This is a genomic window from Anaerofustis sp. NSJ-163, from assembly GCF_024135845.1.
GTDB classification, from domain to species: domain Bacteria; phylum Bacillota; class Clostridia; order Eubacteriales; family Anaerofustaceae; genus Anaerofustis; species Anaerofustis butyriciformans.
In genome coordinates this window covers 115,343-173,013 of record NZ_JAMYJV010000004.1, presented here as the reverse complement: position 1 = coordinate 173,013, position 57,671 = coordinate 115,343, and the positions used below count along the sequence as shown (strand labels likewise).

General features: G+C 29.9%; 55 protein-coding genes (2 of these 55 running past the window's edge). 33 read left to right on the top strand and 22 right to left on the bottom strand.

Going from position 1 to position 57,671, the window contains the following annotated elements; translation table 11 throughout:
* Positions 1–256: the end of a hypothetical protein gene (locus tag M6G78_RS07115; protein WP_253230007.1), read on the top strand. The gene continues 860 nt to the left of window position 1, outside the view; only the last 256 of its 1,116 coding nucleotides appear in the window; its start codon lies beyond the left edge, outside the window; its stop codon occupies positions 254–256.
* Positions 257–281: 25 nt separating this feature from the next.
* Here M6G78_RS07115 and dut read toward each other — a convergent pair whose 3' ends face one another.
* Positions 282–722: a dUTP diphosphatase gene (gene dut, locus M6G78_RS07110; protein ID WP_253230006.1), complete on the bottom strand. Its 441-nt coding sequence runs from the start codon at positions 720–722 to the stop codon at positions 282–284.
* A gap of 248 nt (positions 723–970) precedes the next feature.
* Here dut and rpsO point away from each other — a divergent pair, with 248 nt between their 5' ends.
* From rpsO to uppP, 3 genes are all read left to right on the top strand, one after another.
* Positions 971–1,234 carry a 30S ribosomal protein S15 gene (gene rpsO, locus M6G78_RS07105; protein ID WP_253230045.1) on the top strand — a complete coding sequence of 88 codons (264 nt, stop codon included), beginning with the start codon at positions 971–973 and terminating at the stop codon, positions 1,232–1,234.
* A 63-nt stretch (positions 1,235–1,297) separates the two neighbouring features.
* Positions 1,298–3,436: a polyribonucleotide nucleotidyltransferase gene (locus M6G78_RS07100; protein ID WP_253230005.1), complete on the top strand. Its 2,139-nt coding sequence runs from the start codon at positions 1,298–1,300 to the stop codon at positions 3,434–3,436.
* Positions 3,437–3,502: 66 nt separating this feature from the next.
* Positions 3,503–4,339, top strand: a complete 837-nt coding sequence (gene uppP / locus M6G78_RS07095; RefSeq protein ID WP_253230004.1) for an undecaprenyl-diphosphatase UppP — start codon at positions 3,503–3,505, stop codon at positions 4,337–4,339.
* Between the two features lie 24 nt (positions 4,340–4,363).
* On the opposite strand, the gene M6G78_RS07090 is transcribed toward uppP, so the two are convergent.
* From M6G78_RS07090 to rpsB, 10 genes are all read right to left on the bottom strand, one after another.
* A complete protein-coding gene (locus M6G78_RS07090) occupies positions 4,364–4,855 on the bottom strand; it encodes a GNAT family N-acetyltransferase (protein WP_138268696.1) in 492 nt (163 codons plus the stop codon).
* Positions 4,856–4,858: 3 nt separating this feature from the next.
* Positions 4,859–5,596: a PHP domain-containing protein gene (locus M6G78_RS07085; protein ID WP_253230003.1), complete on the bottom strand. Its 738-nt coding sequence runs from the start codon at positions 5,594–5,596 to the stop codon at positions 4,859–4,861.
* Positions 5,596–6,645 (bottom strand): flavodoxin-dependent (E)-4-hydroxy-3-methylbut-2-enyl-diphosphate synthase, encoded by a 1,050-nt coding sequence (gene ispG / locus M6G78_RS07080; RefSeq protein WP_253230002.1) that lies wholly within the window; start codon positions 6,643–6,645, stop codon positions 5,596–5,598. Before ispG ends, M6G78_RS07085 begins: the two co-directional genes overlap by 1 nt.
* A 12-nt stretch (positions 6,646–6,657) precedes the next feature.
* Positions 6,658–7,683 (bottom strand): RIP metalloprotease RseP, encoded by a 1,026-nt coding sequence (gene rseP, locus M6G78_RS07075; protein ID WP_253230001.1) that lies wholly within the window; start codon positions 7,681–7,683, stop codon positions 6,658–6,660.
* A gap of 12 nt (positions 7,684–7,695) precedes the next feature.
* On the bottom strand, positions 7,696–8,517 hold the full coding sequence (locus M6G78_RS07070; RefSeq protein WP_253230000.1) for a phosphatidate cytidylyltransferase: 822 nt from the start codon (positions 8,515–8,517) through the stop codon (positions 7,696–7,698).
* Between the two features lies 1 nt (position 8,518).
* Positions 8,519–9,235, bottom strand: a complete 717-nt coding sequence (locus tag M6G78_RS07065) for an isoprenyl transferase (RefSeq protein ID WP_138268701.1) — start codon at positions 9,233–9,235, stop codon at positions 8,519–8,521.
* 24 nt (positions 9,236–9,259) lie between these two features.
* The gene (gene frr / locus M6G78_RS07060) at positions 9,260–9,817 is read right to left on the bottom strand and encodes a ribosome recycling factor (RefSeq protein WP_138268702.1); all 558 of its coding nucleotides are present in this window, start codon (positions 9,815–9,817) and stop codon (positions 9,260–9,262) included.
* A gap of 12 nt (positions 9,818–9,829) precedes the next feature.
* Complete coding sequence (gene pyrH / locus M6G78_RS07055) at positions 9,830–10,534, bottom strand: UMP kinase (RefSeq protein WP_138268703.1); 705 nt, start codon at positions 10,532–10,534, stop codon at positions 9,830–9,832.
* Between the two features lie 112 nt (positions 10,535–10,646).
* The gene (tsf, locus tag M6G78_RS07050) at positions 10,647–11,558 is read right to left on the bottom strand and encodes a translation elongation factor Ts (RefSeq protein ID WP_371922832.1); all 912 of its coding nucleotides are present in this window, start codon (positions 11,556–11,558) and stop codon (positions 10,647–10,649) included.
* 18 nt (positions 11,559–11,576) lie between these two features.
* Positions 11,577–12,311 carry a 30S ribosomal protein S2 gene (rpsB, locus tag M6G78_RS07045; protein ID WP_138268705.1) on the bottom strand — a complete coding sequence of 245 codons (735 nt, stop codon included), beginning with the start codon at positions 12,309–12,311 and terminating at the stop codon, positions 11,577–11,579.
* 270 nt (positions 12,312–12,581) lie between these two features.
* Here rpsB and M6G78_RS07040 point away from each other — a divergent pair, with 270 nt between their 5' ends.
* On the top strand, positions 12,582–13,118 hold the full coding sequence (locus tag M6G78_RS07040) for a hypothetical protein (protein WP_253229998.1): 537 nt from the start codon (positions 12,582–12,584) through the stop codon (positions 13,116–13,118).
* Between the two features lie 40 nt (positions 13,119–13,158).
* Here the strand turns inward: M6G78_RS07040 and M6G78_RS07035 are convergent, their stop codons facing one another.
* The 4 genes from M6G78_RS07035 to M6G78_RS07020 all read right to left on the bottom strand — a co-directional run bounded on the left by M6G78_RS07035 (position 13,159) and on the right by M6G78_RS07020 (position 16,777).
* Positions 13,159–14,682, bottom strand: coding sequence for a YifB family Mg chelatase-like AAA ATPase (locus M6G78_RS07035; RefSeq protein ID WP_138268707.1), 1,524 nt, complete (start codon positions 14,680–14,682; stop codon positions 13,159–13,161).
* Positions 14,683–14,832: 150 nt separating this feature from the next.
* Complete coding sequence (rpmF, locus tag M6G78_RS07030) at positions 14,833–15,012, bottom strand: 50S ribosomal protein L32 (protein ID WP_138268708.1); 180 nt, start codon at positions 15,010–15,012, stop codon at positions 14,833–14,835.
* 13 nt (positions 15,013–15,025) lie between these two features.
* Positions 15,026–15,502 (bottom strand): DUF177 domain-containing protein, encoded by a 477-nt coding sequence (locus tag M6G78_RS07025; protein ID WP_171020581.1) that lies wholly within the window; start codon positions 15,500–15,502, stop codon positions 15,026–15,028.
* A gap of 81 nt (positions 15,503–15,583) precedes the next feature.
* A complete protein-coding gene (locus M6G78_RS07020) occupies positions 15,584–16,777 on the bottom strand; it encodes an acetate/propionate family kinase (protein ID WP_138268710.1) in 1,194 nt (397 codons plus the stop codon).
* Positions 16,778–16,980: 203 nt separating this feature from the next.
* On the opposite strand from M6G78_RS07020, the gene M6G78_RS07015 reads away from it, so the two are divergent.
* From M6G78_RS07015 to M6G78_RS07005, 3 genes are read left to right on the top strand one after another with little or no spacing between them, the layout of a single operon-like run.
* A complete protein-coding gene (locus tag M6G78_RS07015; RefSeq protein WP_138268711.1) occupies positions 16,981–17,535 on the top strand; it encodes a LemA family protein in 555 nt (184 codons plus the stop codon).
* A gap of 15 nt (positions 17,536–17,550) precedes the next feature.
* Positions 17,551–19,446, top strand: a complete 1,896-nt coding sequence (locus M6G78_RS07010) for a DUF2207 domain-containing protein (RefSeq protein WP_171020582.1) — start codon at positions 17,551–17,553, stop codon at positions 19,444–19,446.
* Positions 19,447–19,452: 6 nt separating this feature from the next.
* Complete coding sequence (locus tag M6G78_RS07005; RefSeq protein WP_138268712.1) at positions 19,453–20,658, top strand: DUF2207 domain-containing protein; 1,206 nt, start codon at positions 19,453–19,455, stop codon at positions 20,656–20,658.
* A gap of 33 nt (positions 20,659–20,691) precedes the next feature.
* Here M6G78_RS07005 and hprK read toward each other — a convergent pair whose 3' ends face one another.
* Complete coding sequence (gene hprK / locus M6G78_RS07000) at positions 20,692–21,630, bottom strand: HPr(Ser) kinase/phosphatase (RefSeq protein WP_138268713.1); 939 nt, start codon at positions 21,628–21,630, stop codon at positions 20,692–20,694.
* A complete protein-coding gene (locus M6G78_RS06995) occupies positions 21,630–22,451 on the bottom strand; it encodes a Cof-type HAD-IIB family hydrolase (protein WP_138268714.1) in 822 nt (273 codons plus the stop codon). Before M6G78_RS06995 ends, hprK begins: the two co-directional genes overlap by 1 nt.
* A gap of 159 nt (positions 22,452–22,610) precedes the next feature.
* On the opposite strand from M6G78_RS06995, the gene M6G78_RS06990 reads away from it, so the two are divergent.
* The 3 genes from M6G78_RS06990 (at position 22,611) to M6G78_RS06980 (ending at position 25,483) form a co-directional block, all read left to right on the top strand.
* Positions 22,611–23,255 carry a cyclase family protein gene (locus tag M6G78_RS06990; protein WP_253229997.1) on the top strand — a complete coding sequence of 215 codons (645 nt, stop codon included), beginning with the start codon at positions 22,611–22,613 and terminating at the stop codon, positions 23,253–23,255.
* A 29-nt stretch (positions 23,256–23,284) separates the two neighbouring features.
* Positions 23,285–25,003, top strand: a complete 1,719-nt coding sequence (locus tag M6G78_RS06985) for a phospho-sugar mutase (RefSeq protein WP_253229996.1) — start codon at positions 23,285–23,287, stop codon at positions 25,001–25,003.
* Positions 25,004–25,096: 93 nt separating this feature from the next.
* Positions 25,097–25,483, top strand: a complete 387-nt coding sequence (locus M6G78_RS06980) for a helix-turn-helix domain-containing protein (protein WP_207669789.1) — start codon at positions 25,097–25,099, stop codon at positions 25,481–25,483.
* Between the two features lie 20 nt (positions 25,484–25,503).
* Here M6G78_RS06980 and M6G78_RS06975 read toward each other — a convergent pair whose 3' ends face one another.
* The gene (locus M6G78_RS06975) at positions 25,504–26,124 is read right to left on the bottom strand and encodes a Crp/Fnr family transcriptional regulator (protein ID WP_138268717.1); all 621 of its coding nucleotides are present in this window, start codon (positions 26,122–26,124) and stop codon (positions 25,504–25,506) included.
* Positions 26,125–26,228: 104 nt separating this feature from the next.
* Between M6G78_RS06975 and M6G78_RS06970 the strand changes: the two genes are divergently transcribed.
* Both M6G78_RS06970 and M6G78_RS06965 read left to right on the top strand, forming a co-directional pair.
* On the top strand, positions 26,229–27,557 hold the full coding sequence (locus M6G78_RS06970; RefSeq protein ID WP_138268718.1) for an MATE family efflux transporter: 1,329 nt from the start codon (positions 26,229–26,231) through the stop codon (positions 27,555–27,557).
* Positions 27,558–27,785: 228 nt separating this feature from the next.
* Positions 27,786–30,449 (top strand): calcium-translocating P-type ATPase, PMCA-type, encoded by a 2,664-nt coding sequence (locus M6G78_RS06965; RefSeq protein ID WP_138268719.1) that lies wholly within the window; start codon positions 27,786–27,788, stop codon positions 30,447–30,449.
* 10 nt (positions 30,450–30,459) lie between these two features.
* Here M6G78_RS06965 and M6G78_RS06960 read toward each other — a convergent pair whose 3' ends face one another.
* The gene (locus tag M6G78_RS06960) at positions 30,460–31,413 is read right to left on the bottom strand and encodes a Gfo/Idh/MocA family protein (protein ID WP_138268720.1); all 954 of its coding nucleotides are present in this window, start codon (positions 31,411–31,413) and stop codon (positions 30,460–30,462) included.
* Between the two features lie 133 nt (positions 31,414–31,546).
* Between M6G78_RS06960 and M6G78_RS06955 the strand changes: the two genes are divergently transcribed.
* The 5 genes from M6G78_RS06955 (at position 31,547) to M6G78_RS06935 (ending at position 35,566) form a co-directional block, all read left to right on the top strand.
* Entirely contained in the window at positions 31,547–32,095 is a 549-nt protein-coding gene (locus M6G78_RS06955; RefSeq protein ID WP_207669790.1) for a Sir2 family NAD-dependent protein deacetylase, read from the top strand.
* A 55-nt stretch (positions 32,096–32,150) separates the two neighbouring features.
* Complete coding sequence (locus tag M6G78_RS06950) at positions 32,151–32,429, top strand: hypothetical protein (protein WP_138268722.1); 279 nt, start codon at positions 32,151–32,153, stop codon at positions 32,427–32,429.
* Positions 32,430–32,432: 3 nt separating this feature from the next.
* Positions 32,433–33,434, top strand: coding sequence for a lipoate--protein ligase (locus M6G78_RS06945; RefSeq protein ID WP_253229995.1), 1,002 nt, complete (start codon positions 32,433–32,435; stop codon positions 33,432–33,434).
* Between the two features lie 170 nt (positions 33,435–33,604).
* Positions 33,605–34,129 (top strand): hypothetical protein, encoded by a 525-nt coding sequence (locus M6G78_RS06940; RefSeq protein WP_253229994.1) that lies wholly within the window; start codon positions 33,605–33,607, stop codon positions 34,127–34,129.
* Positions 34,130–34,195: 66 nt separating this feature from the next.
* The gene (locus M6G78_RS06935) at positions 34,196–35,566 is read left to right on the top strand and encodes an aldehyde dehydrogenase (protein WP_253229993.1); all 1,371 of its coding nucleotides are present in this window, start codon (positions 34,196–34,198) and stop codon (positions 35,564–35,566) included.
* 31 nt (positions 35,567–35,597) lie between these two features.
* Here M6G78_RS06935 and M6G78_RS06930 read toward each other — a convergent pair whose 3' ends face one another.
* Positions 35,598–36,299 carry a DUF554 domain-containing protein gene (locus tag M6G78_RS06930; protein WP_138269145.1) on the bottom strand — a complete coding sequence of 234 codons (702 nt, stop codon included), beginning with the start codon at positions 36,297–36,299 and terminating at the stop codon, positions 35,598–35,600.
* 174 nt (positions 36,300–36,473) lie between these two features.
* On the opposite strand from M6G78_RS06930, the gene M6G78_RS06925 reads away from it, so the two are divergent.
* From M6G78_RS06925 to M6G78_RS06905, 5 genes are all read left to right on the top strand, one after another.
* Positions 36,474–37,469, top strand: a complete 996-nt coding sequence (locus M6G78_RS06925; RefSeq protein WP_371922830.1) for an ABC transporter substrate-binding protein — start codon at positions 36,474–36,476, stop codon at positions 37,467–37,469.
* Positions 37,470–37,486: 17 nt separating this feature from the next.
* Positions 37,487–38,248, top strand: coding sequence for an ABC transporter ATP-binding protein (locus M6G78_RS06920; protein WP_253229991.1), 762 nt, complete (start codon positions 37,487–37,489; stop codon positions 38,246–38,248).
* Positions 38,235–39,044 (top strand): ABC transporter permease, encoded by an 810-nt coding sequence (locus M6G78_RS06915; protein ID WP_253229990.1) that lies wholly within the window; start codon positions 38,235–38,237, stop codon positions 39,042–39,044. The genes M6G78_RS06920 and M6G78_RS06915 overlap by 14 nt, the downstream gene beginning before the upstream one ends.
* A gap of 168 nt (positions 39,045–39,212) precedes the next feature.
* Positions 39,213–40,283: a 2-dehydropantoate 2-reductase N-terminal domain-containing protein gene (locus M6G78_RS06910; RefSeq protein WP_138269141.1), complete on the top strand. Its 1,071-nt coding sequence runs from the start codon at positions 39,213–39,215 to the stop codon at positions 40,281–40,283.
* A gap of 10 nt (positions 40,284–40,293) precedes the next feature.
* Positions 40,294–40,752, top strand: coding sequence for an RpiB/LacA/LacB family sugar-phosphate isomerase (locus M6G78_RS06905; RefSeq protein ID WP_253229989.1), 459 nt, complete (start codon positions 40,294–40,296; stop codon positions 40,750–40,752).
* Positions 40,753–40,854: 102 nt separating this feature from the next.
* Here the strand turns inward: M6G78_RS06905 and M6G78_RS06900 are convergent, their stop codons facing one another.
* Together M6G78_RS06900 and M6G78_RS06895 are read right to left on the bottom strand one after the other, a co-directional pair.
* Positions 40,855–41,607, bottom strand: coding sequence for a hypothetical protein (locus M6G78_RS06900; protein WP_253229988.1), 753 nt, complete (start codon positions 41,605–41,607; stop codon positions 40,855–40,857).
* A 9-nt stretch (positions 41,608–41,616) separates the two neighbouring features.
* Positions 41,617–42,966, bottom strand: a complete 1,350-nt coding sequence (locus M6G78_RS06895; RefSeq protein ID WP_253229987.1) for a Mur ligase family protein — start codon at positions 42,964–42,966, stop codon at positions 41,617–41,619.
* Positions 42,967–43,207: 241 nt separating this feature from the next.
* On the opposite strand from M6G78_RS06895, the gene M6G78_RS06890 reads away from it, so the two are divergent.
* The 10 genes from M6G78_RS06890 to purN form a co-directional block, all read left to right on the top strand.
* Positions 43,208–44,347 carry a CDP-glycerol glycerophosphotransferase family protein gene (locus tag M6G78_RS06890; RefSeq protein WP_253229986.1) on the top strand — a complete coding sequence of 380 codons (1,140 nt, stop codon included), beginning with the start codon at positions 43,208–43,210 and terminating at the stop codon, positions 44,345–44,347.
* A 23-nt stretch (positions 44,348–44,370) separates the two neighbouring features.
* Entirely contained in the window at positions 44,371–45,630 is a 1,260-nt protein-coding gene (locus M6G78_RS06885) for a dihydrolipoamide acetyltransferase family protein (RefSeq protein WP_253229985.1), read from the top strand.
* Between the two features lie 13 nt (positions 45,631–45,643).
* Positions 45,644–47,005: a dihydrolipoyl dehydrogenase gene (lpdA, locus tag M6G78_RS06880; protein WP_253229984.1), complete on the top strand. Its 1,362-nt coding sequence runs from the start codon at positions 45,644–45,646 to the stop codon at positions 47,003–47,005.
* A 12-nt stretch (positions 47,006–47,017) separates the two neighbouring features.
* The gene (locus tag M6G78_RS06875) at positions 47,018–49,480 is read left to right on the top strand and encodes a thiamine pyrophosphate-dependent enzyme (RefSeq protein WP_253229983.1); all 2,463 of its coding nucleotides are present in this window, start codon (positions 47,018–47,020) and stop codon (positions 49,478–49,480) included.
* A 218-nt stretch (positions 49,481–49,698) separates the two neighbouring features.
* Positions 49,699–53,421, top strand: a complete 3,723-nt coding sequence (locus tag M6G78_RS06870) for a phosphoribosylformylglycinamidine synthase (protein WP_253229982.1) — start codon at positions 49,699–49,701, stop codon at positions 53,419–53,421.
* 12 nt (positions 53,422–53,433) lie between these two features.
* Complete coding sequence (gene purE, locus M6G78_RS06865; protein ID WP_253229981.1) at positions 53,434–53,922, top strand: 5-(carboxyamino)imidazole ribonucleotide mutase; 489 nt, start codon at positions 53,434–53,436, stop codon at positions 53,920–53,922.
* Between the two features lie 12 nt (positions 53,923–53,934).
* Entirely contained in the window at positions 53,935–54,639 is a 705-nt protein-coding gene (gene purC / locus M6G78_RS06860; protein WP_138269131.1) for a phosphoribosylaminoimidazolesuccinocarboxamide synthase, read from the top strand.
* An 89-nt stretch (positions 54,640–54,728) separates the two neighbouring features.
* Complete coding sequence (purF, locus tag M6G78_RS06855; protein WP_138269149.1) at positions 54,729–56,102, top strand: amidophosphoribosyltransferase; 1,374 nt, start codon at positions 54,729–54,731, stop codon at positions 56,100–56,102.
* Position 56,103: 1 nt separating this feature from the next.
* Positions 56,104–57,135 carry a phosphoribosylformylglycinamidine cyclo-ligase gene (gene purM, locus M6G78_RS06850; protein ID WP_138269130.1) on the top strand — a complete coding sequence of 344 codons (1,032 nt, stop codon included), beginning with the start codon at positions 56,104–56,106 and terminating at the stop codon, positions 57,133–57,135.
* Positions 57,126–57,671 carry the 5' portion of a phosphoribosylglycinamide formyltransferase gene (gene purN, locus M6G78_RS06845; protein ID WP_138269129.1) on the top strand. It continues 75 nt past the right edge of the window, so 546 of the gene's 621 nt are visible here — the first part of the coding sequence; the start codon lies at positions 57,126–57,128; its stop codon lies off the right edge, out of view. Before purM ends, purN begins: the two co-directional genes overlap by 10 nt.

Below are 57,671 nucleotides of genomic sequence, written 5' to 3'. Positions count from 1 at the left end.
AGCTAAATTAGATATTTTAAAATTAAATGTAATGTTAAATGATGCAAATGTAAAAGCATTGTCTAATGAACTTCTTGAAGAGTATGAACTACCTAAAGAATTTTGTGATAAATTTATGGAAGGTTCATATTATGAAAAAATAAATTATAGTATTAATGAAAATGTTGATATAGATTACTTTACTGAAACAAAAGAAGATTATGATGAATATAGTTCTTCTTATATTTATTTCACAATAGAAGCCGATGAAAAATAAAAAAGAAAGCATTTTGCTTTCTTTTTTATATTCCGCTATGACCAAATCCTCCATCCCCTCTTTTGGTATCATCAAGTTTTTCTACTTCGATAAATTCTGCAATTTCATGTTTAGCAATAACCATTTGAGCTATTTTCATACCAGGTGTTATTGTAAATGGTTCGTTTTTTAATGTTGTAAGTATTATTCCAATTTCTCCTCTGTAGTCAGAATCAATAGTTCCTATTCCGTTTACTAAAGTTATACCATGTTTTAAACTAAGTCCGCTTCTTGCTCTTATTTGTGCCTCGTATCCTAAAGGAAGTTTTATAAATATTCCCGTAGGTATAAGTTTAATTTCTCCCATATTTATAGTAATATCATTATCAATATTTGCATATAAGTCTACTCCTGCGCTTCCACTTGTTGCATATTCCGGTAGGGGATATTTTGATTTATTTATTATTTCTATTTTAATTTTATCCATTTTTTTCTCCAAAAATTTATATAAATTATAGTTTTTGTTAAGTATATCATATATAATATTTAATGCATAATTTTTTATAAAAAACTTGATGAAAATTGTTTTATTAATGCATTTAAAATGCTTTACAATGATTTTCATTTATGATATAATTTTTAAGCTATGTACCTTAGGCTTAGTTTATGGAATCTCCGACTTTAAGCTAGGTTATAGGCGAATAAAATTAATATAAAGGAGACAGATAAATGTCAATAACAAAAGAAAAAAAACAAGAAGTAATAAGCAAATTTCAAAAACATGATAAGGATACAGGTTCTCCTGAAATCCAAATCGCTATTTTAACAAGCAGAATCAATACTTTAAATGAACATTTCAAAAAGAATCCTAAAGATCATCATTCAAGAAGAGGTCTTCTTATGATGGTAGGTAAAAGAAGAAGACTTTTAGATTATGTTGCTAAAAAAGATATTGAAAAATACAGAGAATTAGTTAAAGAACTTAACTTAAGAAAATAATTTAGCATTAAAAAGGCGGATTTTTTTCGCCTTTTTTTATGATATGTGGAGGAAAGATTTTAAATGAAGAAAGTGTTTACAACTGATTTCCTTGGCAGAGAATTAAGCGTTGAAGTTGGCGAACTTGCCCAAATGGCAAATGGCAGTGTATTTATTTCTTATGGAGATACACAAGTACTTGTAAATGCATGTATGGCTAAGGAAGCAAAAGAGGGAATAGACTTTTTCCCATTAAGTGTATATTATGAAGAAAAAATGTATTCTGTAGGTAAAATTCCCGGTGGATTCTTAAAAAGAGAAGGTAAAGCCAGCGAAAAAGCAACTCTTACTTGCAGACTTATAGATAGACCTCTTAGACCATTATTTGACAAAGGATTTAGAAACGAAGTTCAAGTAGTTGCAACAGTTATGGGTGTTGAACAAGATAATTCACCTGAAATAACAAGTATTCTTGGTGCATCTCTTGCCCTTGGAATTTCTGATATTCCTTTTGAAGGACCTGTTGGTGCTGTTCAAGTTGGATTAATAGATGGTGAACTTGTTTATAATCCAACAAGTGAACAAAGAGCAAAAAGTGATTTAAACTTAACTGTAGCAGGCACAAGCGAAGCTGTTTTAATGGTTGAAGCTGGTGCAAACGAAGTAAGCGAAGAAACTATGATTGATGCAATAATGGGAGCTCATGAACATATTAAAGAAATTATTAAGTTCCAAGAAGAAATCATCAAAGAAGTAGGAAAAGAAAAAGCTGATCTTCCTTACTACAGACCAAGTGAAGAAATTAAAGAAAAAATTTATGAAGAAGCTAAAAAAGGATTTAGAGAAGCTTATAATATTCATGAAAAACAAGCAAGAGAAGACAGAGTTGAAGAAGTAAAAGCAGAAATCCTTGATAAATATTTAGAAGAGTATCCTGATAATGAGCTTGACTTTAATGAAATCTTTACTAAGATTTTAAAACAAATAGTAAGGGATATGATTACTAACGAAGGAATCAGACCTGACGGTAGAAAGGTTGATGAAATAAGACCAATTACTTGTGAAGTAGGAAAAGTAAGAAGAGCTCATGGCTCAGGCCTTTTCACAAGAGGACAAACTCAAGTTATGTCTATGGCTACTCTTGGTGCTATCAGTGATGAACAAATTATTGACGGTATCGGAGAAGAAACAAGTAAAAAATATATGCACCACTATAATTTCCCATCATATTCAGTTGGGGAAACAGGTCCAATGAGAGGTCCTGGAAGAAGAGAAATTGGACATGGTGCTTTAGCTGAAAGAGCATTACTTCCTGTAATTCCTTCACAAGATAAATTCCCATATACAATAAGAGTTGTATCTGAAGTTCTTGCTTCAAACGGCTCAACATCACAAGCAAGTGTTTGTGGTTCTACTCTTTCATTAATGGATGCAGGTGTTCCAATTAAAGCTCCTGTTGCCGGAATTGCTATGGGACTTATAAAAGAAGAAAGCAAAGTGTCTGTTCTTTCTGATATTCAAGGTGTAGAAGACTTCTACGGAGACATGGACTTTAAAGTTGCCGGTACAAGAAAAGGTATCACAGCTATTCAAATGGATATCAAAATCAAAGGTATTGATAAAGCTATTTTAACTGAAGCTTTAGCAAGAGCTAAAAAAGGTAGATATCACATATTAGATAAAATGAGTACTGCTATTGAAACTCCAAGAGAAGAAGTAAGCAAATATGCTCCTAAAATTTTAACACTTAAAATAGACGAAGATAAAATCAAAGATGTAATTGGACCAAGCGGTAAAATGATTAACAAGATCATAGATGCAACTGGTGTTAAAATTGATATTCTTGAAGATGGACAAACTTATGTAGGTGCTGTTGAATTAGATGCAGCTAAAAAAGCTGTTCAAATGATTGAAGATATTACAAGAGAAGTTCAAGAAGGCGATACTTATGTAGGTAAAGTAGTAAGAATTATGGACTTTGGTGCTTTTGTTGAAATTCCTGGTGGAAAAGAAGGACTTGTTCATATTTCAAAATTAGCTCATGAAAGAGTTAATAAAGTAACAGATATTCTTAATGTAGGTGATGAAGTTAATGTTAAGGTTATCGAAATAGATAAACAAGGAAGAATCAATTTATCAAGAAAAGCATTACTTCCAAAACCTAAAAAAGAAGAAAAAAAGATTGACGAAAATAAAAACGAAGATAAAAAAACAGAAGAATAAAAATTTAAAAGCGGGGTGTTAACTTCGCTTTTAAAGCATATAAATAGATATATAACGGAGGATATTATGACTACAATTCAAGCCATAATTTTAGGTATAGTTCAAGGGCTTACAGAGTTTTTACCTGTAAGTAGTTCCGGACATTTGGTAATTTTACAAAATTTTATGGGAATAGGGGAAGGTAGTTTAGAATTTACTATTGTACTTCATTTAGGGACTTTGCTTGCTGTTGTTATAGCATATTATGGATCAATATGGAATATGTTTAAAGAATTCTTCTTAATGCTTGCAGATATTATTACATTGAAAGGTCCAATGCTTGATAAAAGTAAATACAGAAGATACATAGTATATATTTTATGTGCATCAGTTCCTGCCGGTATAGTAGGTGTGTTATTTGAAGATTTTATAAGTGAAAATTTCGGTTCACTTGTCATTGTTGGAATAACTCTTATGATTACAGGTGTTTTACTTGTTCTTGGAGATGCACTTGGAAAGAATAATAGCAAACATATAGAGGCGTTAGGGCCAAAGAAATCTTTTATAATTGGTATATTTCAAATGTTTGCAATTACTCCAGGTATTTCAAGATCTGGTTCTACTATCGTAGGGGGACTGCTTTCAGGTCTTAAAAAAGAAGAAGCTGTTGAGTTTTCTTTCTTAATGTCTATACCTGCCGTACTTGGATCTTTACTTTTAAAATTTAAAGATATTTTAGCAATAGGAGCTTCAACTTCTTTTGTTCCACTTATAGTAGGTTTCTTATGTGCGGCTGTTATTGGTTATTTTTCTATTGTTTTACTTAACAGCATTGTTAAGAAAGGAAAACTTTATTATTTCTCAATTTATTGTTGGATAGTAGGTTTAGCACTTATTATTTATAATATTTTAATTAGATTATAAAAAAGACACCATTTGGTGTCTTTTTTATAGTTCGTATATATAAGAAATAATATCTTCATAAGAATTGTCTTTTTTTAAATATCCATTTGGGATTGTACCTAGTTTCTTAAATCCAAGTTCTTCATATAAATGAATTGCTGCTTTGTTTGATTTTACAACTGCGTTAAATTGAAGTATTTTAAAATTAAGTTCTTTTGCTTTTAAAAGAGAATGTTCTACAAGTTTTTTTCCTATATGTTTTCCTCTCATATTTTTATCTACTGCATAGCTTGCATTTGCGATATGGGCACATCTTCCTATATTATTTGGGTGTAATATATAAAGCCCAACAATTCTATCATTAATAGTTATAACAGCAGTAAAACTTTGACTTTTAAAAAATTCAAATCCGTCTTCTTCATTTAAACAATCAATTTGAGGAAAAGCATTTGCTTGTGATACAATTTCATTCCAAATGTCAATCATATCTTCTATATCATCTTTTTTAAATTCTCTGATTATTATTTCTTCTTCCATTTTTTACTCCACATTCCATATTTTTTCTAAACTTATATTGCTTTGTTCGATAATTTTTTTTGCATTATTCCATTTTCCAATGTCATTTTTTGAATGTGCATCACTTCCTACTGCATACATAACGTTAATTCCTTCTTTTTCAATTGACTTAATATCTTCGGAATTTAATTTACTTTGTGTATCATTTATTTCAAGCATTATATTATGTTTATTAGCTTCTTTTGCAATTTTTATTATATCAACAGGTCCTCTCGTATCTGGATGAGTTATCATTTTAAGTGGATATTTATTCATTGCATTTATTATTGCATTTGTATTAATTTTAGTTTGTCTTTTTTTAAAAATACCAAACTTACAATATAAAGTATTCATTAATTGAAGGTTAAATAGTGCACTTAAATTTTTTGGTATAGACATTAAATGGATTCCACAGTATAAAACTTCTACAATGTTTAGTAGTTCATCATCAACATCTAATTCGCCTTTTGTTGAAATTATATTTGCTTCAAGTCCCATTATGATTTCCATGTCAGGATATTTTTCTCTCAATGAAATAATCTCATTTTTCATTTTTCTATAGGTTTCATTTGTATTATGCTTTGCAACCATATGTCCTGGGCCATGTTCGCTTATAATAATTTTTTTTATTCCTTTTTCTCTTGCCGCTAATACATTATCTTCTATTGTACCACTTCCATGAGAATATACTGTGTGGCAATGAATTTCTGCTGTAAGTTTCATTATTTTATTCTTTCTTCAATCCTTTCTAAGATGAAAGATGCTATTTCATTAGTTTTAATGCTTGTAATTTGTTTTCCTTTTTCAAAGAAAACAGCATTACCGTTACCACATGCAACCCCCATATCAGCTTCTTTTGCTTCTCCAGGTCCATTAACTGCACATCCCATAACAGCTACTGTAATAGGCTTTTTAATGTACATTGTTTTTTTCTTTATCTCTTTTACAATTGATAGTGTGTCTGTCTTACATCTTCCACAAGTAGGGCAGGATACGATTCTTACCCCTTCTTCCATTAAACCAAGACTTGTTAAAATTTCTTTTCCTACAATGACTTCATCTGAACTTTTGCCTGTAAGAGAAACACGAATAGTATCTCCTATACCTTCTTTTAGAAGTGTTCCAAGTCCAACACTGGATCTTACTATTCCGGTAAGTTCAGCACCTGCTTCCGTAACACCAAGATGAAGTGGGTAGTTATACTTTTCACTAAATAATCTGTTAGCATCTATTGTTGTTGTTACATCACTTGATTTAATTGATAATACAATATTATCATAGTCAAATTCATTAAAGTAAGATATGCTTCTATAAGCACTTTCCACTAAGGCTTCTGCTGTAGGATGTTTATATTTTTCAAGTAAATCTTTTTCAAGACTACCTGAATTTACACCGATTCTAACAGGGATATCATAGTCTTTTAAGCATTTAACAACTTCTCTTACTTTTTCTTTGCCTCCAATATTGCCAGGATTTATTCTAACCTTATGTACGCCATTTTTGATTGCTGCAATTGCAACTTTATAATCAAAATGAATATCTGCAACAAAAGGTATATTTGTATTTTTTATTATTTCCGGAATAACTTCTGCTGCTTCCATATTGGGAATTGTTCCTCTTATTATATCGCATCCCAGCATTTCAAGGTCATTTATTTCTTTTATAATGCTTTTATAGTCTGTAGGAGGAAGTTTTAACATAGATTGAATTAATACAGGATTTCCTCCGCCTATAACTTTATTTCCAATTTTTACTACATTAGTTTTTTTCATTTTATAACTCTCCTAAAAAAGTTTTATTACGTCCTGTACAGCTACAAATACCGCAAGTGCCATTAAAAGAATAAATCCAATGAAATGAATAGTTCCTTCTTTTTCACGATTAATAGGGGACCCTTTTATCATTTCTATAATACAAAATAGGATTCTGCTTCCATCTAAGGCTGGTATTGGAAGTAAATTAAATATACCAATATTTATTGCTAGAAGTGCGGTTATGTTTAAAACAATTATGCTACCCATGCTCATCGCTTGATTTACGATTGTTGCAACGCCTATAGGTCCTGATAATTGGTTAATACCTATTACACCTCTAATTAAACTTACAATAGCTTCAAATGTTAAATATATATACATAAAGAACGCTTTAAAAGCATTAGTAATTGTTCCTATAAAACTCCTTGAATATTCAGGATTAATTCCTATTTTGTAAGAATTAGTTGACTCATCTAAAGTAGGTGTAATTGTAGTTTGTTTTGTTTGGTTATCAGATGTTTTATAAGTTACATTTATTTTTTTACCATTTGATGATGTAATTGCATTTGAAAGATCTTCCCAGCTATTTATATTTGTATCTTCTATTTTTACAATAGTATCGCTGGCTCTAAGTCCCGAAGTATACGCAGGGGAATTTTCAAGTACATTTGATATTGTTGTTGTAGGTTCTGTACCTGCCATAGCGTATACAATCATTAAAATTATGATTGCAGTAATTAAATTCATAATAGCCCCTGCAGCTAAAACCAAAATACGTTTAAAAGGGGAAATTGAATTTAAAGAGCCTTCTCCAAATTCATTTTCATCTTCATCCTCTCCATACATTTTACAGTATCCGCCAACCGGAAGAAGTCTTAAGGAATAAAGAGTATCATCTTTTCCTTTTCTTTTAAAAAGAAGTGGTCCCATCCCAATAGAAAATTCTTCTACGATGACACCACATTTTTTTGCCACAATAAAGTGACCAAATTCATGAGTTGTTATTAATACCCCGAATATTATCAGGGTGCAAATAATTGATAATAATATGCTCAAATTAATCGTCTCCTAAAAAGTAAGTATATTTATAACAATATATACATAAAAGAACGTTCCAGCAAGTGAAAAAAGCATTCCGTCAATTCTATCAAGTATCCCACCATGTCCCGGAATTAATTTGCCATAATCTTTAACACCGAAAGTTCTTTTTATCATTGATGCAGTTAAATCACCAAATTGACAAAGTATACTATCTATTATTGCCATTATTATAAAGTCTATTAAAAAAAGATCAAGAATATTATATTTTGTATAAATGAAATATAATATTATTCCTGCAATAATACCAAATATTAATCCATAAACGCTGCCTTCAATGCTTTTTTTGGGGCTAATTGCAGGACAAAGTTTATGTTTGCCAAATTTAACTCCAAAAATATAAGCAAAAGAATCTGTTGCAACTGCGATTAAAATTCCGAAAGTAATAAGTGCTAATCCTTGATTATTTGGTAAATAATTAATCATTATAACCATAAATGAAAGTATTAAAGATATATATATTATTCCAAATACAGAATAAATCGTTGTTTCAGAATGGTATTTTTTATTTAATATATTATTTATTGTAATGAGTATTACAATAACAGGCAGAACAGGAACCAATAATTCTGGCATAATAATTGCAAAGAACATCATTATAGTTCCAAGCAGAATATATATTATTTTAGATAAATCTAAATGTTTTTTGTTATTGTCAACCACATTGATATATTCATATAGTGCTATTGCATTTACAATAAAACCCAAAGCTAAAAAAGCTTTATTTCCTATTATTAACGCAATAATCAGTAATAATATTAATGCGGCTGCACTTATTATTCTTTTTGTCAATTTATTTCACCAATCCTCCAAATCTTCTTTCTTTATGTTGGAAAGAGTAAATGGCTTTATGTAATTCTTCTACATTAAAATTAGGCCAAAGTGTATCACAAAAATACAACTCACTATATGCAATCTGCCATAATAGGAAGTTACTTATTCTGATATCTCCGCCTGTTCTTATTAATAAATCAATGTCTGTATTTTCGTTATTATATAAATATTTGCTGAATAATTCTTCCGTAATGTCTTCAGCATTGATTCCCTCTTGTATTATCCTTTTTGTAGCATTTACTATTTCTTTTCTTCCTCCATAGTTAAGGGCAATATGGACATGAAGTCCCGTACCGTTTTTAGTTCTTTCAATTGTATCTTTCATGCTATTTAATGTTTTTTCAGGTAGAGATTCAATATCTCCTATAAAGTCCATTTTAACATTTTCCTTAACTAAATCATCAGTTTCTTTATTTAGATACTCGATAACAAGGTTCATGATAGTATTAATTTCATCTTTTGGTCTTTTCCAATTTTCCGTAGAAAATGCATATAAAGTTAGATGTTTTATTTTTAGATTATTTACTTCCTTTATTATATCTTTTACGGTTTTTGCACCAAATTTATGACCAAAGCTTCTGATTTTCCCTTGTTGCTTTGCCCACCTTCCATTGCCATCCATAATAATGGCAAGGTGGGCAGGCATATTGTTTTTATCTAATTCAAAATTATCCATTTTATGTTTTCCTTAAATAAATAATTATATTGTTGTAATTTCTTTTTCTTTTGTTTTGATTTTTCCGTCAATTTCTTTAACGTATTCATCTGTTAATTTTTGAATTTCATCTTCAAAATCTTTTAATCCGTCTTCTGTAATTTCACCATTTTTTTGTGCTGCTTTTAAGTCATGTATAGCATTTCTTCTGATGTTTCTTACTGCAACTTTTGCATTTTCTCCTTCTTTTTGAGCAAGCTTGCAAAGTTCTTTTCTTCTTTCTTCTGTTAATTGAGGAATAGAAAGTCTTATAACTTTTCCATCATTTGAAGGATTTAAACCTAAATCAGAATTCATTATTGCTTTTTCGATTAATTTTAGAGCAGATTGATCCCAAGGTTGAACTGTTAAAGTTCTTGGTTCTGGCGCAGATATACTTGCCATTTGGTTTACCGGTGTTGGGCTTCCGTAGTAGTCAACTACAATTCTGTCTAGCATTGCAGGGTTTGCTCTTCCTGCTCTTAATGCATTTAAGTTTGATTGTAGATTTTCAACTGCTTTAATCATTTTTTCTTTTGTTTGGGCTTTTATTTCGTTACTCATTTTTTTTCTCCTTTATTTTATTATTGTACCGATTTTTTCTCCACATACTACCTTTTCAATATTTTCAGGTGGATCTATTGCAAATATAAGTAATGGAATATTATTGTCCATACAAAGTGATGCTGCTGTTGAGTCAATAACTTTTAATCCTTGATCTAAAATATCAAGATAAGTTAATTCGTCATATTTTATTGCATCATCATATAAATTAGGGTCTTTATTGTAAACTCCATCTATATTTTTTGCAGATAAAATAGCTTCAGCTTCTATTTCTGCAGCTCTTAGAGATGCTGCTGTATCTGTTGAGAAGAATGGGTTACCTGTTCCAGATGCAAATATTACAATTCTTCCTTTTTCTAAATGTCTTATTGCTCTTCTTCTTATATAACTTTCAGATATTTGTCTCATTTCTATTGCGCTTTGAACTCTTACTTGTAGATCTAATTGTTCAAGGCTGTCTTGAAGAGCTAATGCATTCATTACAGTTGCAAGCATACCGATATAATCAGCAGTTGCTCTGTCCATGCCTTCGCCTGTTCTTCCTCTCCAGAAGTTTCCTCCTCCTACAACTATGGCAATTTCAACTCCCATGTCGTGGCATTTTTTTATATGTTCGCTTATTTTATTTATAACAGATGTGTTTAAACCAAATCTCTTATCTCCGGCAAGAGCTTCACCGCTTACTTTCAATATAATTCTTTTGTATTTAGGTTCCATAAAATACTCCTATCTATCATTTATCTTTTCTTTATATATAATACAATATTTACTTAAATAAAACAATAAAAAAAGAACACAACTGAGTTAATTGTGTTCTTTTGTTTTGTCATTATGCATTTAATTGTTTTTGAATTTCTTCAGCAAAGTTTTCTTCTTTCTTTTCAAGACCTTCGCCTGTTTCAAAACGAACAATTTTGTTGATTTTGATGTTTGCACCGGCTTGAGCAATGTATTTTTCAACTGTTAAATCAGGATCTTGAACATATGATTGGTCAAGAAGACAAACTTCTTTAAGTTCTTTGTTTAAACGTCCTGTAATCATTTTTTCAATGATATTGTCAGGTTTTTCAGGATGTTCTGTTTTTGCTTGGTGAAGTAAAATTTCTTTTTCTGATTCAATATAATCGCTTGGAACTTCTTCTCTTGAAACATATTTAGGATTCATAGCTGCAACTTGCATAGCAACATTTCTAAGGCAAGTTTTAACAGCATCGTTTACTTCATCACAGTCTGCTTCTACAACAGCACCGATTTTTCCGTTTCCGTGAATGTAAGCAGCAACGCATCCGTTACTTACGATTTTTTCAAATCTTCTGATGTTTAAGTTTTCACCGATTACCGCGATTTTTTCGTTTAATACTTCTTTTACAGTTTTTCCTGCTTCTTTTGCCCATGATTCAGCTAAGAAAGCATCTAAATCTTTAGCATCGCTTACTAAAACTTGTTCAGCAACATCTTCAACAAAGTTTTGGAAGTCTTCGTTTTTAGCAACGAAGTCTGTTTCTGAGTTTACTTCAACGATACCAGCAATTTTATCGTCTTTAACTACTACTTTTACAGCACCTTCAGCAGCGATTCTTCCTGCTTTTTTGCTTGCAGCAGCAAGACCTTTTTCTCTTAAATATACGATGGCTTTTTCAATATCACCGTCTGTTTCAACAAGTGCTTTTTTGCAGTCCATCATACCAACGCCTGTTTTTTCTCTTAGTTCTTTAATAAGTTTAGTTGTAATTGCCATAATTATATCCCCTTGATAATATTATTCTTCAACTTCTGTTGTAGCTTCTTCAACTACAGCATCTTCCATTTGTTCGCCTTGTTTACCTTCTAAAATAGCATTAGCAATAGTAGAAGCGATTAATGATACGGCTCTTATAGCATCATCATTACCTGGAATTGGGTAATCAATTTCATCAGGATCACAGTTTGTATCAACAATAGCGATAATTGGAATATTAAGTTTTTTAGCTTCTGAAATAGCAATTCTTTCTTTTTTAGGGTCGATTACGAATAATGCTGATGGAAGTTTTTCCATGTTTTTAATTCCGCCTAGGAATTTTTCAAGTTTATCTCTTTGGTTTTTAAGTAAGATAACTTCTTTTTTAGGAAGTACATCAAAAGTACCGTCTTCTTCCATTTGATTTAATTCGTGTAATTTTTTAATTCTTTTAGAAATAGTTTGGAAGTTTGTAAGTGTACCACCTAACCATCTTTGGTTAATGAAGTGACTTCCACTTTTAATTGCTTCAGTTTGGATAGCTTCTTGAGCTTGTTTTTTAGTTCCGATGAATAAGATTTCTCCGCCTTCTTCAGCGATTTCTCTTGCAAATTTGCAAGCATCGTCAACTAATCCTACTGTTTGTTGTAAGTCAATGATATAAATACCATTTCTTTCTGTGAAGATGTATTTTTTCATTTTTGGATTCCATCTTCTTGTTTGATGTCCGAATTGAACACCAGCTTCTAATAATTGTTTCATTTGAATGTAACTCATTCTTTTTCCTCCTTGGTTTTTTCCTTGATATGCCAATTCAGCTCATAAACGAGAACCAAAGAATTTAAAGCATATCTGTGATTTTTTTGTCAACCTTGTTTATGATATCATAAGGGGATTTTATATGCAAGATAATATATGTATTTTTTTATGTTTTTTTACCTAAAATTAAGGCTATAAAGGCTTTTGAGGTAATTTTTAACTTAAATATTTATTTTTAACTTATTAATTGTTTAATCATATAAAAAATTAAAGTTCATATATTTTAGTATGAAAAAAAGAAGAACATTAAAAAGTATAATGTATTTATTATTAATTATTTTCATAGGTCTTGTTATTTTTACGTTTGTTTTTAACGGAATGTCTTTTTCTGTTTCAAACATGGATTCAAATGTTCCTTATAACATAAAAGACTTGTTAAAGAAAGATTATGGGAAAAGTAAGTATTATCTATCAAAAGGAGGAGTAAGTATAGATATAGAAAGGGTGTTAAATGAAAATTATTTTATTACTTATTCTTGGATGAGTGGAAATAAAAGCTCTTTTTATGTAGTTTTTTTAGTAGAAAATCAAAATAAAAATCCCATAAGTAATCATAAAATTAATAACTTAAAAGTTGTTGATAATCTTGGAATGGAATATAAACCCATAAATTTTTATTTTGATGATTATCCTGTTGATGAGCCTTTAAAATATAAAGAAACTTTGAATTTTAGATTCCTTCCTTTTAATGAAAATGTAAAAAGTATTACAATATCATTTAATTATAATGGGAATGATTTTGTTTTTAAAAACATTCCAATATAAAAAGCAGTATATTTTATACTGCTTTTTATGATAAAACAACTTACATTCCTCTATATTGTAATGCTTCGCTTATATGGGATGAATTTATATTTTCTTCTCCGTCAAGATCTGCTATTGTTCGTGCAAGTTTTAAAATTCTATGATAGCCTCTTGCTGATAAATTCAAATTATCAAAAGCCATTTTCATAAGTTTTTCTTCTTCTTCTCCGATTTTGCACCACTGTTCTATTTTACTTGGAGTTAACATGGAGTTAAAAAGAATGTTAGTTCCTTTATATCGTTTTAGCTGGATTTCTCTTGCTTTATTTACTCTTTTTCTTATTTGTGCACTTGTTTCTGATTTAGTACTATTTATTCTTAATTTGTCATAGTCTTGTCTTGGAACTTTTACTTGAATGTCTATTCTGTCAAGTAAAGGTCCTGATATTTTGTTTTTATATCTTTCTTTTTGACTATCTGTGCATTTACATTCTATTTTACTGTCTCCAAGATATCCGCAAGGGCAAGGGTTCATACTTGCAAGAAGCATAAAATCAGCAGGATAGGATAGGGAAGCATATACTCTTGAAATATTAACCTCTCCGTCTTCAAGGGGTTGTCTTAAAACTTCTAATACTTTCTTTTGAAATTCTGGAAATTCATCTAAAAATAATACTCCAAGATGTGCAAGGCTTACTTCTCCCGGAATTGGTATTCTTCCTCCTCCAATTAAAGATACATCTGATATTGTATGATGAGGACTTCTAAATGGTCTTGTTTTTATTAGTGGTTCATCTTTCTTTAAAAGTCCTGATACAGAATATATTTTTGTAACTTCCAAACTTTCTTCTAATGTCATTTTAGGAAGAATAGTTGAAAATCTTTTTGCAAGCATTGTTTTTCCGCTTCCCGGAGGTCCTATCATAAGAATGTTATGTGCTCCCGCAGCTGCTATTTCCATTGCTCTTTTAACACTTTCTTGTCCTTTTACATCTGCAAAATCAACTTCTGATAATATATCATCATTTTCAAAATAATTATTGTTAAATTCTATCTTGTTTATTGGTTTTCTGTTATTAATATGAGAAACTACTTCTAAAATATTTCTTGCGGGATAAACATTTATACCATCTATAATTGAAGCTTCTTTTGCGTTTTCAACAGGAACTACAATATTTGTTATTCCGTTATTTTTTGCTTCCATAACCATTGGAAGAACTCCATCTACTCCTCGAAGTGTTCCATCCAGTGAAAGTTCTCCGATAAATAAATACTTATTTAAATCAATATTTGAAAAAATCTGTGTTGAAGAAAGAAGTATACCAATTGCTATTGGTAAATCATAAAACGTTCCTTCTTTTTTTATATTTGCAGGTGCTAAGTTTATTGTTATTTTACCAAGTGGTATTTGGAAAGAACTGTTTTTTATTGCTGCAAAAACTCTTTCTTTTGATTCCTTAACTGCAATATCTCCAAGTCCTACAACTGCCATTGAGGGAAGCGCTTTGTTAATAATATCTGTTTCTACACTTACGATTATTCCGTCAACTCCCATAATGCTTCCTGAATATAATTTACTAAACATTTTTATTACCTCTATATTATTTCTTTTATTTAATATTAGTAGAACATATGTTCATTGTCAATAATATGAGAGTATCTGGTCACTTTTTGGTCACATTTTTTAATAAATAAAAAACACTGTACCTTAGTACAGTGTTTTAATTTATCTTTATTATTCAACATCAATAACAGTTACATCTTTATATGTTCCGCAAACGCTACATACTCTGTGAGGAGCTTTTACTTCTCCACATTTTGGACAAACGCTAGATGCAGGCATAGCGATTTTATAACTGTTAGCTCTTTTTTTGTCTCTTCTTGCTTTAGAAATTTTTCTCTTTGGTACTGCCATGATTATTCACCTCCTAGTTTTCACCTTCGCCCTCTAATAGTTTACTAAGTGCTGCAAATTTTGGATTGATTTTATTTTTACCACAATCGCAGCTTTCTTTGTTTAGGTTTATACCACAATCTGGACAAAGGCCTAAACAATCATCCTTGCATAAAACTTTATTCGGCATATTTAATAAAATTTGTTCTCTTACAGCTTCTTTAAGGTCGATTCCTTCAGCTTCACTGTTTTCAATCTCTTTGATATCATACTGTTTTTCTAAAGGAAAATCTTCATTTTTTTGGATATCTTCCAAACATCTGTCGCAGGTTGTAAAATAAGTAAAAAGTATTTTACAACTTAACTGTAAAATATCAGACTGCTTAAATACTTCACCTTTTACATTAATGTTTGAAATTTGAAAATCTTTATAAGAAAAATCTTCAAGGTTTTCATCAATTAAAAGACACTGATTATCGCTATCTAATATTTTTTTAAGTTTAATAATCAACTTTTTTCCTCCTAGCGTCACAGTAAGAACAATTATATATCTTTAGCTATAATTTGTCAATATATTATTATTAATTCTTGGCTATTTTAATATATTTATTGTTTCTTTTGCTATCATTAATTCTTCATTTGTTGGAACAACCATGCAAGTTGTTTTTGAAGAAGGTTTTGTTATAACTTGATCTTTTCCTCTTACATTGTTTGCTTCTTCGTCGAATTCGATACCGAAGAATTCCATATCTTTTAATATTGCAGCTCTAACATCTGTTGAGTTTTCGCCAATACCACCTGTAAATGCGATGCAGTCAACTCCATTCATTGCAGCTGTGTAAGCTCCAATAGTTGTTTTTACTCTATATACAAATATATCAAACGCAAGTTTTGCTCTTTCGTTTCCTTTTTCCATAGCATCTGTTATGTCTCTAAAGTCTGAAGATACTCCTGAAACTCCAAGTAAACCTGATTCTTTGTTTAAAATTTCTTCAACTTCTTTTGGTGTTTTGTTTTCTTTTTCGCAAAGGAATGGAATTACTGATGGGTCGATAGAACCGCTTCTTGTTCCCATTTCAAGACCATCAAGAGGAGTGAATCCCATTGAGTTTTCAATACATTCCCCTTTGTTTACGGCAGAAATACTAGCACCATTACCTAAGTGACATACAATTACTTTTAAATCTTTTACATCTTTATTCATAAGTTCAGCTACTTTTTGTGATACAAATTGATGAGAGATTCCGTGGAAACCGTATTTTCTTATACTATATTTTTCATAGTATTCATAAGGAATAGGATACATATAAGCTTGTTTTGGAATTGTTCTGTGGAAAGATGTATCGAATACACATACCATTTCTTTTCCAGGGAATACTTCTTTACATCCTAAAAGACCCATTACTTGTCCAGGGATGTGAAGAGGTGCAAGCTCACTGCATTCTTTTAATCCTTCGATTACTTCATCTGTTGCTTTGATTGATTCATTATATTTTTCGCCGCCTGTTGTTATTCTATGTCCGATTGCAGAAATTTCATCTAAACTGCTAATAACACCATATTCTTTATCAACAAGAGCCTTTACTAAAATTTGAAGAGCTTCTTTATGTGTAGGCATGTCTTCATTAAATACTACATTATCTTTTTCAGGTTGTTTATGTGTTAAAATTCCGTCCTCTAAACCTATTCTTTCAGCTACTCCATTAGCTAAAACATTGTTGTTATCCATATCAATAAGTTGATATTTTAGCGAAGAGCTTCCGCAGTTAATTACAAGAACTTTCATTAATATATTTCCTCCTAATAAATGTAAACTGTTTTTATTTGTATTTGAAAAATTCCTTATTATTTTATACCCTTTTTGTTGTTTTGTAAATAATAATGTAGGTAAATATTTTCATAATTATTTTAATATTTTTATATAAAAGTATAATTAGATTTGAGTTTATATGATAAAATATAATAAAAATATTTTTAAAGGAGAAAGTTATGATTGCATTAATTATCATTTTAATTGTTGCTGCTGTAATTATTCTATACTTAATATCAGCTTACAACAATTTCGTAAAGTTAAATAACAAAATAAAAGAAGCCTTTGCAACTATGGATGTTTATCTAAAGAAAAGATATGACCTTATTCCTAATTTAGTTGAAACAGTTAAAGGCTATGCAAAACATGAACAAGGCACTCTCGAAAAAGTTATAAGTGCAAGAAACATGGCAATGAATGCTTCTAATGTTGGAGATAAAATCGAAGGTGAAAATGTTCTTTCAGGTACTTTAAAATCATTATTTGCTCTTTCTGAAAATTATCCTGATTTAAAAGCAAATCAAAATTTTGTTTCTCTTCAAAATGATTTAAACAGAATGGAAGAAGAGATTGCTTCTTCAAGAAAATATTATAATGCTATAGTTAATACTTTTAATACAAAAACAGAAGTTTTTCCAACTAATATTATAGCAAATATGTTTGGTTTTTCTACCAAACCTTTATTTGAAGTAAACAGTGAAGAAGAAAGAGAAAACGTAAAAGTCGAATTTTAACATTTAGGTATTAATATGAAAAGAACAAAAAAAATTGTAGGCTTAGTATTATTATCGCTTTTACTTTTGCTTCCATCAATAAATGTTTTTGCATCGGAAGCATTTACCATAGATAATTACAAAATAAACATGGTAGTAAATGATGATAACAGCTATACAATAGAAGAAACAATAGATGTAGATTTTGGATATAATCAAAAACATGGTATATTCAGAACAATCCCTACAATTTCTTCTGCTACAAGAAATATTGATGGAAAAGATGTAAAGAAAACACATTTAATTAAAGTAAAAGATATTGATGTAGTTGGAAGTGATTATTCTACAGAAAGAAATTTTGATAATATAGTATTGCAAATAGGGGATAGTGACGAATATGTAACCGGTAAGCAAACTTATAAAATTAAATATACTTATGTTGTCGGTAATGACGGAATAAATGAGTTTGATGATGTTTATTTTAACCTTATAGGAAACGACTGGGATACAACCATTGATAAAGTAACCTTTACAATTAAAATGCCAAAAGATTTTGATACAAACTTAATTAATTTTACATCAGGTTCTTATGGCAATACAGACAGTAATGTAGAGTATAGTGTTGATAATAATGTAATAAAAGGATATACAACTTCTAAACTTTATAATCATGAAAGTGTTACAGTTAGAATAGAGCTTCCTGATGGATATTTTGTAAATGCATCTTCAAATAATAAATTATTTGATGTTATCTTTCTTATAGTTTCAGTATTAATATTAATATTATCTTTATTTGTATTTACAAAACATGGGAAAGATGAAAAAATAATAAAGACAGTTGAATTTTATCCTCCAAATAACATGACTCCGGCAGAGGTTGGATATATTGCAGGGGACAGTTGGAGTGATAAAAATCTAACATCAATGATAATATATTTTGCATCTAAAGGATATCTTAAAATAAGAGAAGAAAGTGAAGAAGAACTTACTTTTATAAAGGTGAAAGATTTACCAAAAGATGCAAAACTTTATGAAAAATGTTTGTTTGATAATTTGTTTGCTTCTTCTGATGAAGTGAAATTATCTTCACTTAAATATAAGTATTCTTCAGCACTAACACTTGCAAGAGATGATTTGCAAAGTGAGTTTAGCGGAGAAAAGAGTTTAAGTGATAGAGTTGCTTTAAAAATGCAGCGTATAATGACCGGTGTAGTCTGTCTATTTACATTTATAAGCTATACTTATACTTTCTATCAAATATTTTATAGTATGCTTATAAGCTTAATTTTAGGATTTGCATCAACTGTTTTAATAGGCGGTATTTATATATCAATTATTTATTTGATAAGTAAGATACACACCGGAAGTAACAAAAGTAAAGTTTTTGGGATAGTATTTTGTTTGATTTTATATGCTTTACTTATGGGAGCAATGTGTTTTGTTTTAAATATTTTATCTTTTAGCGTGATTTTTTATTTATTACAAAATATTATTTTAACCATAAGTGTATTTTTAACAGGTATGACATATAAAAGAAGTAAATATTTAGATAGTATTATTGGAAAGATACTTGGATTTAAAGACTTTTTGATTGTTACTGAAAAAGATAAACTTGAGGCATTGGTTGAAGAAAATCCTTCATATTTTTATGATATAATGCCTTATACATTTGTACTTGGAATAAGTTCAAAGTGGATGGATAAATTTAAAGATATAACAATGGAACCTCCTACATGGTATAGTTCTTATAATTCTCCTACATTTTGGGATTATTATATGATGTCACGTCTATATGATAGAATGTTGTTTATGAATAGCACTGTAAGTGCAGTAGAAGTAAGCGATATTTCTTCAGGTGGTGGCGGTGGCTTTTCCGGTGGAGGAGGCTTCTCTGGAGGCGGCTTCGGCGGCGGTGGCGGCGGAAGCTGGTAGGAAATTATGGATAGGAAAAAAGAAAAAGTTCAAGAAGGTGTAATTCTATTAATTTTAGCCATAGTTATAGGAGTTGTTATTTATGTAACACAGAAGCTTTTTAGTAAAAAGCTTCCTCCAAATATATTAACTATACTTTTACTTTGTGCTGTGGCTTTACTTATTTTAAATTTAATAATTTATTTTATATGGGGTAAAGATAAAAAGGTTAATCAAGAAAAAGCTGTTTATCCTCCAAGTGGTATGGATGGATTTGTTGCAGGATATTTAGATACAGGAGAAGTTCAAAGTAATCATTATGTATCCTTGATACTATCCCTTGCAATAAAAAAATATATTAGTATTTTTAAAGATATAGATGGAAAAATTATAATAAAGAAAATAAAAGAATTAGATAAATACACAACAAAGTTTGAAAGATTTATATATAAAATTCTTTTTAAAGGGAATAGAAATTCTGTTAGCAGCAAGGAATTGTTTGAAAATGAAGGACATTATTTTTCTAGAATGGAAAATATTATAAATAATTCTTATTCTAAAGATAGTAATATTGAAGATAAAACATCAAGATTTTTTAGAAGATTGACAGGTGTATTATTTGCAATTCTTCTTATTGCGTCATTCATAATATATTCTTACTTTGCTTTTAGAGCATTAAGATTTAGAGTTGCTTTTACAATATTATTATTGATTTTAGCGGGATTTATGTATTATCTATTGTCCCATTTAATTGTTGCATATCAAACCAGTAGTAGTACTTATGTTAAATATGCGGTGCTTGTTACAAGCATATTTATACTTTGCGGTAATATATCAGTTCCCTACTTTTCAATTCATTACAGTAATATTGGTATTATGTTTGTTTGCCAACTTAACTTGTTACTTTTATGTGTTATTGTAAATGGGTTTATATTTAAAAGAAGTGAACACTTAAACTATGTGATATCACAATTAAGCGGGTTTAAAAATAATCTGAATCAGTTTGATAAGGAAAGTTTAATATCGTTATATAACAATTATAGAGAATACTTTTTTGAAATACTTCCATATTTATTTTCTTTGGAACTATCAATAATTTTATTTGATGAAAATGAGGATAAAATAGAAATGCCTTATTTCTATTCGGTTTATGATGAAAGAAAAGAAATTTCATTGAATGATTTTAATAATGATATGGATATACTAGATGATGCAATTATTCATTCGTATTAAAAAATAAAAAGACTTACATTTTTGTAAGTCTTTTTATTTTTTTACTTTTTTTGCATTTGCATTATTAAATGTTTCTATTCTTTCACAGAAAACCTTACCTGCGTTGTAATCCATTTCGTTTACACGATAATTTCTTGCTATCGTTTCTATTATTACAGCCATATTTCTTCCAGGTCTAACAGGTACTGTTAATTTGTCAAGAGAAACATCAAGTAATTCTTCTTTTTGATATTCTGTACCTAATCTTTCATAATGTTTTTCATTGTTCCAATGTTCGAGTCTAACTATTAATTCTATATCAACTTTATCCTTTATTGCACCCATTCCAAATAAAGCCTTTACATCAATAATACCGACTCCTCTTATTTCCATAAAATATTGTAATATTTCAGGGCAAGAACCTTCCAAAGTATTGATGTTTAGTCTTTTAATTTCTACTAAATCGTCGCATACAAGTCTGTGACCTCTTTGAACAAGTTCAAGTGCTATTTCACTTTTACCTATACCACTTTCACCTTCAAGTAATATACCTACACCTAAAACTTCAACAAGAACACCATGTAGCTGCATTTTAGGAGCAAATAAGTCTTCTAAAAATGCTACTGTTTTATTTATACTTAAGTTTGTATTGAAGTTACTTCTTATAAGTATAACGTGTTCTTCTCTTGCAATTTTAACAAATTCATCATATTCTTTAACACCGTTTGTTAGTACTACACATGGAATGTCATGCTTAAATAATGCTCTTATTCTATTTTCTCTAACTTGAGGTGTAAGATGTTTTAAATAAGCATTTTCTGTATTTCCAATTATTTGTACTCTGTCATTATCAAAGTATTCAAAAAATCCCGTTAATTGTATTCCCGGTCTTGTTAAAAATGGTGTGTTTAGTTTGATATTTTTCCTAAAATCGCTGTATAATATTTCGCCTTCAAGATTCTTACAAAATTCTTCTAAAGATGCTCTTTTCATTATTCCTTACCTAACATATATTTATTTATTATATAAGCAACGCCTTCTTCATCATTGCTTGGTGCAACTATATCTGCAATTTTTAATACTTCTTTGTGTGCATTTTTCATTGCAACTCCAAGGGAAGCATATTCAATCATTGGTATATCGTTTAATCCGTCTCCAATGCCTATTGTGTCTTCATGTTTTATGTTATAAGCTTTTGCCACTTGTTTTATAGCTTCTGCTTTATTTGCATTTTTATGAGTAAATTCAAGTAAAAAACTTTGGCTCGTTGCACTTATGGCATTTGTACCTTTTAAAAGTTCTTTACTGTAAGGAATATGCTCTTCTACTTTTTCAGGGTCATCCTGCCATAGTAATTTGGCAATTTTGTTGTCTTTATCGTCAAAATAACTTAAATCATCACCTATGTATAAAACATCGTCTTTATAGTTTGAATTATCAAGATAATGTTTTGTGTGTCTGTTTTTTTCATTAAATGCAATTTTTCCGTCTAATGTCCAAATTATTACTCCGACATTTCTTTTACATCCTTCTTTATAAGTTAAAATTGCATCTTCTTTATCTAAACCTTTTTGATATAAAACTTTACCGTTTTTTCCGCTTAATATTTGTGCTCCATTGTAACAAGCAAGAGGCATATCAATATCAAGTTGATCTGTTATAAGGTCTAATGTTACCGGAGCTCTCCCCGAGCATAACATTACCACAATTCCATTGTCAGAAGCTTCTTTAAGAACTTCTTTTGTGTTTTCTGTTAGAATTCTTTTTGAATTAATTAAAGTTCCATCGATGTCTGTTGCTATTAATTTATACATTTTTTTCTCTCTTTCAAAAAGTTAATATATTGTTATTTCATTTTTATTTTATATTATTTATTTTTTTTTTACAATATAAATATAAAATAATACGTAAAGTATATGTTAATAGAGTATAATCTATTTAAATATAATTATATGTTATTTAGGAGAATAAAAATGAAAATAATAGATTTATCTCATAATATAATTAATAATTTACAAGTTTATCCGGGAGATCCTGAGACAAAAATAAGAAAACATTGTACTTTTGACAAAGATGGATATATGGTTAATGAACTTAGTATATCGACACATTGCGCTACACATATAGATGCTCCAAATCATTTTATAAAAGATGGAAAAGGAATTGATGAATATCCTATATCTAAATTTATTGGTAAAGGAATAGTTATAGATGTAAGTTATAAAAAAGAAGGTGAAATAATTAATTTAGAAGAGTTGAAAGAATATAAGAATAATATTTGTAATGTAGATTTTGTTATTTTTAGAACGGGATTTAGTAAATATTTTAACAGTGAAAAATATATTCATCATCCTTATTTATCAAAAGAGGTTGCCTTAAATTTAATTCAAAATAATATTCAAATATGTGGAATTGATGCTTTTAGTTTAGATTCTACATCTAATCCTTCTGATTGGGCGGCTCATGATAATTTATTAAAAAATGATATTTTAATTGTAGAAAATTTAAATAATTTGGATTTGCTTAAAGATAATAAAATATATGAATTCCATTTTGTAGCTCTTAAATTAAATAAGTTAGATGCTTCTCCAATTAGGGCTTTTGCAATAGATGGTTAAATATATAAAAATTTTATAAGGAGAAAATTATGGATTATATAAAAGAATATAATAGATTTTTAAGTAGTAATTTGATTGATGAAGAATCAAAAAAAGAATTATTAAACATTAAAGATAATAATACTGAAATTGAATATAGATTTTCAAAACTTCTTGATTTTGGAACTGCGGGACTTAGAGGTGTTATGGGTATTGGAATAAATATGATGAATATATATACCATAAGGCACACTACATTTTCTCTTGGAAAAGTTATTTTAAATGAAGGAGAAGAAAAAAGAGGCGTTGTTATTTGCCATGACCCGAGAAATAATTCTGATAAATTTGCTCTTGAAGCAGCTCTTACTCTATGTAATATGGGTATAAAAGTTTATTTGTTTGATGACCTTAGACCAACTCCGGAGCTTTCTTTTGGGGTAAGGCATCTTAAAGCAATTTCAGGAATAAATATAACAGCTTCACATAATACAAAGGAATATAACGGATATAAAGTTTATTGGGAAGACGGAGCTCAGCTTTCTCCAGATATGGCACATAAAGTTCATGAGAATATGATAAAGATAGATGTTTTAAGTGATATTAAAATTATGGAAAAAGACGAAGCTGTAAAAAAGGGACTACTTAAAATTATTGGAGAAGATATTGATAATATTTATTTGGAAAAAGTATTATCAGAAAGCGAGTATTCAAAATATACAATAAAGCATAAAGATGATTTTAAAGTAGTATATACACCTTTTCATGGGTGTGGATATAAATTTGTGCCATATGTGCTTTCAAAAATAGGGCTAGATAATATTATAAAAGTTGAAAGTCAAATGGTTTTAGACGGAAATTTCTCAACGGTTAAATCTCCTAATCCGGAAAATGCAGATGGGTTTAATGAGGCTATTAAGGTTGCTAAAAAAAATAATGCAAATATAATAATAGGAACTGACCCTGATGCAGACAGAGTAGGGGTTATGGCAAAAGATAAAGACGGAGAATATAAAGTTATAACCGGTAATCAAGTCGGAGCTTTGCTTCTTGAATATATAATAATGGCAAAGAAAGAAAAGGCAGAATTTGAAAATAATTTTGCAATTACAAAAAGTATTGTAACTACAAATATAGTTGACGAAATATGTAAAAAGAATAACGTTAAACTTTATGAAGTTTTAACAGGCTTTAAATTTGTAGGTAAGAAAATAAAAGAAATTGAAGAAGAAGGTATATACAAATTTATATATGGATTTGAAGAAAGTATAGGTTATTTAAAGGGAAGTTATGCAAGGGATAAAGACGGAATAGTTACTTCGATGCTTGTTTGTGAAATGGCTTGTTACTATTATGATAAAGGAATGGATTTATTTGATGCTCTAAACTGCTTATATGAAAAATACGGTTACTTCGATGAGCTAACGGAAAGTATTTATATGGAAGGTTTAGATGGGGAAGAGAGAATAAAAAACATAGGGGTAAAATTAAGAAAAGATATTCCTACAAATTTTAGTGGTACTAATGTAATAAGAGTAAGAGATTATCAAAACCATATCATTACAAATTTAAAAACAAGAGAAAAAGAAAAGCTTAATGAAGTTACTTCTGATGTTTTGTTTTTTGAACTTGAAGATGGATGCGATATAATTTGTCGTCCAAGCGGAACTGAACCAAAAATAAAATTATATATTTTATCAAAAGGAAGTTCTGTGAAAGATGCAAAATATAAATCTAGAAAATATATGAAATCAATCAAAGAAATGATTTAAAAACACCGATGAAACGAAAAGTTGCATTATTATAATAATGGGTAGCAGACTTTTAATATGCTTTTTTATATGATTATAAAAAAGGAGGCAAGTATGAATTTTGGAGAAAAATTAAAAAGTCTTAGAATTAAAAATGAATACTCTCAGGAAACTTTAGCAGAAATGATTAATGTTTCAAGGCAGGCTGTTACTAAATGGGAAAATGGAAATGGAATGCCCGATATAGAAAATTTAAAATTAATAGCTGATATTTTTGATGTAACAATAGATTCACTTGTTAGAGATGAAGAGGAAATTGATACATTAGATGAAAGTTTTTGTTTTAATTTTGCTCTTTATACGGGGATTATTTTCTTTTGTATAGGATTTTTATTAAATAGTTTTTTGGATGCAGTTGATATTATTTTCTTTCCCATAATAGGAGGAATTATAGGATATATTATAGGATATTTGATTATAAAAGTGAAGAATAAAAAATAACTCATATTTTGAGTTATTTTTTATTTTAATTTATATTTTCCTTTTCCTGTTTTTTCTATTTGTCCGCTTTGACAAAGTTTTGTTAATACTCTTTGTAGTTGTCTTCTACTGCATCGAAGTTTTAAAGCACTTGCGTCTATTCCTTCAAGTTTATTTGAGGGCGATATGTTTTTTAGGTACAATAAAACTCTCTGTTCAACGGTTTCTGCTGCAGCTTCCACAAAAGCAAAAAATTGTAATTTTTCACTATATGAACGGAGTAATAAATGTAAAAAAGGAATATCATTTTCAAGTTCTTTCTTATATTTTTTTATTGATAATGCAAGACAAGTCACATCTGTTGCTGCATCCGTAAAAAAAGGGGGATTTCCCTGGTTTGTGAATTCTATATCACCTATTATTATAGGGGCTTTTTGCTGGTTTACAGGAGAGATTGTTCCGTTGTCTCTTAAACCATATATTCTGATTATTCCATCGGTTATGAATAATATATCATCGAGTTTTTTGTCTGGTGATGTTATTTGTTCGCCTTTATCATATTTATATATTACGAATTTTAAATTTTCGGTAGAAAAATATTTTTTTATATTTGTCTTTTTAAGTATTTTTTCTATTTGTTTTAGATCGTTTATTTTTTTCATTTTAATTACTATCTCCTTTAGCTATTGTGACATATGGCACAGAAAAAATCAACTTAATATATTAAAATAAATTGAAATTGAATTAAGGAGAATTTAAGATTATTATGGATAGTAAGATATTTAATGATGAAAAAGTATCGAGAGCATATATAAAATTATCCTTACCACTTGTTTTTAGTATGGTAATAACACTTATATATAATTTAGCGGATACTTTTTTTGTTGCTCAAACTAACGATACGAATATTGTTGCAGGTGTGTCTCTGGGTATGCCGTTGTTTACATTGTTGATGGCTGTTGGTAATATTTTTGGACAGGGCGGAGCGTCTTTAATATCAAGACTTCTTGGAAGAAAAGATGAAATATCAGTAAGACAAGTAAGCTCTTTTTGTTTTTATATTACGATTATAACAGGTCTTATAATAACATTATTAATGCTTATATTTCGTATTCCCCTTCTTTATATAATCGGAGCAAATGAAGAAACATTTTTTCATGCATCAAATTATTATTTTTATTTAGCCATCGGTGCTCCTGCAATAATGCTTTCGTTTATTCATTCAAATCTTTTGCGTTCTGAGGGGATGTCTAAAGAATCAATGGCAGGGACAATAATCGGTGCATTGGTAAATATAATTTTGGATCCTATTTTTATATCTTATTTTGGATGGGGTGCAGGAGGTGCCGCAATTGCGACAGTAATAGGTTATATATTTACGGATATTTTCTTTATATTTATAGTATTGAAAAAAAGTAAAATATTATCAGTTAATTTTAAAGAATTAAAAATACCATTAAAACATGTATGGCAAATTCTTGGAATAGGTATTCCTGCGGCTATTGTAAATCTTATGCAGAGCGTAAGTGTGGTTTTAATGAATCAATTTCTTCTTCCTTATGGAAATGACAAAATTGCCGCAATGGGGATAGTATTAAAAGTAAGCATGATTGCTCTTTTGCTTTTAACAGGACTTGCTTTTGGAGGAGAGCCTCTGTTTGGTTATTACTATGGTGCAGGAGATAAAAAACGTCTTGTTAAGTTATTAAAATTTTGTCTTTATTTTATAAGCATTGTCGCAATAGCCATTACAGCTGTTATATTCATTTGTGCTCCAATGATGATTAAATGTTTTATGAATAATCAAAGTATTATTGAGCAGGGAACTATAATGCTTCGTTTTCAGGTTATAACAATGGTTTTTGTTGGGCTAATACTTTTAATGACTATAATATTTCAATCTATGGGTAAAGTTGTAGGCTCTTTTATTCTATCAATAAGCCGTCAAGGTATTATCTTTTTAGCTGTATTAATTATATCTTATCATGTTGCAGGATATATGGGTATAATTATGTCACAGGCAATTTCTGATGGTTTGACCGTTATAATTGCTTTTATATTATTTTATAAGCAGCTTTATAAAGAATTTTTTTAATATTTGATAATTTTTGTGCATTTTTATTTAATCTATAATTTTATATTATAAGAACTCAGACAAAATCTGAGTTCTTTTTTATAACCATTCGTTGTGTTTTTTTGTATAGTTTTTATTTTTGTAAAGTTCAAAATTGATAACGAATAAATTTTATTATTGATTCATAAACAAAAACCGATAAATTATACACATTTATATAAATATAATTTCTATAAAAGGAGGCGTATTATGTTTTTTAATGTAGAGGTTGATGAAATTATAGAAATGTTACATAGTGATAAAGAAAAAGGGCTAAGCGAAGAAGAAGCAAATTTAAGGCTTGAAAAATATGGAGAAAATATTTTAATTGAGGAAAAAAGAAATACTTTTTTAGATATCTTTTTATCTCAATTTCAGGATTTTCTTATTATTGTTCTTTTAATTGCTGCTGCTGTTTCTTTTTTTATAGGAGAGGGAAGAGATGCAATTATGATACTAGTTATAGTAATAGTAAATGCGTTAATAGCATCTTTCCAAGAATATAAGGCAGATAATGAACTTGAGGCATTAAAAGAGCTTAGTGTTAACGAAGCAAAAATAATAAGAGATGGACAAGTTATAAAAGTTCCTTTTAATAAAGTTGTTGTGGGAGATATAGTTTATGCCGAAAGCGGTGATTTAATTGCCGCAGACGGAAGAATTATAAAAAGCAATAATTTGAAAATAGATGAATCTTCTCTTACAGGAGAAAGTATCCCAATAGACAAAGATAATAAAATTATAAAAGAAGAGAAAGTTGCTCTTGCTGAAAGACGTAATATGGTATATTCTTCGGGAATTGTAACTTATGGAAATTGTACATATATTGTAACGGCTACAGGTATGGACAGCGAAATAGGCAAGGTTGCCAAGATGATTACATCGCAAGGGGAGAATATAACTCCAATGGCAAAAAAGACAAAAGAAATAGGAACTGTTCTTTCTCTTGGATGTTTAGGGATTTGTATTGCTATTTTTATTATAGGTTTTATTCATTGTAATAAACCTTTAAATATGTTTATGACAAGTGTTTCTCTTGCTGTCGCCGCAATACCAGAAGGTCTTCCCAGTGTAATAACCATTGTTCTTTCTATAGGTATAACAAGGCTTAGTAAAAAAGGTGCTATTATAAGAAAAATGCATGCCGTTGAAACGCTCGGAAGTGCAAACGTAATATGTTCAGATAAAACAGGAACATTAACACAGAATAAAATGAGTGTGGAAAAAGTTTATATTGCAAATAGAATTATAGATAAAGATGAGTTTTCTACAAATAAAAGCATAGCTTTTAAAATGCTTATTAATGTTGCGTATGATTGTAACGATGCAAATCTTTATTATGATGAAAAAGGTAAAGAAGTTAAAATAGGGGATAGCACTGAGGTTGCATTGGTTAGACTTGCAAAAGAAAGTGGAATAGAAAGAGAAAGGAAAATTAGATTTGACGAACTTCCTTTTGATTCTAAAAGGAAAATGATGAGCTGCATTTATAGGGAAGATAATAAGTATATCGTGTATGTAAAAGGGGCTAGCGATGTTTTGATAAATAAATGCTCTCATTATGTTTGTGAATCTAATGTAAAGAAAATAACTGATGATTTAAGAGAAGATTTTTTATCTCAAGTGGACAAGCTCTCAATGGAAGCATATAGAGTTATGGGGTATGCTTATAAAGTTTTGGATAATTTACCTGATAAAGAAAATGTAGAAGATAATCTCATTTTTGTAGGTCTTACGGCTATGATTGATCCTCCAAGGGAGGAGGTATTTGAATCAATTGAAACTTGTAAAAAAGCAGGAATAAAACCTGTTATGATTACGGGAGATCATAAACTTACAGCTGAAGCTATTGCAAAAAAACTTGGAATATTGAAAAATGATGAAGAATGTATAAGTGGATTGGAACTTGAACATTTAAGTGATAAAGCACTTGAGAAAAGAATAAATAATATAAGTGTTTATGCAAGAGTTACACCGAAAGATAAAGTAAGGATTGTTAAAGCTTATCAAAAAAGTGGTAATATTGTTGCAATGAGTGGAGATGGCGTTAATGATGCTGCAGCACTTAAAAAAGCAGATATAGGATGTGCAATGGGAATAACAGGGACGGATGTTGCAAAAAGTGCCTCTGACATGATTTTATGTGATGACAATTTTTCAACAATAGTTATGGCAGTAAAAGAGGGTAGAGGGGTATTCCAAAATATAAAGAAAGCCATACATTTTTTGATTTCTTGTAACATCGGAGAAATTATTACATTGTTTTTTGCAACAATACTTAATTATCCTATGCCTCTACTTCCTATACACATTTTATGGGTAAACTTAGTTACAGATTCGCTTCCTGCACTTGCTCTTGGAGTTGACCCTTCAGAGGAAAATATAATGGAAAAGAAACCTGAAAAGAAGGATAACAATATATTTACTCCTGGTTTTAGCATAAGAGTTATATTTGAAGGATTACTAATTGGTTTCGTTACATTGGTTGGTTTTTGGTTTGGTAATACCTATTATTCTCTTGAGACGGGAAGAACCTTTGCTTTCTTGATACTTTGCTTATCTCAGTTATTTCACACATTTAATGTAAGGGCAATGAATGAAAGCTTGTTTGATAATGCTCCAATGAAAAATAAGGTTCTTATACTTGCAAATATAGTTTCAGCTTTGCTTGCAATAATCATTGTTATAGTTCCATTTTTTAGAGAAATATTTGAATTATCTGCACTTGATCCAAATAAGTGGGACTTTGTTTTAACTTTATCTCTAGTTCCTTTGGTAAGTTCTGAAATCGTAAAACTTGCAAAAGACTTGTTTGTGGAAGAAAATAGTCTTTTGAAACAGGGAAGAAATGATAAACAAAAAAAGACTGCTTAAACAGTCTTTTTTATTTCCATGAATTTTGTATGTTTTCAAGTATTTCTACGTTATGTATTGTCATTTCTTTTGTTATAACATCACTTGTTAATTTGCCTTCCATAATGCAACTATTAAAATGATTAATTTCATATGTCATTTCACATGTAGCAGGATGATAAATTTCTTCATCTTCTCTGTCGTCATAATAGTGTATTGTCATTTTATCAGCTTTATAGAAGTTATCCATTTCAATGTAACCTTCACTTCCGTATATAAACAATTTGTTTAATAATTTAACATATCCTGATATTTTGCTTGTAGCTAGAGTATCATTTCCTATTTTAAAGTTAAGTGTACACTCTTTATCTCCACCAAATTCTTCGCTTTTAAGTCTCATTCCAAAGTACTCGCTTATTGGTTTACCTAAAACATATTCGATATATTCTATGCAATATACTGCATTTGTAAAAAATACTCCACCACCTTTTGATAAATCAAGAGTCCAGGCATTATAATCTCCAGGGAAAGAAGTCGCAAAATCCATAAGACCTATTTCACCGATTTGTTTTTCTTTGATTATTTCTTTTACTTTATTTGTAACAGGAAGGAATACTTCTTTTTGTGCTTCTGCTAAAAATAGATTTTTTTCTTTTGCAAGTTCAAATAATTCTTCTGCTTGTTTTTTTTCTAAAACCAATGGTTTTTCGCAAACTACATGTTTGCCTGCGTTTAATGCATCTTTAATATTTTGATAATGAGCAAAGTTTATAGTTGCTATATATATTACATCAACTTCATCATCATTATATAATTCTTCATAGCTTCCGTAGTATTTTCCTATATTTAATTCTTCTGCTTTTTGTTTTGCTTTTTCTTCTCCTCTTGAAGCTATTGCAACAACTTCTCCGTTTTCGCTTTCTCTTACACCTTTTACAAATCTTGGAACTATCGACGCTGTGCTTAATATCCCATATTTAACCATTTTACTATCTCCTCATATTTTATATAGATAATTATACACTAAATAGATTTATTACTAAAGTATAACTTCTTGAATTTGAATAATTTAAAGGGTATAATTATATAATAAATTTTTAAGATAAGGGATGATAAAAATGATTATAGCGTTTACCGGAGCAGGTATATCAAAACAAAGTAATATTCCAACTTTTATGGAAAGACCTGATGTAAGAGAAAAACTGTTTAGAGATTTTGCCATATTACATCCAAAAGAATATAACGAAACAATCAGACAATTAAAAGCAAATATGAATGGAGCTGAGCCTAATGATGCTCATTATGCTTTAAGTGAATACAATATTCCAATTATTACAATGAATATAGATGGACTCCATACAAAAGCGGGAAGTGAACCTTTAGAACTTCATGGGGGGCTGCCTGAAGATGACGAAATGGATATAGCATATAAATTACGTAATAAGCCTGTTTTATATGGAGATCCTGCACCAAATTACCAAAAGGCTTATGAACTTGTTTCTACAATGAAACCTGGCGATGTGTTTCTTGTTATAGGCTGTTCTTATCATACAGCTATCGCTTGTGATTTAAGAGAAGTAGCAAAAAGCAGAGGTGCAAAAATTGTAGAGATACAAGAAGATGCTCAAAAAAATGTAAGAAAAGTATTAGAAGAATTGACAAAATAAAAAATAATATCTTGGGAAAGAATATTATTATATTGTTTTCTTAGGAGGTAAGATTATGAAAGACGATTATTTGCAAGGTATATTGGTTGCCAATAAGAAACTTGGCGTTCTTGGTTGTAGTCAAGATGTATTTACACAACTTGAAAAATACAATGATGAATTTTTAGATGACCTTTTAAATGCTCTTGTAAAGTTTACAATGATTGAAACAAACGGTGTTGTAAATAAGTTTGCAAGATATGATACTTGTGTAGGTAATATTACAATATATACTAAAAAAGGACCAAATGACGAAGTGTATACAAATATATTATTTTCCGGAGAGATTATTTAGATTATGAAATATATAAAAACTGACTTTAAAGTACCTTACTATAACATGGCTTTTGAAAATTATGTAATGAATAATGATAAGTTCGATGATGATTATTTCTTTTTTTATATTCACGTTCCTTCAATTATAGTTGGGAAACATCAAAATACAATCGAAGAAATAAACAGTGAATATGTAGAAAAGAATAATATTATTGTTGCAAGAAGGAATACAGGAGGAGGAGCAGTATATCATGATGAAGGAAATTTGAATTTTTCTTTCATTACAACAAAAAAAGATGATATAAAAGAAATTGATTTTGAAAAATATACTACTCCTATAATAAAAGCATTAAGGAAACTGGGAATTGATGCTGTATTAAGCGGAAGAAACGACATACTTGTTGATGGAAAAAAAATAAGTGGAAATGCGCAGTGTATGAACAAAAAGAAAGTGTTACATCATGGAACTATAATGTTTGATGTTAATGTTGAAGCACTTGTTAATGCTTTAAATGTCAGTGATATAAAGATAACTTCAAAGGCAATAAAATCCGTAAGAAGCAGGGTTTTGAATATTAAAGATATGATAAACAGAGATATGGATATTTATGAATTTAAGGATTTTATTTTAAATGAAATATATAACAATGAGGATATTGATGAATACATACTTTCAAAGGAAGATATCGAAAATATAGAAAAACTGGTTAAAGAAAAGTATGGAACCTGGGACTTTAACTATGGATATTCGCCTAAATTTACAATAAAAAATAAAAAGAAAATAGAGGGCGTAGGTATAATTGATATCATGCTTGATATAAAAGACGGACTTATAAATGATATTAATATAAGCGGAGATTACTTTTCTGTTAAAGAAACAAAAGAGCTTGAAGATAATTTAAAAGGGATAAGATATAAAAAAGAAGATGTATTTAAACTTTTAAGTAATATAAATATATCTGATTATATTATAAATATTAAAAATGATGATTTTATTAAAATTTTATTTAATGAAAAAGACTGAGGATAATCAGTCTTTTTTATTATTTTTTTGCTTAATGCATATATATTAATATAGCCATTATTAGAATGTCGTTAGAATCTTATAATTATATTAAAAATAACAAATTATATAAAAATTTTACAAATTTTGTGCTAATATATGTTTATGTCAAAACGGAGGCGTAATGTAGAATGAAAATATTTCTAAAAAATAATGAAAATAGAATAAAAAAATCAAAATTAGGATTTAGTTTTACAACTTTGTTTTTTGGTCCATTTGTACCTTTGTTAAGAGCAGATTTTTTCTGGACATTAATAATGCTTTGCACTTATTTTGTTGTGGGATATATTCAAGATAAGTTTAATTTAATTTTACTAAATAGGTCTTTTACCTTGTTATGTATATGGTTTGTAATAAATTTGGTTTTTGCTTTTATTTATAATAGAAACTATGTGAAAACTCTTCTTTTAAATGGTTTTATGGGATATGATGAGGAAAATGAAGAAAAACTTAAATCAAAAAACATGAGTGTTACAAAAGAACAAATTGAAGAGTATCAAAATAAAAAAGAAGAAAAAAGAATTAAGAAAATAAATAAAAGACAACAAAGAGAGGAAAAAGAAAGAGAAAGACTTAGAAGAAAAAAAGAAGCAAAGCAGCTTAAAAAAGAAGAACAAGAAAAAAAGAATAATGCTAATAAAAATAGCGATAATTAATATTAAATTATAAAAATATACTTATATATTTAAGTATATTTTTTTGTATAAAATAGCGGTGATAATATGGAAATAAAAGAAAAAATAAAAATTCAGAATAAATTTTTTAATAGCGGCAAGACCTTAGATATTAATTTTAGAATAGAACTTTTAAAAAATTTAAAAAAAGGTATTCTTGAAATGGAAGAAGAAATTTGTGAAGCTATAAAAAAAGATTTAGGTAAAAGTTATTATGAAAGTTATATGTGTGAAATTGGAATGGTTTTAACTGAAATAAACTATATGATAAAACATATAAAGAAATTTAGTAAAATAAAGAAAGTTAAAACGCCGATATCACAGTTTTACAGTAAAAGTTACAAGGTAAAGGTTCCTTATGGTTTAGTTCTTATTATGAGTCCTTGGAATTATCCTTTTATGCTTACGATCTCTCCTTTAGTAGATGCAATAAGTGCGGGAAATGTTTGTGTTGTAAAGCCAAGTGCTTATTCAAAATATACAGGTGAAGTATTAAAAAAGCTTCTTGAAAAATATTTGCCTAAAGAAGTAGTAAGTGTTTCTTTAGGAGGAAGAGAAGTAAATAGCTTTTTACTTGATTTAAAATATGATTATATATTTTTTACAGGTAGTGTAAGCGTTGGGAAACTGGTTATGGAAAAGGCAAGTAAGAATTTAACACCCGTAACGTTGGAACTTGGAGGGAAAAGCCCTTGTATTGTTGATGAAAATACAAATTTGAAACTTGCAGCAAAAAGAATAGTATTTGGTAAATTTTTAAATGCAGGACAAACTTGTGTTGCTCCTGATTATCTAATTGTAAAAGAAAATATAAAAGATAATTTTATAGAATTGTTAAAAAAGGAAATATCAATTCAATACGGAGAAAAGCCTCTTAAAAATAAAGATTATGTAAAAATAATAAATGAAAAGCATTTTAACAGAATTGTATCTATGTTAGAAAATGAAGATATAATTTGGGGAGGGAAAGTTGACAGAGCGAATTTAAGAATTGAGCCTGCAATAATAGATAATGTAACATTTGAGAGCGCTTGTATGAAGGAAGAAATATTTGGGCCTATTATTCCTATAATGACGTTTAAAACAAAAGAAGATATTGTAGAAATAATAAACCATAACAAAACTCCATTAGCTTTATATTTGTTTTCTGATAATAAAGCTTTAGAAGATTATATTTTATCAAGAGTTAATTTTGGGGGTGGATGTATAAATGATACCATTGTTCATCTTACAAATGAATATATGGGGTTTGGAGGAGTAGGTAACAGTGGTATGGGAAGTTATCACGGGGAATATGGGTTTAATACTTTTTCTCATGAAAAAAGTATACTTAAAAGAAGCAATTTAATTGATATTAATCTAAGATATCAGCCTTATACAAAGAAAAAAGAAAATCTTATAAAAAAAATTTTAAAATAAAAAGAAGAGTTTGTACTCTTCTTTTTTGTTTTTAAAAAATTAAAGCATATAAAATAGGGATTAAAAGTCCCGGAAGCATATTTAAAACTTTTATTTCTTTTATTTTCATTAAGTCAAGACCGATACATACAATCATTGCATATCCAACCAGACATATGTTATTTATAAGTGCATCAGACAAATAAGGAGATAAATATATTCCAAGAATTGTTATTGCTCCTTGATAAATTAAAACGGTTAAGCTTGAAAAATATACTCCAAATCCTAAAGTTGAAGCGAATAATATTGCTATTGTTCCGTCAAGTATTGATTTAGTGAAGAGAATTGTATGATCTCCTATAAGACCGTCATTTAAAGAGCCTATTATTGCCATTGCCCCTGTGCAGAATAAAACCGAAGCAGGAATAAATCCATCTGAAAATCCTTGTATTGAAAGTTTATTTTCTAATTTTTTTATTATCTGATTTGTCTTATAGTCTATATTTAAGATTTCACCGATAAAAGTTCCTATTACCAAACTTAAAACAAGTAATAATACATTATTTGATTGTAGTACTCCATTATTATCTACTGTAATACTTGAAGTGATTATTCCAAGTATGCCTATTATTACAGTAGAAAGTCCCAGAGCGGTTTTTAAATTATTCTCTATTCTTTTATTTATAAATTTTTTAAAAAGCATTCCTATGGTACTTCCAAATAAAATTGCAATAACATTTACTATTGTTCCCATTTATTACCTCTTTGCCATATTAAGTTATTGATTGTTTTAATTTCATAATTAATATTTGTATCTAATATATTACTATTAAAATTTTTGTTTTTCAATAAAAGACTTTTTATATAAGTACAAAATTAAATAAATCAGCATACTATAATGGTGAATAACAATTTGGGAGGTAGTAATTTGAAAAAGATTATTGGACTTTTAGTTAGTGTGTTAGTTTGTCTGTCTTGTTTTGTTGGATGTGGAAGCAATAAAGATGAAGGACTTACAACCGTAAAAGTCAGCGAGGTTGCACGTTCAATCTTTTATGCACCTCAATATGCGGCGATTAGTCTTGGATATTTTGAAGAAGAAGGAATAAATATAGAACTTACAACGGCACAAGGAGCGGATAAAGTAACTGCTGCAGTTTTAAGCGGAGATAGTGATATTGGATTTTGCGGTCCTGAAGCAACTATTTATGTTATGCAGGGAGGTCAAGAAGATTATTTAATAAACTTTGCCCAAGTAACAAAAAAAGATGGATCATTTTTAGTTGGTAGAGAAGACAGTAAAGGTAATTTTAAATATTCTGATTTAATAGGAAAACATATTATTGCAGGAAGAGCCGGCGGTGTTCCTGAAATGACTCTTGAATATGTACTTAAAAAGAACGGTTTAGATATTAAAAAAGATGTTACATTAGATACATCTGTACAATTTGCAGCTATGGCTGGAACTTTTGTAGGTGGAACAGGTGATTATGTAGCATTATTTGAACCTAGTGCAACAGAGGTTGAAGAAAATAAACAAGGATATGTTCTTAAGTCAATAGGTGAAGAAAGCGGTGAAGTTCCTTATACAGTATATAATGCAAGAAAAGGTTTTATAGAGGAAAATCCCGATCTTATTCAAAGTTTTACAAATGCTGTTTCTAAAGGTTTAAAATACGTAAAAAGTGCAAGCAGTGAAGAAATTGCAGATAACATAGCAGAATTTTTCCCTGATACAGATAAAGATACTTTAGTTAAAGTAATTGACAGATATAAAAGTATTGATGCATGGAATGATACACCTGTTATAACAGAAGATGCTTTTAACAGACTTCAAGAAATTATGACAATGGCTGGACAGCTTGATGAAAAAGCTGCATATGAAGATTTGGTAAATACTACATTTGCAGAGAAAACAAAATAGATAAAGGAGTATGAGTAATGAGAAAACCTTTATTGGAAATTAGAGATTTGGTGAAAAACTTTCATACGAAAAACAGCATAATAACTGCAGTAGAAGGGTTTTCTCTGGATGTATATGAAGGTGAATTTATAGCTTTGGTAGGTCCAAGCGGTTGTGGGAAAAGTACTATTTTATCGATGCTTTCTAATTTGATTAAGCCAAGCAGCGGTACTTTTACCATAAGTAAACAAGACCCTACAATAGGTTATATGCTGCAACAAGATGAGCTTTTTCCTTTTCGTACCATATTAAATAACGCATTACTTGGTCTTGAAATAAGATCAAGAGGAAAAATAGATGATAAAGATAAAAAATATGTAATGGAACTTTTAAAAATGTATGGTTTAGAAAATTTCATAAATGCTTATCCAAAGCAATTATCAGGAGGAATGAGGCAAAGAGTTGCTTTAATAAGAACTCTTGCTCTAAAACCCGATATACTTTTGCTTGATGAACCATTTTCAGCTCTCGATTATCAAACAAGGCTTGCCGTAAGTGAAGATATAAGTTTGGCTATAAGAAGAAGTAATAAAACTGCAATACTTGTTACTCATGATTTATCAGAGGCTATTTCTTTGGCTGACAGGGTGGTTGTTATTTCTCAAAGACCGGCAAATATAAAAAATATATATGAAATTAATCTTTCCGTTGATTCTTTAAGTCCAGTTGAAAGGCGTAAAGCAAAGGAATTTGCTGATTATTATGATAAAATATGGAGGGATTTAGATGTGCATATATGATGATTTAAAGAAAAAAGAACATGAAAATTTCTTAAAAAATATAAAAAAAGAAAATTTTATAGTTTTGTTTTGGAAGGTTGCGATTTTAGTATGTTTTATTTTGATTTGGGAATTAAGTGCAAAAATGGGATGGATTAATCAATTTATTACATCTTCTCCAAGTAGAATTTTTAAAACAATAGTGGATTTAATAAAAACAAACGGGCTTTATAATCACATCTTTATTACAACGTTTGAAACTGTAATGGGTTTTAGCATAGGTACAATTCTTGGAACGATAATAGCAATGATATTATGGTGGAGTGATAGGCTTGCAAAGATACTTGATCCTTATTTGGTTGTGTTAAATGCTTTACCTAAAGTAGCATTAGGTCCGGTAATAATCGTATGGGCCGGAGCAGGAATGGGTTCTATTTTAATTATGACTCTTGCAATTTCAATTGTTGCAACAATAATAGGTGTATATTCCGGATTTATGCAAGTCGAGGAAGAAAAGATAATACTGCTTAAGACTTTTAATGCAACAAAGATGCAAATTTTTTCAAAAGCAGTTTTTCCTTCAAGTATAGAAAATATAATAAATGCTTTAAAAATAAACGTAGGTCTTTCATGGGTAGGCGTTATAATGGGAGAATTTCTTGTAAGTAAAGAGGGTCTTGGGTACTTAATTGTCTATGGCTCACAAGTTTTTAATCTTGATCTTGTTATGGCTGGAGTGGTTATTTTATCAGCTGTTGCAGGAATTATGTATTTTTTAGTTTCATTCTTAGAGAAAAAAATCATTAAATATAATTAAAATATATTGAAAAATTTTCACTTATCGTATATAATAAATATAACTTAATAGAAAGTTTTGGAAGAGAATTAGAGAAACCATAACGAAATGCACATGTTACATGTGTTATTATGTTATGGTTTTTTTATATAAAATATAGTAATTAAAATAAAGAGAGGTACATATAATATGGCTAATGTAACAATTCTTGGTGCAGGGGCGATGGGAAGTGCCCTTTCTACTCCACTTAGAAAGAACGGACACAATGTAAACTTATGGGGGACTCATCTTGATACTGAAATTATCGATCAGTTGAAAAAAGACGGAACTCATATAAAACACAAATGTAAACTTGCAGACGGAATTAAGTATTTTTACAATGAAGAACTTGAACAAGCTATGGAAGGCGCAGATTTAGTTATAATGGGTATAACAAGCGACGGTCTTGCAAGTGTATTTAAAAAAGCAATTCCTTATTTAAAAGAAGGAATGGTTGTAGGTAGTGTTTCAAAAGGTTTTGAATACGATCTTGAACAAAAAGACAAAGTAATTATTCTTCCTGATATTTTAGAACAATTACTTCCTGAAGAATTAAAAGGAAAAATTCCTTTGGTATTTGTTGGCGGACCTTGTAAAGCTGTAGAAGTTGTATGGGAATGTCCAAACTCAGTAGATTATGCAAGTAAAGATATTGAAGCAGCAAAATATATGAGAAGTCTTCTTGCAACAGATAAATATAATGTAGGTGTTACAACTGATGTAATCGGACTTGAAATTTGTGCGGCAATGAAAAATGCTTATTCAATCGGTCTTGGAATGGCTGAAGGTTTTAAAGAACTTGAAGGTAAAAACAATAATAACTGTAAAGCTGCTTTATTCACATTTGCGGTTGCTGAAATGGGCGTTTTAACAAAAGCAATGGGCGGAAGTTATGCTTCTGTTATAGGTCAACCGGGTGTTGGAGATCTTGAAATTACATGTGAAGCAGGAAGAAACAGAATTTTAGGTGAAGTTGTAGGTGCCGGGATGCCGGGAACAAAAGCCATAAAGAAAATGAGAGATGAAGATATAACAGTTGAAGGTTATAATGCGATAAAATTTGCTTGGGAACTTGTAGCTCAACTTGAAGAAAAAGGAGTATTAAAAAGAGAAAAACTTCCTTTCTTGGAAGCTTTGTATGAAATTTTATACAACGATGCTCCATCATATGAAACAATTGTTAAAGTAATGAATAAATGTACAGGTTTTGATTACGAATAGGAGGAAGAATATGAAAAAAATAGTATTAGGTGCAGATGCAGTAGGTTTACTTTTAAAGGATGAAATTGTTAAATTTTTACAAGACGAAGGATACGAAGTAACTGATTTAGGAGTTAAAGATGAAAATGATAAAACTTTTTATGCTCATATAGCAGAAAAAGTTGCATTAGCCGTAAGAGATGAAGATTATGACAGAGGTTTATTATTCTGCGGAACAGGTATTGGAATGAGTATTGCTGCCAATAAAGTTCCTGGAGTATGTGCAACTGTTTGTCATGACCCATATTCAGCAGAAAGAGCAAGCTTAAGCAATAATGCACAAATTATCACTATGGGATACAGAGTTATTGGTAAAGAAACAGCAAAAGTTGTTTTAAAACACTGGTTAGACAATGACTTTGAACAAGGTTGTAAGAGTCAAAGCAACGTTGATGAAGTAATGAAGCTTGACGAAAAATATCGTAAATAATTATTTTAATAATTATATATGTTTACCATTTTTTCTTTTTGGTAGGAAAGCCGCTTTTAGCGGCTTTTTTACATATAAAAAAAGAACCTTAATGGTTCTTTTTTATTGTACAGGTTCTTTTTTACTTATAAAGTCTTTTATTGTTTCTTTTGAAGCTTCTTCAATAGAAAAATCTAAATCGATATTTTTAATTTCAATATCTTTTTTATTTGCTATATCTAGTAATATTTCTTTTGTTAACCATGGATTTTTAATAAAAACAGGTCCTAATGCATTTGTATAAATTAAATTATTTTTTCTTGCTCCTTCTTTATGGTTTTTGTCATTTCCAAGTCCGTAGTTTACACTTCCAAAAGGAGTAATTTCATCACTGTTAAAAGTCATGTCAATTGAATTAATTTGGCATGATATTATTTCCATATCTTTACCGTCTATATTAGCATTAAATGTTAAATCATCACCATATATCCATTTCCTTTCTGTTGCTTTCATATCAAATACATTTAAGCCTTCTTTTTCTCTTCCGTCTTCAAATTTAATGTTTTTTGCAAGTATTGCACCTGTTGTGCCAATTACAAACATATATTTATTTTCGTTTACGTATTTCTCAAATTCGTCTCTTTGATTATTAAAAGTTTCTACTATTGTGTCCATTACTTTTAATTCTCCCGGAGATAAAAGTATAATATCGAATTTGTCAAAGTCAATTTTTTCGTTTGGGCTGTCAATTCTTGTAGTTTTTAATTCTATACCCATTTCTTTTGCTATTTTCTCAAAAGCAAGAACATTTCCTCTGTCTCCGTGAAGGTTTAATATATCGGCATAAAGGTAAGCTAAATTAATTTCTTTTCCCATTTTTTTCTCCTATAAATTGTTTTTCTTAACATAATTTTTAATATCTATAAATGTTTCAAGCCATGTTATTAAATAAACATTTTTACATTCAGCTTCATCTACTTTTTCAAGTATTTTTTCTACATCATCTGTATTTAATATATCTATTTTATCTTTTTCAACACCTTCATAGATAAATCTGTTTGCAGTGTCATAACATACATATTCAGAGAATGCGATATATTTTTTTATATTTGAATTTACAAGAGGTGTAAAATTACAGTCATATGCATAGAATGTGTTTGTATAGTGAGGTGGCTCGTCTTTTATTATACAAAGTCCAAGTATAAATGTTTTTTCTGTTTTATCATTAGCCACTACATCTATGGCAGATTGTAATGTTTCAGGGTTTTCTTGTTTGATTCTTATATATTTAAGTTCTTTATCTTTATACTTAATTGTTTCTATTCTTCCGCCAATATTAACAAAAGTATTAAATGAATGTTGCATTTGTTCTTTTGTAAGTCCAAGTTTGTCGGCAAGTGCTATAACAAGAGCATAGTTATACATCATGAAAGGAACGTTATATGGCATTTTGAATGTTGTTCCGTCATAAGTAAAAGTTGCCTTTTCAAAATCAACATCTTTCATTTGATAAACAGGTTTGTCTTCGCTTTTAAAACCACAGTTTGTACAATTAAAATTACCTACATTGTCAACATTGTAATAATTAAAGTTGATTTTGTGGTTGCATTTTGGACAAGGCATTGTAACTGCAAGTCTGTCATCATCAACGACAGATCTTTCGTTTCTTTCTACGCTGTAATATGTTATATCATCTGCAAAGTCTTCAAATGATTTACTTCTTGGTTCTTCATTGTTTAAATATAAATGCATATCTTTTGTTACAACATCTTTTATTTTTCTGTAAATAAAGTCAGGGTCAGCATTTCTGTGTACTTGGTCTTTTTGAAGATTTGTTATAACAAGATGTTTTGCTGGGATAACTCTGTGAATGTTTTTTAATGATCTTTCATCTATTTCAAAAACAAAATATTCAGGCTTTAATTTTCCGGTTAAAGTAGAGTTTTTGATTAATGTTGTTGTTATTCCGGCAATTAAATTTGCACCTTCAAGATTTGATGCAACACTATAATTGTTTGATTTTAAGACATGGTGTATTAAATTTGTAGTTGTGGATTTTCCGTTTGTTCCGGTTACAAATATTACTTTGTTGTAGTCAATATTCTTAAATCCCAAAGGAAAGTTTTTATTAAGCTTTAAAGCTATTTTGCCGGGAAGGTCTGTTCCTCTGGTTTTATCAATAATATTAATAAGCAGGATAATCAATTTAGATATTATCATATCAATATAAAACATACATCGTACCTCTTTTTCTTATATTTTACGGTAAATTATTGTATCATAACTGTAAAGAAAAGTATAGTGATTATTAATTTGTCTGAAAATTAAATTTTTTTAAACTAAAAATAACATATCTTACATTTAGTTTCGTAAGAAAAATAAACAAAAGTTATTTTTACTTTTTATCCTTAAAATCTTTGACAAAAGAAACTTTGTAAAGTATAATGTGAATATAAATAGTATGAAAGGATTTTTTATGAATTATACAGAGTACATTTTATCAAATATATTTTTACATTTCTTTTATTATATATTTTACCTAATACCGGTAAATAAACGAAAAATTACATTTGCTTCACCAAGAAATACTGTTTTGGATGGCAATATTAAATATATATATAGAGCTTTATACAAAAAAAGAAAAGATTTAAAATACGTTTTTCTATTTGAACAATACAGCTATTCGTTTGTAGGAAAAATATTTTATTTATTAAGACTTGTACGAGATGTTTATCATTTGGCTACATCAAGGGTATTAATAGTGGATAATGCATATTTTCCTGTTCATATAATAAAGCATAAAAAGAAAACAACTGTAATACAAGTTTGGCATGCAGCAGGAGCACTTAAGAAATTCGGTAATGATGCAGTAAACGAAGGGGAAAGTGTTGAAGATAAATTTAGACATAAAAATTACGATTACTGTATTATGGGAAGTGATTTTTCAAAAGAGCATTATGCAACTGCTTTTGGGATGGATGAAGATAAAATTTTGGTTCTTGGAAGTGCAAGAACAGACTTGTTTTTTGATGAAGAAATATTATCAAGAGTAAAAAGAGAATTTTATGAAAAATATCCTAAGCTTAAAGATAAAAAAATTATTCTTTATGCTCCTACATTTAGAGGTAGAGGAAGTGATGCAGAAACTGAACTACATTTAAATATGAAAAAAATGGAAGAAGAGTTTAAAGATTTGGGATATGTTCTTTTGTATAAACCACATTTAAGTGCAAAATCAGAAGAAACTGAAGATAGTAAATTTTTGATTAATCTTGATAAAGAGGATATTTTAAATAAAATAATGCCGGTTTGTGATATTTTTATTACTGATTATTCTTCTGCGATAATTGAATATTCTGTTTTGAGAAAGCCTCTTATACTATATGTATATGATCTTGATGAATATAATGATAATCCTGGATTTTATCAAGATTTTAAAAAAGAAGTAATAGGAAAAAGAGCATATAAAACTGATCAGGTAATAGATATTATCAAAGAAGGTAATTTTGATTTTAGCGAATATGATAAATTTATTGATACACATTTTAAATATAAAGACGGAAAAAGCTCCGAAAGGATTGCTGATTATATTTTAGATAACTTTATAAAAATTTAACATAATATTTTAAGGAGGTAATTATGGCAACGGGCGTAATAATGCCTAGACAAGGGCAATCGGTAGAAAGTTGTATTATTACTAATTGGAACGTAAAAGAAGGAGACAGCGTAAAGGAGGGTGATGTTTTATTTGAATATGAAACAGATAAATCTGCTTTTGAAGAAGAAGCTAGTGTAGACGGAACAATTTTAAAAATTTTGGCAGAAGAAGGTGACGATGTACCTTGTCTTGACATCGTTTGTGTGATTGGCAATGAAGGTGAAGACATAAGTGAATTTTTATCTAAAGAAGAAAATGAAGTAAAAGAAGAAGTTAAAAGTGATTCAGAAGAAAAGAAAGTTGAAGTGAAAAAAACAGAAGTTACTATAGCTTCAGTTTCTGGTGAAAACAAAGTTTCTCCAAGAGCAAGAATGCTTGCAGAAGAAAAACATTTAGATTTAGACAAAGCTGTTGCCACAGGTCCAAACGGAAGGGTAATAGAAAGAGATATTTTAACTTTGGCTAAAAATGGATATAAAATCAATAATGAAATTCAACAAGAAGAAAGTTCTATTTTTATTAATGAAAATGTAAACGATACAATAAATGAATATGAAGATATTCCTCATTCAAATGTAAGAAAAGTTATTGCAAAATCAATGCATGCATCTTTAAGCAATATGGCTCAACTTACATTTAATCGTAGCTTTGATACTACAAATATGATGAATTATAGAAAGACTATAAAATCATCAATGGAAAGTTTGGGACTTGAAAAGATTACCGTAAACGACATAATAATGTACGCAGTATCAAGAATTATTTTAAATCACAAGAGCTTTAATGCTCATTATGATGATGAAAAATTGAGAGTATTTAACAATGTTCATTTAGGTATGGCTGTTGATACAAAGAGAGGACTTTTAGTTCCTACAATATTTAATGCAAACAAGATGTCTTTAAATGAAATATCAAAAAGATCAAAAGAACTTGGTTCTATGGCAAGTGAAGGTAAGATAAGCCCTGATTTATTAAGCGGTGCTACATTTACCGTAAGTAATTTGGGTTCTATGGGAATAGAAAGTTTTACTCCAATAGTAAATCCACCTCAAACAGGTATCTTAGGTGTTTGTGGTCTTGTTGATAAAATAAAAGTTGTAGATGGAAATATCGTTCCATATAAAGCAATGAACTTATCACTTACATGTGATCATAGAGCAGTAGATGGTGCTGATGCAGCAAGATTATTAAAGGATTTATGCGAAGCGCTTGAAAATTTCTCTGCTTTGCTTGCTAAATAGGAGGTAAATTTTTATGTATGATGTAATCGTTATAGGTGCAGGCCCAGGCGGATATCTTGCTGCTGAAAGAATATCAGCCGAAGGTAAAAAGACTTTACTTATTGAAAAAGAGCATATTGGTGGAGTATGTTTAAACGAAGGCTGTATACCTACAAAAACATTATTATATTCTGCAAAACTTTATGATGGAGCATTACACGGTGATAAATACGGCATAAGTGCAAAGGATATAACAATTGATCATAGTGCTGTAATAGATAGAAAAAATAAGGTTGTTAAAACTCTTGTTGGTGGTGTTTCTATGGCATTAAAATCAAAAAAAGTAGAAGTTATTATGGGTGATGCTCAAATTAAAGAAAAAAAAGACGGTAAAATTCAAGTAGAAGTAAACGGTGAGATAAAAGAAAGTACATATCTGATTATTGCGGCAGGATCTGATAGTTTAAAACCTCCTATTCCTGGAGTAAAAGAAGGGCTTGAAAGCGGATTTATTTTAACAAATAAAGAAATTCTTTCACTGAAAGAAGCTCCAAAGAAATTAGTTGTTATAGGAGGCGGAGTTATCGGGCTTGAAATGGCAAGTTATTTTAACTCTATAGGTTGTGAAGTTACAGTAGTTGAAATGATGGGTAAAATTGCCGGTCCTACAGATATAACAATATCTGAAAGTTTAAAGAAAGAATATGAGAAAAAAGGTGTTAAATTCTATTTAGAATCAAAAGTAACTAAAGTTGATGATAAATTTGTTTACTTTGAAAAGAATGGTGAAGAAAATAAAGTTGAAGCAGACAAAGTATTGTTATCAATAGGAAGAAGAGCAAATATTAACGGAATAGGTCTTGAAAATTTGAATGTATATACCGAAAGAGGCTGTATAAAAGTAGATGAAAAACAACAGACAAATATAGCAAACGTATATGCAGTTGGAGACTGTGTAGGTGGCGTTATGTTAGCTCATACAGCATACAGAGAAGCGGAAGTTGCAGTTAATAATATTTTAGGTAAGAAAGACAGAATGAAATATAATGCTGTGCCAAGTGTAATTTATACCAATCCTGAAATTGCAAGTGTGGGAGAAAGTGAACAAAGTGCAAAAGAATATGGTTTGGATATTATAGTAAAACAACTTCCTATGCAGTATTCCGGAAGATATGTAGCTGAAAATGAAGGCGGAAGCGGAATAATAAAAATAATTGTAGATAAAAAATGGAATACCTTAATAGGTGTTCACATGATGGGAAATTACTCAAGTGAAATTATCTTGGCAGCTGCAACAATGGTTGAAAGTAATATGAATATAGAGGAAATAAAAAAGGTAGTATTCCCTCATCCAAGTGTTGGTGAAATAATAAGAGAGGCAATATTTAGTATATAAGGAGAAAGTAAAATGACTAAGAGTTTATATGTTGACCCAAAGGAAGTTAGAAAAAAAGGCACGATAAAATTCGAAGATATAAAAGTTAATGATTATCAAAAAAAGGTTAAAGATGTACTTGATGAATTCTCTACTGATGAATTTAAAAGAATATACAGAGATATGTGGTATATTAGAGAATTTGAAACAATGCTTAACTTAATAAAAACAAGAAGCGAATATGAAGGAATGGAATATAATAATCCAGGTCCTGCTCATCTTGCAATTGGTCAGGAAGCAGCGTATGTAGGTCAAGCATTTGATTTAACCATTGACGATTATTCTTTCGGTTCTCATCGTTCTCATGGTGAAGTTTTGGCGAAAGGTTTATCTGCCATAGAAAAATTAAGCGATGAAGAATTAACTAAAATAATGGAAGAATTTGATGGTGGAAAAATCTATAAAATAATAAAAGAAAATACAACTTCAACTGATGTAAAAGATATAGCAAGAGAATTTTATTTATATGGATTTTTAGCTGAAATATTTGCAAAAGAAACTGGTTTTTCAAAAGGTCTTGGTGGTTCAATGCATGCTTATTTCTTACCTTTTGGTCTTTATCCTAATAATGCCATTGTAGGGGGCTCTGCTCCTATAGCTACAGGTGCTGCATTATATAAAAGAGCAAATCAGAAAAAAGGTATAGTAATTGCAAACTGTGGAGACGGTGCAATCGGATGCGGTCCTGTATATGAATCAATGAACTTCGCAAGTATGGATCAATTTAGAGAGCTTTGGGAAGATGGATTTAACGGCGGACTTCCTATTATTTATAATGTATTTAATAATAGCTATGGTATGGGTGGTCAAACTAAAGGTGAAACAATGGCTTATGGCATGGTTGCAAGATTAGGGGCTGGGGTTACTCCTAACCAAATGCATGCTGAAAGGGTTGATGGTTATAATCCTCTTGCTGTTATAGATGCATACAGAAGAAAGAGAAAAATAGTTGAAAGCGGAGAAGGTCCGGTACTTCTTGAAGTTGTTACTTATAGATTCTCAGGTCACTCTCCATCAGACTCTTCTACATATAGAACAAAAGAAGAAATTGCTGCATGGGAAGAACAAGATTCAATCATTGATTTTGGAAATCAAATGGTAGAAGCTGGTGTATGCACTAAGGAAGATTTAAAGGAAATAGAACTTGCAGTAAGAGAAGATATTAAAAAAGCTGTTAAACTTTCAATCGATCCTGAAATATCACCAAGAATGGATCTTGATAATCATCCTGAACTTATGGAAAATATTATGTTTTCTAATGAAAAAATAGCAAACAGAGATGAAAGCAGAGTTCCTGAAATTAATCTTGAAGATAATCCAAGAATAAAAGCAATAGAAAGAAAAGTAAGAAGTGCTTATGATGAAGATGGTAAAAAAGTATCTAAAAACAAAGTTTTCCAAATAAGGGATGGTTTGTTTGAAGCGATAGTTGAAGGTTATAAAAATGACTCTACACTTATAGCCTACGGCGAAGAATGTCGTGATTGGGGAGGTGCTTTTGCAGTATATAGAGGATTAACAGAAGCTCTTCCATATCACAGATTATTCAATTCTCCTATTTCTGAAGCTGCCATAGTCGGAACAGCCGTAGGTTATGCTATGGCAGGGGGAAGAGTTATTGCAGAACTTATGTATGCTGATTTTATCGGTAGATGTGGAGATGAAGTATTTAATCAAATGGCAAAATGGCATGCAATGAGTGCCGGAGTACTTAAGATTCCTGTAATACTTAGACTTCCTGTTGGAAATAAATATGGGGCACAACATTCTCAGGATTGGAGCGGACTTTGCACACATATTCCGGGACTAAAAGTTGTTTATCCAAATACTCCTTATGATGCAAAAGGTCTTATGAATTCAGCACTTAGAGGAACAGATCCTGTTATATTTGTTGAAAGTCAAAAAATGTATGACAAAGGTGAAGAATTTGAAGAAAGTGTTCCAGAAGGCTATTATGAAATAGAATTTGGTGAACCAAGCATAAAGAGAAAAGGAAACGATGTTACAATACTTACAATCGGTCCTACATTATATACAGCATTAGAAGCTGCTGATAAACTTGAAGAATATGGAATAAGTGCAGAAGTAATAGATGCAAGAAGTCTTGTTCCGTTTAACTATGAAAAAGTAATAGAATCTGTTAAGAAAACAGGCAAAATTATTCTTGCATCAGATGCATGTGAAAGAGGTTCATATCTTCAAGATATGGCAAGTAATATTACAAGACTTGCTTTTGATTATCTTGACGGACCTGCTGTTGTTGTGGGAGCTAAAAACTGGATTACTCCTGCGCATGAACTTGATCATACTTTCTTCCCTCAAAGCGATTGGATTATTGATGCCTTTCATGAAAATATAATGCCAATCGAGGGATACACCCCAAAACATAACTTTACACCTACAGAGCTTATTAGATTAAATAAGCAGGGTGTATAATAAAAGCTCTCCTTAAAGGAGAGTTTTTTGTGTTTTTATTATTTGCATTTTTTAATATTATAGGTATTATATATTAGGAATATATAACAAATTTTTTTTACTTTTTATATAAAAATATATAAAAATACTAATTAAAATATATAAAAATATGTTATTATTAATTAATACATAAAAGTTTAACTTTTTTAATAATATTATTACATGATTTGGAGTAAGAGATGATAAAAAGAGTATTTATAGGTAAAAAGGATGGTTTTGATACCTCAGGTGCAAATTTATTAAGTGATTTAAAAATCAACTTAAATATTTCTTCTTTAACTAAAGTAAACATATTTAACAGATATGATATTTTAGTTGATGGCGAAGAACATTTTGAAAATTTAGTTAACAATGTTTTAAGCGAGGTTAACGTTGATGATATTTATGTTGATAAATTGCCTGAATTTAGCGGTGCAACATTATTTGGTATAGAATACCTTCCGGGACAATATGACCAAAGAGCAGATTCTGCAGAGCAATGTGCTAATTTAATTATGAACAATGAACAATTAAAGGTTAAAAATGCAAGAGTTTATGTTCTTTATGGCGATATCAGTAATGATGAATTATTAAAAATTAAAAATTATTTGATAAATCCTGTCGATTCAAGAGAAGTCGAAGTTGACAGTAAAATCGATATGGAAGATGAAAAAGTAGAAGTTAAAAAAACTCCTATAATTGAAGGTTTTATTGATTCTGATGATGAGTATCTTGAAAATCTTTTAAGTGAAATGGGTCTTGCAATGGATATAAACGACCTAAAACTTATAAGAGAATATTTTAAAAATGACGAAAAAAGGAATCCTACTCTTACAGAAATAAGAGTTCTTGATACATATTGGTCTGACCATTGTCGTCATACAACTTTTTCTACTCATTTAACAGACATTGATATTGAAGCTGGCGGAATAAATGATGAAATCAAAGAGACATATGATGAATATATGGCTCTTAGAGAAAAAATATATGTAGGTAAAAATAAACCTGTTACTCTTATGGATATGGCAGTAATAGGAACAAAAGAAATAAAAGCAAGAGGTTTATTAAAGGATCTTGAAGAAAGTGATGAGATAAATGCTTGCAGTATAAGAGCTGATGTAGATGTTGACGGAAAAGATGAAAAATATCTTATCATGTTTAAAAATGAAACACACAACCACCCAACAGAAATAGAACCATTCGGTGGTGCAGCTACTTGTCTTGGTGGAGCAATAAGAGATCCCCTTTCAGGTAGAAGTTATGTATATCAATCAATGAGAGTTACCGGTAGTGCAGACCCTACTGTAGCATATGATAAAACTTTAAAAGGTAAACTTTCACAAAGAAAGATTACAACAGGTGCTTGTCATGGTTTCTCTTCATACGGAAACCAAATCGGACTTCAAACAGGACAAGTTAAAGAATATTATCATCCAAATTATGTAGCCAAAAGGATGGAAATTGGTGCAGTTATAGCTGCTGCAAAAGAAGAAAACGTAAAAAGACTTACATCTGATCCTGGAGATATAATCGTTCTTGTTGGCGGAAGAACAGGTAGAGACGGTATCGGAGGTGCCAGTGGTTCTTCAAAAGAACATACTGAAAAATCAGTATTAACTGCAGGAAGTGAAGTACAAAAAGGTAATCCTATAGAAGAAAGAAAACTTCAAAGATTATTTAGAACTGATGAAGTTGCAAAAATGATTAAAAAATGTAACGACTTCGGTGCAGGCGGAGTGAGTGTTGCAGTAGGTGAACTTGCTGATAGCTTAAATATTAATCTTGATAGTGTACTTAAAAAATATGAAGGTCTTGATGCTACTGAAATTGCAATAAGTGAATCTCAAGAGAGAATGGCCGTTGTAATAGCAAAAGAAGATAAAGAAAAATTCATAGAAGCTGCAAGAAAAGAAAATCTTGAAGCCGTTCAAGTTGCAACAGTAACTGATGACGGTAATATCGTAATGACAAAAGACGGCGAAGAAGTATTAAAAATCAAAAGAAGTTTTGTTGATACTAACGGAGCAAGCAAAAATGCAAGCATTAAAGTTGGAAAAACTTCAAATGTTATATCTTCCTTAGCTGATAAAAATAAAACAAATAAAGAAAACTTTATAAATATACTTAAAAATCACAATGTTTGTTCTCAAAAAGGACTTGTTGAATATTTTGACAATACTATCGGGGCAAACAATGTTTTGATGCCTTACGGCGGAAAATATATGTTAAGTGAAGTTGACGGAATGGTAGCGAAAGTACCTCTTGAAAAAGGAGATACAAAAACAGCAACTGTAATGACAAATGGATTTGACCCTGAATTATTAAGTGAAAATCCATATCTTGGTTCAATTTATGCAGTTGTTTCTTCTGTTTCAAAAGCAGTTGCAATAGGTGCTGATTATAAAAAATTAAGACTTTCATTCCAAGAATATTTTGAAAGACTTAGAAAAGACCCTACAAGATGGGCAAAACCATTTATTGCACTTCTTGGTGCTTTAAAAGTACAACTTGAACTTAATACTCCTGCAATCGGAGGAAAAGACAGTATGTCTGGTTCTTTTGAAGATATAGATGTTCCTCCAACACTTGTTTCATTTGCTGTTGGTATTGTAAATGCCGATAAAGTTGTAAGCAGTGAATTTAAGAAGGCAGGAAATAATGTATATGTAATTAAAATAAATAAAACAGAAAATAACACTCCTGAGTTTGAAAGCGTAAGAAAAGCCTTTGATTTGGTTCATGAATTAATTGAACAAGGAAAAGTAAAAGCTTCAAAATCAATAACTGTCGGCGGTGCTTGTGAAGCTGTTTCAAAAATGTGTTTCGGTAATAAAATCGGTTTTGAATTTTTAGATTCAGACTATGATATTTATGCTAAAAATTATGGTGATATCATCATTGAAACAAGCGAAACAATAGAAAACGAAAATGCTGTTTTGCTTGGTAAAACAATAAGCGAAAAAGAAATAAGAGTTAAAGGTGAAGTTCTTGACCTTGAAATGCTTATAAAAGAATGGGAAAATCCATTGCTTAGCGTATTCCCAATTGACAGCGGAATTGAAACAGACGTAAAAGAAATCAGTTATACAAAAGGAAGTATAATAACAAGAAAAACAAGCATTGCTTCTCCAAAAGTTATCGTTCCCGTATTCCCTGGAACAAACTGCGAATATGATACTGCAAAAGCTTTTAATGAAGCAGGCGGAAACAGTGATATATTTGTATTTAAAAACAAAACTCAAAACGATATAGAAGATTCTGTAATCGAACTTGAAAAGAGAATAAGAAATTCTCAAATTATTGCCCTACCCGGCGGTTTCTCAGCCGGTGATGAACCTGATGGTTCTGCTAAGTTTATCGTAAGCGTATTTAAAAATGAAAGAATAAAAGATGCGGTTATGGATTTACTTAAAAACAGAGACGGCTTAATGCTTGGTATTTGTAACGGCTTCCAAGCTTTAATCAAAACAGGTCTTGTTCCTTACGGAGAAATAAGAGATCTTGATGAAACAAGCCCAACTCTTACATTTAACTTAATAAACAGACACATAGCAAATATTTCATATATAAAAGTTGCATCAAACCTATCTCCATGGTTTAAAAATGTTAATGTAGGCGATACATTTGTAAATCCTATATCTCATGGAGAAGGAAGATTTGTATGTAATGAAGAAGTTTTACAAAAACTTATAGATAACGGACAAGTTGCAACACAATACACAGATGAAAGCGGTAATTTATCTGTTTCACCAAGAGTTAACCAAAACGGAAGTGTATGTGCAATAGAAGGTATCACATCACCTGATGGAAGAATTTTAGGTAAGATGGGACACAGTGAAAGAAAAGGAAGCAACTTATATAAAAATATTTATGGAGAAATGGAACAAAATATTTTCTTAAGTGGTGTAGAATATTTCAAATAAAAGGAGAAACTAATGGGAAAAGTAGCAGTTTTTATGGGAAGCGACTCTGATCTTGGAGTTGTAGAAAAAGGTTTAAAAGTGTTAAAAGAATTTGGTGTTGAATATGAAGCAAGAGTTATTTCAGCTCACAGAACACCAAGACAAGCTGAAGAGTTTGCAAGAAATGCAAAAGCAAACGGATTTGAAGTAATAATAGCGGCAGCGGGAAAAGCTGCTCATTTAGGAGGAGTTTTGGCAGCAATGACAACTCTGCCTGTAATTGGAATTCCAATTAAAACTTCATTAATGGGTGGTATGGATTCACTACTAAGTATAGTTCAAATGCCAAAAGGAATTCCTGTTGCAACAGTTGCTGTTGACGGAGCTGAAAATGCAGCTTTATTAGCTATTCAAATGATGGCGCTTAAAGATAAAGACTTGGATAAAAAACTTGAAGACTACAAAGTAAAAATGGAAGAAGAAGTAGTTGAAAAAGATAAAAAATTACAAGAAAGAATTTAAGGGGTGTTAAAAATGGAAAAATTAGAAATGTTATATGAAGGAAAAGCAAAAAAAGTATTTAAAACAGAAAAAGCAGATGAATATATTATTGAATATAAAGATGATGCAACAGCATTTAACGGTAAGAAAAAAGATACAATTGCAAACAAAGGTATTGTAAATAATAAATTTACAGGTATAATCTTTGGTATGCTTGAAGAAGCCGGTGTTCCTACACACTTAATCAAAGTTCTTGACGATACTCATCAACTTGTAAAAGCTGTTGAAATCGTACCTGTAGAAGTTATTATAAGAAATGTTGCAGCAGGTTCAATTTGTAAAAATTTAGGACTTGAAGAAGGAAAAGAACTAAATCCTACAGTATTTGAATTCTGTTATAAAAACGATGATTTTGATGATCCTTTAATTAATGATTATCATGTTCTTGCAATGGGACTTGCAACACAAGAAGAAATTGATACAATTAAAGAATATACATTTAAAATTAATGAATTACTAAAAGATTTCTTCTTAAAACACAACTTAAAATTAATTGATTTTAAAATCGAGTTTGGTAGATGTAACGGAAAAATCGTTTTAGCTGACGAAATTTCTCCTGATACATGTAGATTATGGGATAAAGATACAAACAGAAAAATGGACAAAGACAGATTCAGAAGAGACCTTGGTGATGTAGAAGAAACTTACAAAGAAGTTTTAGGCAGAATAAGCGAATAAGGAATACTTTATTATTTATTAAATTAAAAAAATAAGGAGATTTTACTTTGGGGTATCAATTAGATAAATTTAAAGATGAATGTGGTGTAATGGGAGTATTGCAAGATACTCCTGAAAATACAGCAGCTTATGTATATTTAGGACTTTATGCTCTACAACATCGTGGACAAGAAAGTTGTGGTATAGCAGTAAACAACGATACTGAAATAACACAACATAGAGGTATGGGACTTGTTGGGGATGTATTTACATCAGAAGAATTAAAAAAACAAAAAGGTGACATTGCAATTGGTCATGTAAGATATTCAACAGCTGGGGATAGTGATATTAAAAATGCACAGCCTCTTACTGTAAATTGTAAAGATTGGCAAATTGCTTTAGCTCATAATGGAAATCTTGTTAATGCTGATGCAATTAAAAATATGCTTCAAGATGAAGGCGTAATCTTTATGACAAGTTCTGATACAGAAGTTATCGCAAATTTAATAGCAAGAAACTATAAATTTGGTATAGTTGAAGCATTAAAAAGAGTAGGACAAATTGTAAAAGGTGCATATGCTCTTGTTCTTACAATGGGAGATATGTTAATCGGTGTAAGAGATCCATATGGACTTAGACCATTATGTCTTGGTAAACTTGAAAATGGTGGATATGCTCTTGCCAGTGAATCTTGTGCTCTTGATGCAATAGGGGCAACTTTAGTAAGAGATGTTGAACCTGGTGAAATTATTGTTATAAGCGATAAACACATTGAAAGTTATAAAATAGAAAATTGGGCAAAGCCAAGAAGATGTATTTTTGAGCTTGTATACTTTGCAAGACCTGATAGTATTCTTGACGGAGATGAAGTTCATGAATCAAGAGCTATGGCAGGAAAATTACTTGCTAAAGCTGATAAAGGAAAGATTAATGCAGATGTTGTTATGGCTGTTCCTGACAGTGGGGTTTCTGCCGCAATCGGATATGCTGAAGAATCTGGAATTCCTTACGGTGTGGGCTTAATTAAAAACAGATATATTGGAAGAACATTCATTCAGCCTACACAAGCTATGCGTGAGGAAGGTGTTGATATAAAATTAAATATTTTAAAATCAAACGTTAAAGATAAAAGTGTTGTTTTAATAGATGACTCTATCGTTAGAGGAACAACTTCAAAAAGAATTGTTGACAAATTAAGAAAAGCAGGAGCAAGAGAAATTCACTTTAGAGTTGCATCTCCTCCAACATCTTACAGTTGCTTCTTCGGTATTGATACTCCTAATAGGGAAAAATTGATATCTTCTCAATTATCATTGGAAGAAATTAAAGATTTTATCGGAGCTGACTCATTATATTACTTAACAATAGATGAATTAAAACAAACTGTAAAAGATTTTGATAAAGGATATTGTATGGCTTGCTTTAACGGAGATTATCCAATGGAAGTGCCTTTTAGAGAAGAACAGGTAAGGAGTAGTAAATAAAGTGGAAAAATTAACTTATAAAAACAGTGGTGTAGATAAAGAAGCCGGATACGAAAGTGTTGAACTAATAAAAAAACATGTAAAAGAAACTTTCAGTAAATATGTTTTAACTGGACTTGGAAGTTTTGGTGGTGCTGTTGAGCTTCCTGAAGGTTATAAAAAACCTGTACTTATAAGCGGAACAGATGGTGTTGGTACAAAACTTATTCTTGCTCACAAACAAGATATACATGATACAGTAGGTATCGACCTTGTTGCAATGTGTGTAAATGATATTTTATGTCATGGTGCAAGACCTTTATTTTTCCTTGATTATATTGCTTGCGGAAAAAATTATCCAAAGAAAATTGAATCTATCGTAAAAGGTGTAAGTGAAGGTTGTAAACAAGGTATGTGTGCACTTGTAGGTGGAGAAACAGCTGAAATGCCTGGAATGTATAAAGAAGATGATTATGACCTTGCAGGTTTTTGCGTAGGTGTTGTAGATAAAGATAAATTTATTTCAGGAAAAGATATAAAAGAAGGAGATAAAATTATTGGACTACCTTCAAGTGGTGTTCACAGTAACGGATATTCTCTTCTTAGAAAATTATTCTTTGAAGTAAAGGATTATGATGTTGATACTTATGTAGAATCTCTTGGTGATACAATAGGAAAAACTCTTCTTACTCCTACAAAAATATATGTTAAAAGTATTTTATCACTACTTGAAAAAGTTGATATTAAAGGTATGTGCCACATTACAGGTGGTGGATTTGTAGAAAATATTCCACGTGTAATTCCTGATGGACTTTGTGCAAAAGTTGATACAAACAAAGTAAATGTACTTCCTATATTTGATTTAATAAGCAAAGAGGGAAATATTGATAAAAAAGAAATGTTCTCAACATTTAACATGGGTATAGGTTTTGTTGTAGTTGTAAGAGATGAAGACTGTGATAAAACTTTAGAAGAATTAAAAGCTCTTGGTGAAGATGCTGTTGTTCTTGGTGAAGTTATTAAAGGTGAGGAGAAAATTGAATTATGTCTTTAAAAAAAATTGCGGTTTTAATCAGTGGAGGAGGAAGTAACCTTCAAGCTGTTATAGACAAAGTTCATAAAAAAGACGGAATAATTGATGTTGTAATCTCAGATGAAGAAGATGCTTACGGTCTTACAAGAGCAAAAAATGCAAATATCGAAACAATGGTTATAAACAACAAAGATTATGATTCAAGACAGGCTTTTTCCGATGCTATAAAAGATGAGCTTGTAAAAAGAGATATTGATCTTATTGTTCTTGCAGGATTTATGAAAATATTATCCCCTTCATTTGCAAGAGAGTTTAAAAATAGAATTATAAATATACATCCATCTTTAATACCTTCTTTTTGCGGAAAGGGTTATTATGGAATAAAAGTTCATCAAGCAGTACTTGAATATGGTGCGAAAATAACAGGCGCAACAGTTCATTTTGCTGATGAAGGAGCTGATACCGGACCTATCATAATACAAGGAACAGTTCCTGTATTATACGATGATACACCGGAAATTTTACAAAAAAGAGTTCTTGAAGTGGAACATATGATT

Bases quoted from the DNA above. Each gene is read 5' to 3' on its own strand.
- uppP (WP_253230004.1), top strand. From the start codon at position 3,503: ATGACTACAATTCAAGCCATAATTTTAGGTATAGTTCAAGGGCTTACA.
- pyrH (WP_138268703.1), bottom strand. From the start codon at position 10,534: ATGGAACCTAAATACAAAAGAATTATATTGAAAGTAAGCGGTGAAGCT.
- M6G78_RS06905 (WP_253229989.1), top strand. From the start codon at position 40,294: ATGAAAAAAATAGTATTAGGTGCAGATGCAGTAGGTTTACTTTTAAAG.
- M6G78_RS06910 (WP_138269141.1), top strand. From the start codon at position 39,213: ATGGCTAATGTAACAATTCTTGGTGCAGGGGCGATGGGAAGTGCCCTT.
- M6G78_RS07010 (WP_171020582.1), top strand. From the start codon at position 17,551: ATGAAAAGAACAAAAAAAATTGTAGGCTTAGTATTATTATCGCTTTTA.
- M6G78_RS06965 (WP_138268719.1), top strand. From the start codon at position 27,786: ATGTTTTTTAATGTAGAGGTTGATGAAATTATAGAAATGTTACATAGT.
- M6G78_RS07005 (WP_138268712.1), top strand. From the start codon at position 19,453: ATGGATAGGAAAAAAGAAAAAGTTCAAGAAGGTGTAATTCTATTAATT.
- M6G78_RS06945 (WP_253229995.1), top strand. From the start codon at position 32,433: ATGAAATATATAAAAACTGACTTTAAAGTACCTTACTATAACATGGCT.
- purE (WP_253229981.1), top strand. From the start codon at position 53,434: ATGGGAAAAGTAGCAGTTTTTATGGGAAGCGACTCTGATCTTGGAGTT.
- M6G78_RS07065 (WP_138268701.1), bottom strand. From the start codon at position 9,235: ATGGATAATTTTGAATTAGATAAAAACAATATGCCTGCCCACCTTGCC.
- purF (WP_138269149.1), top strand. From the start codon at position 54,729: ATGGGAGTATTGCAAGATACTCCTGAAAATACAGCAGCTTATGTATAT.
- dut (WP_253230006.1), bottom strand. From the start codon at position 722: ATGGATAAAATTAAAATAGAAATAATAAATAAATCAAAATATCCCCTA.
- M6G78_RS07015 (WP_138268711.1), top strand. From the start codon at position 16,981: ATGATTGCATTAATTATCATTTTAATTGTTGCTGCTGTAATTATTCTA.
- M6G78_RS06935 (WP_253229993.1), top strand. From the start codon at position 34,196: ATGGAAATAAAAGAAAAAATAAAAATTCAGAATAAATTTTTTAATAGC.
- M6G78_RS06890 (WP_253229986.1), top strand. From the start codon at position 43,208: ATGAATTATACAGAGTACATTTTATCAAATATATTTTTACATTTCTTT.
- M6G78_RS06900 (WP_253229988.1), bottom strand. From the start codon at position 41,607: ATGGGAAAAGAAATTAATTTAGCTTACCTTTATGCCGATATATTAAAC.
- purC (WP_138269131.1), top strand. From the start codon at position 53,935: ATGGAAAAATTAGAAATGTTATATGAAGGAAAAGCAAAAAAAGTATTT.
- M6G78_RS06975 (WP_138268717.1), bottom strand. From the start codon at position 26,124: ATGAAAAAAATAAACGATCTAAAACAAATAGAAAAAATACTTAAAAAG.
- M6G78_RS06895 (WP_253229987.1), bottom strand. From the start codon at position 42,966: ATGTTTTATATTGATATGATAATATCTAAATTGATTATCCTGCTTATT.
- M6G78_RS07020 (WP_138268710.1), bottom strand. From the start codon at position 16,777: ATGAAAGTTCTTGTAATTAACTGCGGAAGCTCTTCGCTAAAATATCAA.
- M6G78_RS06915 (WP_253229990.1), top strand. From the start codon at position 38,235: ATGTGCATATATGATGATTTAAAGAAAAAAGAACATGAAAATTTCTTA.
- M6G78_RS06960 (WP_138268720.1), bottom strand. From the start codon at position 31,413: ATGGTTAAATATGGGATATTAAGCACAGCGTCGATAGTTCCAAGATTT.
- M6G78_RS07040 (WP_253229998.1), top strand. From the start codon at position 12,582: ATGAAAAAAAGAAGAACATTAAAAAGTATAATGTATTTATTATTAATT.
- M6G78_RS07035 (WP_138268707.1), bottom strand. From the start codon at position 14,682: ATGTTTAGTAAATTATATTCAGGAAGCATTATGGGAGTTGACGGAATA.
- M6G78_RS06920 (WP_253229991.1), top strand. From the start codon at position 37,487: ATGAGAAAACCTTTATTGGAAATTAGAGATTTGGTGAAAAACTTTCAT.
- M6G78_RS07090 (WP_138268696.1), bottom strand. From the start codon at position 4,855: ATGGAAGAAGAAATAATAATCAGAGAATTTAAAAAAGATGATATAGAA.
- M6G78_RS06980 (WP_207669789.1), top strand. From the start codon at position 25,097: ATGAATTTTGGAGAAAAATTAAAAAGTCTTAGAATTAAAAATGAATAC.
- hprK (WP_138268713.1), bottom strand. From the start codon at position 21,630: ATGAAAAGAGCATCTTTAGAAGAATTTTGTAAGAATCTTGAAGGCGAA.
- M6G78_RS07100 (WP_253230005.1), top strand. From the start codon at position 1,298: ATGAAGAAAGTGTTTACAACTGATTTCCTTGGCAGAGAATTAAGCGTT.
- M6G78_RS06985 (WP_253229996.1), top strand. From the start codon at position 23,285: ATGGATTATATAAAAGAATATAATAGATTTTTAAGTAGTAATTTGATT.
- M6G78_RS06940 (WP_253229994.1), top strand. From the start codon at position 33,605: ATGAAAATATTTCTAAAAAATAATGAAAATAGAATAAAAAAATCAAAA.
- M6G78_RS06930 (WP_138269145.1), bottom strand. From the start codon at position 36,299: ATGGGAACAATAGTAAATGTTATTGCAATTTTATTTGGAAGTACCATA.
- M6G78_RS06955 (WP_207669790.1), top strand. From the start codon at position 31,547: ATGATTATAGCGTTTACCGGAGCAGGTATATCAAAACAAAGTAATATT.
- lpdA (WP_253229984.1), top strand. From the start codon at position 45,644: ATGTATGATGTAATCGTTATAGGTGCAGGCCCAGGCGGATATCTTGCT.
- M6G78_RS07085 (WP_253230003.1), bottom strand. From the start codon at position 5,596: ATGAAACTTACAGCAGAAATTCATTGCCACACAGTATATTCTCATGGA.
- frr (WP_138268702.1), bottom strand. From the start codon at position 9,817: ATGAGTAACGAAATAAAAGCCCAAACAAAAGAAAAAATGATTAAAGCA.
- M6G78_RS06950 (WP_138268722.1), top strand. From the start codon at position 32,151: ATGAAAGACGATTATTTGCAAGGTATATTGGTTGCCAATAAGAAACTT.
- M6G78_RS06875 (WP_253229983.1), top strand. From the start codon at position 47,018: ATGACTAAGAGTTTATATGTTGACCCAAAGGAAGTTAGAAAAAAAGGC.
- M6G78_RS06995 (WP_138268714.1), bottom strand. From the start codon at position 22,451: ATGTATAAATTAATAGCAACAGACATCGATGGAACTTTAATTAATTCA.
- M6G78_RS06970 (WP_138268718.1), top strand. From the start codon at position 26,229: ATGGATAGTAAGATATTTAATGATGAAAAAGTATCGAGAGCATATATA.
- M6G78_RS06885 (WP_253229985.1), top strand. From the start codon at position 44,371: ATGGCAACGGGCGTAATAATGCCTAGACAAGGGCAATCGGTAGAAAGT.
- M6G78_RS06990 (WP_253229997.1), top strand. From the start codon at position 22,611: ATGAAAATAATAGATTTATCTCATAATATAATTAATAATTTACAAGTT.
- rpmF (WP_138268708.1), bottom strand. From the start codon at position 15,012: ATGGCAGTACCAAAGAGAAAAATTTCTAAAGCAAGAAGAGACAAAAAA.
- ispG (WP_253230002.1), bottom strand. From the start codon at position 6,645: ATGAAAAAAACTAATGTAGTAAAAATTGGAAATAAAGTTATAGGCGGA.
- rpsB (WP_138268705.1), bottom strand. From the start codon at position 12,311: ATGAGTTACATTCAAATGAAACAATTATTAGAAGCTGGTGTTCAATTC.
- M6G78_RS06870 (WP_253229982.1), top strand. From the start codon at position 49,699: ATGATAAAAAGAGTATTTATAGGTAAAAAGGATGGTTTTGATACCTCA.